The sequence below is a fragment of the Myxococcota bacterium genome (assembly GCA_039030075.1).
Lineage (GTDB): Bacteria > Myxococcota_A > UBA9160 > UBA9160 > SMWR01 > JAHEJV01.
In genome coordinates this window covers 1-57,671 of the sequence record JBCCEW010000019.1, presented here as the reverse complement: position 1 = coordinate 57,671, position 57,671 = coordinate 1, and the positions used below count along the sequence as shown (strand labels likewise).

Below are 57,671 nucleotides of genomic sequence, written 5' to 3'. Positions count from 1 at the left end.
TAGAAGAGGACCGGCGCCTCGAAGAGGTTGGTGAAGTGGCGCGCGAGCTGGATCGAAGCCACCGGCTCGCGCGAGTCTCCCTGGTACGCGGCGAAGTAGTCCGCCGAGACCTGCCCGGCGCGGACGCTGCGTGCCCGCTGGCGGAACAGCCGCAGCAAGACGGCGAAGCTGATCGCGACCAGGGCCACCATCGGGAAGAGCAGGGCGGTCGAAGCGTGTGTCTCCATGCCGAAGGACGCTAGGTTTCGCCGCTTCCCGCGACGAGGTCCAATGCGCGTCCCGCCGGCAGGGCCACGGGGGCAGGACCACCGCGGCAGGCACGCGCGCGCCAAGAGGAACCCGGTGAACGAGACGATCATCCACGACGGCCCCGACGACACCTGCTTCGGCTGCGGTCATCAGAACGCCCAGGGGCTCCGGCTGGTGTTTCGGGTCACGGGCCCCGACGCCGTGGAGGCCGACTACACCGCCCCGGAACACTTCTGTGGTGCACCCAACGTGGTGCACGGTGGGATCCAGGCGACGCTGCTCGACGAGGTGATGGGGATCGCCGTGCACGTCGGATCGGGCGGCGACCGGGCGGAACACGTGACCGCCGAGATGTCGCTGCGCTACCGCCGGCCAGCCCATGCCGGCAGGCCACTGCGCGTGCGCGCGCGCTTCTTGCGCAGCGAGGGGCGCGACTTCTTCGCTGAAGGCCAGATCCTCGATGCCGAGGGGGAGATCCTCACCCGCGCCGAGTCGCGCTGGCGAGCCATCGGCTGAGCTCCCGGCGTCAGCGCGGCCGGAACCGCACCGGCATCGCTTCGAAGCCGAGCACGAAGTTGCCCCGACGGCGCGGCAGCGGCGTGTCCGGCGCTTCGAGCGCAACCTCGGTCCAGCGATCGAGCAGCTCGTCGAACACGACGCGGAGCTCGAGTCGGGCGAGCTGCGCTCCGAGGCAGTGGTGCCGGCCGAAGCCACCGAAGGCGACGTGATCGTTGGGTGTGCGGCGGATGTCGAAGCGGTCGGGTTCGGGAAAGACGCGCGCATCGCGGTTCGCCGAGGGGTAGAGCAGGAGCAGGCGGTCGCCCTCACGGATCGCTTGTCCGCCGAGCTCCACGTCGCGCGAGGCCGTGCGGTTCATGTTCTGGATGGGCGTGACCCAGCGCAGCATCTCCTCGATCGCGCCGGGCAGGAGGCTGCGGTCGTCGCGCAGGGCGGCGAGCTGCTCGGGACTCCGGAGTAGGGCTTCGAGGCCGCCCGAGATGACGTGGCGCGTGGTTTCGTCGCCCCCCACCAGGACCAGCATCGTCTCGAAGATCAGGTCGTCCTCGGCGAGCTTGCGCCCGTCGATCTCCGCGTGGACCACCAGGCTCACGAGGTCTTCTCCGCTGCCGCCCCGACGCTCGGCGATCGCGCGCTTGATGTACTCGGCGTAGGCGAGCACGGCTTCCGGAAGCTCGGCGCGGACCTCGTCGCCGCCGGTCGCGAAGAGGTCCGACCAGTGGAGCAGCTGCTCATGATCGGCTTCGGGCAGTCCCATCAGCTCGCCGATCATGTACATCGGCAGCGGCGTGGCGATGTCGCGGACGAAGTCGCAGCGACCCTGGTCCGCCACCGCGTCGAAGAGTTCGCCCACCTTGCGACGCAGGAAGGGTTCGTGGTCGGCCACGCGGCGCGGAGTGAAGCCGGCGCTGACGATGCGGCGTCGCAGATTGTGCTCGGGCGGATCGAAGTTGATCATGCTCGGCACCGAACTGTCCGGGCGCGATCCCTTCCCGGACCCGAAGGTTTTCCAGTCCTTCGAGACGGCCATGACCTCGGCGTAGCGCGCGAGCCCCCAGATGCCGGTGGCGTCGTCCCAGTAGACCGGCGCGTGTTCGCGCATCCAGCGGAAATGCGGATGCGGGTCGGCGTAGAAGGCCGGGTCGAGCAGCCGGATCTCGGGTCGGGTCGGGTGCTCGGGCGTGCGGGTGCCCGCGCGGTCGAGCACCACGCGGTAGGGCGAGTCGGCGTACGCGTCATCGGCCGAGAATGTGAAGTCGACCATCGATTCCACCCTACACGATGCTCGGGAGGAGGCGGCCTCAATCTCCGAACGCGCTGAGGAGCCCCGCGCCGATCGCCGCCATCGCGCAAGCGCCGGGCACGATCGACAGTGCCGAACACCACCAGTAGCGCCGCCACGGCACGCCCATCGCTCCGGGCAGCCAGGTCGTGACGTGACCTCCGGCCCAGGGGATCTGCCGGCCGAGGATCAGGAAGGCCGGGTGGCCGACGGGAAAGCGCCGGAGCCAGTTCGGCAGTCGGGCGAGCTCCGTGTCCGCGTCGAGGGAAGCGCCAAGGCGTCGGCCCACCTGGAACTGGAAGAGCGACGCGAGCCACCACGCGATCCAGTTGAGGGGGGCGGCGACGGCGAAGCCGTAGAGGGTGCCGTGTGCGATGGCCAGCAGATCGCTCGGAAACGGCGTGGGTGCGAGCGCCAGCTGGACGCCACCCGAGACCACGGGCGCAGCGGCTCCGAAACGCGCGTGGATGCCTTCGGGCCCGCCGACGCTCTCGACCCAGCGCGCGAGCCCGTAGCCGCAAGCAACCACGAGCAGCACGATTCCGAGCAGGCGGAAGCGGAACGAGCGCATGCGGCCTCCTCCCGCGGGAAGCCTAGCGCTCGGCGTGCGCTGGCTAGCCTCGCGGCTTCGCGAAGGGGTTCGGCTGGAACAGCGCTTCCTTGAAGACCGTCTCCATCTCGGCGATCGCGACGTCGTTGTCCCAGAGACCGTCGGTCATGACCTGGCGGCCCATCACCGGATTCTCGAACAGGCCGATCTTGCCGTTGCCCGACTCGATGACGCGTCCGTTGATCCAGTCGCTCTGCTCCATCGCCAGATAGAGCACCGGCGGCACCACGTTCTCGCTCGAGATGCGCGGGTTGTCCGGGCTGTAGTTCATGACGGTCGCCTTGCCTTCCAGGCTCGCCGTCATGCGCGTGTAGGCGATTGGCGCAATGCAGTTCGCGGTGACGCCGTAGCCGGAGAGCGAGTTGGCGCAGGAGAAGGTGAGGCCGACGATGCCCATCTTCGCGGCGGCGTAGTTGGGCTGGGTGGGTGAGCCGTAGAGGCCCGAACCCGACACGAAGTTGATGATCCGGTACTGACCACCGCGGTTCTCGCGCCACCAGGTCGAGGCGTGGCGCACGGTATTGAAAGTCCCCTTCAGGTGAACGTTGATCACCTGGTCGAACTGGGACTCTTCCATCTTGAAGATCATCCCGTCGCGGATGATCCCGTGGACGTTGCACAGGATGTCGAGGCGCCCGAACTCCTTCGTGGTGCGCTGGACCATGGCCTCGACCGCGGCGAAGTCGGTGACGTCCGTGCCGTCGGCCAATGCCTTCCCGCCGGCGCTCTTGATGCGGTCGACGACTTCCTGGGCGGGACCGTCATCGGTTCCGCCGCCCTCCATCGCCGCGCCCAGGTCGTTCACGACCACCGCGGCGCCTTCCGCCGCGAAGCACTCGGCCACCGCGGCACCGATGCCGCGTCCTGCTCCGGTGATCAGCGCGACGCGCCCGTCCAGCTTTCCCATCGTTTCGCTCCTGTCGATTTCGAGGCCGCGCATGGTAGCGGCTCCGCGCGAGAGCCGCGGGCCACGCTGCGTCCAGATCGTCAGGTCGGGCCGACGAACGCCACGCGGGCACGGTACGCTTCGCGCCATGCCTGCCACACTCGATCTCACCCCGGACCAACTGCTTTCGACCACCCGCGCCGTCCGCAAGCGCCTCGACTACGACCGCCCGGTACCCCTCGAACTCGCGCAGGAATGCGTCGAGCTGGCGCTGCAAGCGCCGAGCGGCTCCAACCAGCGGGGCTGGCACTTCGTGCTGGTGGGCGACCCGGAGAAGCGTCAGCAGATCGGCGACCTCTACCGCCAGGGATTCGTCGGCTACCGCGACATGCCCGTCTCGGCCCATGCGCTGGCGAAGCAGGCCGAGGGTTCCGACGTCGCCGTGATGAACCAGGTGGTGGGTTCGGCCGAGGCGCTGGCCGAGAACCTGCATCGCGCGCCCTTCCTCGTGATCCCCTGTGTCGACGGCCGGCTTCCCGCGATCGAAGGCCCGATGGCGAGCATCGCCTACGCCAGCACCTACGGGTCGATCCTCCCGGCCTTCTGGAGCTTCATGCTGGCGGCCCGCGCCCGCGGTCTGGGGACGGCCTGGACGACCATCCACCTGATGTTCGAGGAGCCCATCGCCGAGATCCTCGGAATTCCCTACGCCGAAGTGACCCAGGTGGGCCTCTCGCCGCTGGCCTTCACGGTCGGAACCGACTTCCGTCCGGCGAAGAACCGCGGCCTCGACGGGGTGCTCCACGTCGACCGCTGGTAGGGCGGCGCCAAGGCCGGTCGGTTCCCCGACTACGCGGATCTACGGATCGATTCGGGTCCGCCGATCGCCGATTCCTGCCCTGCAGGAGGTGTCGTATGGATGAACAGCCCGAGGAAGAGCGCGATCCGGTCTTCACCCTCGTTTACGCGAGTGCCGCCACGCGTGAGATGACCCCCGAGGATCTGGCCGAGATCCTGGCGGCGGCCCGCAAGAACAACCGTCCAGCCGGCGTGACCGGGATGCTGCTCTACCACGAGGGCTCCTTCCTGCAGGCGCTGGAAGGCGATCGCGCCGTCGTCGAAGCGCTCTACGAGCGCATCGAAGAGGACCCGCGCCACTCCGATGCCATGATCCTGTTTCGGGGAGACGTCGAGGAGCGCGTGTTCGAGCGCTGGAGCATGGGGTTCTACCGAGCGGCGGACGCGCGGATCCCGCCCGGCGTGAACGAGTTCCTCCAGCGCGGCTTCAAGCGGCCGCGCGACGAGGAGGGACACGTGGCGCGCAAGATCCTCGAGCAGTTCCGCGAGGGACGCTGGCGGCGAGGCGTCGACGTCGGCGAGTAGCGCCGTATCTCGGGGTCGATCTCGATCGGCCCGGTCAGCTGGCCGCGGTGTCCGGATCGCGAAACAGCCGCGTGCCCACCACGGCTGTCCAGAGGAACAGCGTCCCCACCAGTGCGCGCTGCCAGAGCCCGGTCCAGGCGCGGGTTTCGACGGACGTCCCGAGCCCGATGAAGAAGCAGAGCGCGAGGGCGCTCGCGACGAGCGACGTGCGCTGGACGCCGCGCCAGTCGTCGCGCTGGGCAAGTCCCCAGCCGAGCAACGCGGCGCCGACCATCGCGCACAGGAAAGCGGCCGGCCCAAGGATCTCGTGCAGCAGGCCTTCCGGGGAGGCGCCGCGCTGCGGGCAGCCGGGATCGCATCGAGCGAGGCCCGACGCGAAGACTCCCGTTCCGAAGAGCAGCACGAGCACCGCCGCGCTGCGGGTGGCGCGAGAGCGCGGCAAGCCCGCGCGCATGGCGATGCCCAGCGCAACGAGACACGCGCCCGTCGGCAGGAAGCCGCCATAGTTCATGAGCGCTGCGTGGGGCGTGCCGGTGGCGCCGAGCTCGCTCACGAACTGGGTGAGATGGTCGTAGCCGGGGCGCAGCGACGCGCAGAGGGCCGCCACCGTCGCCAACCAGACCGGCGCGATCACACCGCCGAGCGCCAGAAACCGCATCGCGTCACCCTACCAGAGCTTGCACATGGGGAGTCGCGATGAAGCTCGAGGAACTGCAACAGCCATCGCCCTTCGGATCGCTGATCGGCACGAAAGTGGTTGCCTTCGACGACGACCGTCGCGAGATCGAGGTGCACTACCTCGCCCACGACGGGTTCGCGAACCGCATCGGCACCCTCGCCGGTGCGATGATCGCGGGGCTGCTCGACTCGGTGACGGGGCTCGCTGGCAACTGGGGTCTCGCCGACGACGTCTTCGCCGTCCACAAGTCACTCACCGTCGACTACGAACGGCCGGGGCCCCTCGGACGCGTCATCGGGAAGGCACGGGTGGTCGAGGTCGACGATCGCGACGTCGAGGTGCGCGGCGAGCTCCGCGACGAGGCCGGGACACGTTTCGCCTCGGCCGCCGCCACGCTGCGCATCGTGCGTCAGAGCCCAGCCGGGGGCGGGAGCGACTAGACGCGTTGCGCCTGTTGGGCCTCGGGGTGCTTGAACCATTCGCGCACGTCGCGGCGGAACAAGAGCACGGCGATCGCGAGGCTGAGGCCGGTCTGGGTGAGGATCGACAATGTGTCCGCGATCCCGAAACGACCGAAGCCCACCGCGAAGACCAGGAGCCCGAAGAGCCCGCTCGCGCCCGACAGCACCCCCCAGACGAGGCGGGCCCAGTTGTGGCCCTTCTCGAGCATGCGCGCGAGGAACCAACCCAGTGGGACCCCGAAGATCAGCTGGGCGAGGGCATGATCCGGATCCGGGCCGACGCTCCAGGCGTAGATCCCGGCGATGAAGGAGAGGACGACCGTCGCCCAGGCCAGGCGGACCGCGAGGTTCACGCGGTCGACGGTGGCGTCTGTCGCCGGCGTGTTCACCGCGACGCCCCGGGGCGCGCGGCAATGCACTCGACTTCGACCCGAGCGCCGACGGCGAGTCCGCTGGCTGCCAGCGCGCTGCGCGCGGGGTAGCGCCCCGGCTCGAAGAACGTGACGTAGACGTCGTTGAAGGCGGGCCAGTCGGCGATGTCGGCGAGGAACACCGTGCACTTCACGACGTCGCGCATCGACAGGTCCTGGTCTTCGAGGATCGCCCGGACGTTCTCGAGGGCCTGCCGCGATTCCGCGGCGATGCCGCCCGGCACGAGATCGAAGGAGCCCGGACGGTTGCCGATCTGCCCCGACAGGAGCACGAGGCGTCCCACTTCCACGGCATCCGAGAAGGGCAGGCCCAGGGCGCGGGTCTCCGCGGAGGCGTGGTAGCGGGGCGGGTCGGCGGACGTGGCGCAGCCCAGGCCGAGCGCGAGCAGAAGAGAGGCAAGGCAGCAGGTTCGAAGCGACGTCATCGACGCACCCTTGTGTGGGCCGCGCATCGGGCCACGCGTTGCGGCCGATCCTATCAGAGACGCAGACACGGCTTTGGGTCGAAGCTCGGTCTCCTTGGGGTCGCCCCCACGTGTTGCAAAAGGCCCAGTGGCGGTATCATGCGTCGTGACGGGGACTGCTGGGGGGTTGGATGCTGTGTACCGCTCGTCTCGTTGACGCTCTGTCTCGCGATGAACTGACTTCGGGCTGGGGGGCCCGAGACTGCTGCTACCGGAGTGCACTGGCACTCCTGGTGGTCGTCGCTGTCTTATTGCCTGGAGCCGCTCTGGGCTCCGTGCTCTTCGATTTCGATACGCTGCCCGACACCGCGGGGTGTTCTCAGCCCGTGTCGTCAGGGGACGTCGCGTCGGCCCTCGCGTTCTGCGACGTCACCTACGTGAACGACAACTTCGGCGGCATCTACCTCGGTGCGCACGAGCACACCGTCGACGGGTTGACGCTCCAGCTTTCGAGCCTTGGCTACATCGACTGGCGCTTCGGTGGGATCAACTGCGGCAACACCGTGAATTGTGGGCCGGGCTACACGGCCGACTTCTCGAAGCGGCTCACGAAGGCGAAGGTCGACCTGCTGGGCTTCCGCGACTTCAGCGGCAGCGGCCAGCCCGGCTCCGACGTCGAGTACTTCCTGCGGGCCTACGCCGGTCCTGGCGGCACGGGGGCGCTCTTGGCCGAGACCACCGCGCCCGGGGCCTCCTGCGATCCGGTCGAGCCCGGCTGCAACGTGCCCACCACCCTGATGGTCGCTCCGGGCGAGTCGATCGGGTCCCTGGTCTTCGGGGCGTCGGGCGAGCTCGGCTTCTTCGGCCCGGTCGAGAACCTGGGCATCGCCGACAACCTCCACGTGAACCCGGTACCCGAGCCGGGTTCGGCACTGGTGTTCGGCGCGGCGCTGCTGGCGGCGCACCGCCACGTCCGCAGGCGCCATGGGGCGCGACGCGCTGCACCGCGACGCCGCCGCGTCTAGGGGCGCGTTCTCGGGACGCCTCGTGGAAGGGTCCGGAGATGGTGGCCCAGGCCAGAATCGAACTGGCGACACCTCAATTTTCAGTCGAGTGCTCTACCAACTGAGCTACCGGGCCACGCGGCGCGGAGGCTAGCCCTTTGGCTGGGGGCCAGCTAGCGCCCGGGGCGATTCGGAAGGCGCGCGCCTTCCCGCCTGACTGACAGCCTGGGCGGCGGCGCTACGGCCGCGACCGCTCTCCCTGGGCGACACGCTCGCCGGCGGGCACGTGGCGCATCCGCGCGATGCGGGCATCGACCGGGTAGGGACGGTTCGGCGGCCCGTAGCGGCCGTAGGTGTCGAGCTCGAGTCCGGCGATCGCGTCGACCACGTCCAGCCCCGCCACGACCCGGCCCACGATGTTGTGGGCGCCGTCCAGGTGGGGCGAGTCGCCGTGGACGATGAAGAACTGCACGTCGGTCGTCCCCGCGCGCCCCGCGTTGGCCATCGCGACCGTGCCGCGCGCCATCGGGTAGCCCGAGCGTTCGTCGGGGACACCGAGTCCACCACCGCTGTGGTGGTCGTCGCGCGGGTCGTTGTCACGACTCTGGGGGTTGCCGCCCTGGATCATGAAGTCCGGGATCACCCGGTGGAAGGTCGTGCCGTCATAGCGCCCCTCTTCCACGCGCTCGACGATCGCCGTGACGGTGATCGGCCCGAGCTCGGGCAAGAGTTCGATGCGGATCTCGCCGAGACCCTCGACCTCGAGGTGGAGCTCGTCGCGCGGGCCCTCGGAGAGCGCCGGCGTCGGCAGCCCATTCGTCGCTGTTGCCTCGGGTCCGGTCTCGTTGCAGCCCAGGGCCGCGAGACCGACGAGGAGGAGCCCAAGACATCCCGAGACCGTGGCGCTTCGCATGACGGTGGAATCGGCAGAGCCGGGCCGTGGATTGAGCGCCGCCGGCGGGCCGCGACGTGATGTGGACCTGGCCGGCGGGGTGGTAGCGTCCCGGCCATGCACGCAACGACCGCGTTTCGTTCGGCCCAGAAGTCACGTTGGGCCCAGAAGTTTCGTTGGGCCCGGAAGCTTCCGCACCGACGCCAATGGGCGCTGGCCGTGCTGGCCTGGGGACTCAGCTTGTGCTGGATCGCCGCGCCGGCGGGCGCGCGGGCACCGTCCCGGGGCGAGCAGGGGATGGTGGTGGCTTCCGAGGTCGGGGCGGCCGAGGCCGGGCGCACGATGCTCGCGCGCGGCGGCAACGCCGTCGACGCCGCGATCGCCACCGCGTTCGCGCTGGGGGTGACCCAACCCTTCTCGGCCGGGATCGGCGGCGGCGCCTTCCTGCTGATCCGGACGGCCGATGGACAGATCATCGCGTTGGACGCGCGAGAGACTGCGCCGGCCGCGGCGCACCGCGACATGTACGTGCAGCCCGGGGTCCCCGAGCGCGCTTCGCTGTTCGGGCCGCTCGCAATCGCGACGCCGGGCTTCGTCGCCGGCTGTGCGATGGCGCTCGAGCGTTGGGGAACGAAGCCCCTCGCCGAGGTGTTGCAGCCCGCGATCGCACTGGCCCGCGATGGCGTGGTGATCGGCCGCTACCACGCGGGCATGCTCGGGTTCCTCGCGAAGCGCGGGCTCCTCGAGCGCTTCCCCGAGACCGCTCGGGTCCAGCTCGACGACGGCGCACCCCCCGAGCCGGGTTGGCGCCTGGTACAGGCGGACCTGGCGCGCACCCTCGAGACGATCGCAGCCGAAGGGCCCGCCGCCTTCTACACCGGCGCTCTCGCAGAGGCGATGGTGGCGGACGTCCAGAAGCGCGGCGGCATCCTCACCCTCGAGGATCTCGCGGGCTACGCGCCGGCGCTGCGCGAAGCGGTGAGCGGCGAGTACCGCACGCTCACCGTTCATTCGTTTCCGCCGCCGTCGTCGGGCGGAATCGCCCTGATCGAGGCGCTCAACATCCTCGAGGGCTTCCCGCTCTCGCGCTGGGGCTCCGACGCGCCCACCACCGCCCACCACATCACCGAGGCCATGAAGCTCGCCTTCGCCGACCGCGCGGCCTTCCTCGGGGATCCGGACTTCGTCGACGTCCCGACCGAGCGGTTGATCTCGAAGGACTACGCGGCGGGGCTGCGGCGCCTCGTCGACCCCCCGTGGTGGCGGCAGGCGCCCTGGAACTGGGGGAGCGAGCGTGCCCTCACCGTGCCGGGCCCGGGGCTCGGACACGAAGACGCGGGCACGACCCATCTCTCGACGAGCGACGACGCGGGCAATGCCGTGGCGCTCACGATGACGATCAACACCCCCTTCGGCTCGGGCATTACCGTGCCGGGGACGGGCATCATCATGAACAACGAGATGGACGACTTCTCGGTCGCCACCGACACGCCGAACGCCTACGGCCTCGTCGACACCCGCGGCGCGAACGCGGTGGCCCCGAAGAAACGGCCCCTCTCGAGCATGACGCCGACGATCCTCGAGCAGGACGGACGCCTCTTCCTGGTGACGGGCAGCCCGGGCGGACCGCGCATCATCAGCTCGACGCTCCACTCGGTGCTGAACGTCGTGGACTTCGGGATGAACGTGGCCGATGCGGTGGCGGCGCCGCGCTACCACCACCAGTGGGAGCCGAACAAGGTCCGCGTCGAACCCGATCTGGCGGAGGAGATCGTCGCCGGCCTGCGCGAGCGCGGGCACGAGGTCGACGTGTCGTCGCGCCGCTGGTCGGCGGTCGAGGCGATCGTGATCGACGCCACCGGCGTGCACTGGGGCGGCAACGATCCGCGCCGGGACGGGCTCGCGGCGGGTTTCCCGGCCGAGGACGTCGCTGCCGACGACGTGGCCGCGGAGTAGGGCGGGGCGTCAGCTCCCGCGCACCACCGCTTCGGTGTAGGCGTCGAGCTTCACCAGGCGTTGGGCCACCCGCAGCACGTCGTCGCGCGTCACGGCGCGGACGCGCTCGGCGTAGTGACGCCCGGCGTCGGCGCCCAACCCATAGAGCGCGTTCAGGCTGGTGTGGGCGGCGTGCACCGCGTTGCGCTGGCGATCGATCTGGTAGTTGCCCACCAGGTGACGGATCGCCGCGTCGAGTTCGTCCTGGGGCGGCGCCCCCTGCACCAGCTTCTCGAGCTCTTCGAGCAGACCCGTGCGGGCGTCTTCGAGCTTCTCGGGCGCGGTCGCGATGTAGACGGCGAAGTAGCCCGGGGCGAGCCCTTCGATGCTGGTGGCGGTCACCGAGTAGGCGAGCCCCTGCTTGTCGCGCAGCTCGAGGAAGAGGCGTCCGCTCTGGCCGGCGAGCAGCTGGGAAATGACTTCGAGGGCGAAGCGATCGTCGTCGGCCACGTCGAGGCCCGGGAAGCCGATGACGAGGTGGGCCTGGGCGCGCTCCTTCACCAGCTCGGCGCGGCGGATCTCGGTCTGGGGTGTGTCGAGGGGCGGGGTGGGCGCTTCGAAGTCACCGCTCGGCAGGTCGGCGAGGCGGGACGCGAGCCCCTGCGCCACGGCGTCCGGGTCGACGTCGCCCGACACCGCGAGCACCAGGTTCTCGGCGCGCACCCAGCGGTCGTGATGGGCCTGGATGTGTTCGGTGCGGAGACCCTGGATCACCTCGGCCTGGCCGAGGGTGGGCATGCGGTAGGGATGGGTGGGATAGAGGTGTTCCGCGAGCAGCAGGAAGGCGCGCTGGGCGAGGCGGTCCTCGCGTCGCTCGATCGCGGCCAGCGTCTCGCTGCGTTCGCGTTCGAACTCGGCCACGTCGAACGCCGGCGCGAGCATGACCTCGCAGAAGAGATCGAGGATCGGGTCGAGGCCCGCCGACGGCGCTTCGAGGGTGAGGCCGAAGCTGCTGCGTCCCGAGAACGCGTCGATCTCGGCGGCGCGGCTCTCCACCGCGCGGGCGAAGCCCGCCGAGGAATGGCTCTCGGTGCCCCGCAGCCACATCGAGGCGAGGAACGCGCTGATCCCGGACGTCGCCGCGTCCTCGGTGAGCAGGCCGCCGCGGAAGGCCGCACGCGCCGCGACCACCGGGACGTTGCGCCGGGGGACCACGTGGAGCTCGGCGCCCGACGGTAGGGCGAAGCTGACGAGTTCGTCCTCGCGATGCGTCGCCCGCGGCGACGCCGTGACCCGCTCGTTGGTGGCGACGCCGCGTGCCACCGCCGCCTCGACGCCCGAGGCATCGAGCACGGCAGCGTCGGCTTCGGGCAACAGTACGCCGACGGTCAGGGCCTCGGGCCGCCAGTGGTCCCGGGCGACGCGCCGCAGGTCTTCGGCGCTCGCCGTGCGGACCGCTTCGAGGTAGCGCGCTTCGGTGTCGAGGCCGCCCCCGGTGACGTGGAACCCCCCGAGCTTCGCTGCCAGTCCCGAGACGCTCTCGCGCTCGAAGTGCTCCGACGCAAGGAAGTTGCTCTTGCCCTTTTCGAGCTCGTCGGCCGACACCGGCTCGCTGCGGAGGCGCTCTACTTCGGCGACGCTGGCCGCGATGGCATCGGCCATGCGCTCGCTGTCGGTATCGATATCGATCGCGAGCACCCCCGGGTCGAGAGGCGTGTAGCACCAGCTGTCGATGCGATCGACGAGCTGGGCGCGCTCCTTCACGCTGCGCACGAGCCGGCTGCTCTCGCAGTTCCCGAGCAGGAAGGAGAGCAGATCGAGATAGGGGGCGTCCGGGTGGGAGAGCCCAACCCCCGGGTAGCAGAGCTCGGCCGACGCGCGTTCGAAGGGACGCGCCAGCACCGTCGAGCGGAGCCGTTGCTGGAGCGGCTCGGAAGTGCGCCGGCGTTCGACCCCGCTCGGCGCCACGTCACCGAACGCGCCGCGCACCTGGGCGAGCACCGCATCGCGATCGAAGTCGCCCACGCACACCACCACCAGGTTGTCCGGTGTGTACCAGCGGTCGTAGAAGCGGCGAAGCCGCGCGCGATCGAGGGAGGCGACGCTCTCGTGACTTCCCAGGATGGGGAAGCGGTAGGGGTGGGCCGTGTAGGCCGCTTCGAACACGGCGTTGCCGAGCACGCTGCCCGGCGAGTCATCGCTGCGGCGGATCTCCTCGAGCACCACCTCGATCTCCCGATCGATCTCTTCCGGGTCGAAGACCGAGTGGAGGACTGCGTCGGAGAGGACGTCGATGCCCGTCGACAGCGCCTCCGACGGCAGCGTGGCGTGGTAGACGGTGACGTCGTAGGAGGTGTACGCGTTGATGCGGCCGCCCGCGCCTTCGACCTCGCCGGCGACGGCGCCCACGCCGCGTCGCTCGGTGCCCTTGAAGAGCATGTGCTCGTGGAAGTGGGCCAGACCGCGCTCGTCGTCGCGCTCGTCGGCGGATCCGGCGCGGGCCCAGATCTGAAACTCGGCGACCGGGGCGGTGCGGCTTTCTTGAAGCAGCACCGTGAGCCCGTTCGGGAGCGACTCGGAGTGGACCGCAGACGAGCTCAAGGTAGGCAGAAGGTACCCGAGCGCCGACGCCGCGAAAAGCCGGCCCGTTGGAAGGGGGCCTAGAACTTCACCACGAGTTCGCTGCGGCCGCCCATGAAGTCGCGCTGGTGGGTGCGCGCGATGCCGTACAGGTCGAGACGCAGGATGAAACGGCGTCCCAGGGCCTGCTGGATGCGCAGGCCACCGCCGCCGGCCTGGGTGCGCCGGTCGTTGCTCTGCAGCCGCCCGGCCACCTCCAGAACGATCTGGGTGCGGCCGCCGAACAGGAACTTCTGATAGCCCAGGGCACCCGCGAGGGCGCGGTTGCCGTCGTTGTTGAGCGGCGCGCCGATGGTCCCCAGGCCGGGCGCCTCGAACAGGATGCCGATGCGTCCCAGCGGGCCGCCGCGGGCCGGCCCGCGGGCGGCCGGGGTGTAGCGATCGGCGCTCGCGGCGAGGTTCAGGTAGGCGACATCGTGGGTGCGTCGGGGCGAGAACGAGAACCCGATCACGCCGAGCACGCCGCGTCCGACCTCGATGTCGTTGCGGTGGTCGGCGTGGGAGCCCAGCACGCGCAGGGTGAGGTTCCAGCGATCCTGGATGCGTCGGATCGCGCTGATCCCGCCGTACCAGCCGTTGGTGTCGTCCTGGCCTTCGGCGTAGGCGAGGTCGAGGGCCCACGTCGTCTGGGGGCGATCGAGCTCGAAGAACAGGCCGGTCAGCAGGGTGTCGTCGCCGTCCCGGTTGTTGCCGCCGCGGTGGACGTCGTTCCAGGCGGCGAGGAAGGACGCGCGCAGGTTCGACGTGCTCGTCGCAAGGATCGAATTCTGCACGAGCCCGACAGCGGTCATGCGGTCGTCGATCAGGAAGCCGTCCTGGTAGGTGAACGGCGCACGACCGACCACGAAGCCGAGGTCGAGGGGCACGCCCGACTCTGCGTCCCACTTCGGGAAGAGCTCGCCGACGTCGCCCTCGAAGTAGAGGGCTTCGAGCTCGCCGTCGAGTCCGCCCTCGAAGTCGGCGTCGGCACCGTCGACGCCGAACTGGTAGCCGGTGAAGTCGTTGTCTTCAGACAGCGGCTCGAAACCGACCACGACGCGCTCGGTCGCGGTCAGCGCGAGCTGGCCCCAGAGTTCGCTGCGGTTCGCCCACTGCGCGACATCGTTCGGGCGGGCCTTCCCCCACTCGGCCTGCAGGCCGCTGCGCGCGGTGCCCCAGACGAGGATCGACGGCGTCCACACGGCGCCGGTCGGGAGCTCCCAACCCTCTTGCAGGGCCGACGGCGCGAGGTAGAGATCCCCGAGCTCGATGATCGGTCGGGGGCGTTCGGGCAGGTCAGCGAGCTCGCGCGGCTCGTCATCGAGTTCGACGTTGCCGGCTGCGACCGCAGGAAGCGGCAACATGCCCAACCAGGCGAGCCAAGCGAGGAGGGGGAGAGCGCGCCGTACCGTCTTCCTCACCGGGCCGCCCGCTGGTCCGAGAGCACCAGCACTTCCTTCGACCACAGCACCTGGTGCCCATCGACGACACCCTGGGCGACTTCCTTCGCGCTCATGCCGTAGTCGAAGCCGACGCTCTGGATCTCGGCGACGAGGTTCACGGGCACCATGCCGGCCTTCAGCTCGACGATCACGCGGTAGGGCGCGATGCCCTTCTCGAGGGCTTCGGCGGGAACCGCATAGTGGTGGTCGCGGTGACCCAGCGGCTCGATGCCCTTCTTGTGCAGGCGAATGCCCGCGGGCCCGCCGTTGATGAAGTTGGGGTTCGGGTCCGGGCGCACGAAGGGCAGCGGGTCGGGAGCATGGTTGACCGCCAGCACCTCCTCGCGCTCGCCGTCGCGCAGGTTCCGCAGGACGAAGCGCGACTGGAGCGAGAAGAGATCGCCGTCGTGGGGTACCTCTCCCGCGCGCACGTAGAGCGAATGGCCGTCGCGAAGATCGCCGTTCGGATCGAGGTCGCCCGAGACGAAGACCACGCGACCCGTCGCGTCGATCACGCGCGTGTGCAGCCACACGATGCGCTCCGCGGTAAACCCGGTCGGCACGTTGTGTCCGTCGGTCCCGTTCTCGACGCGCACGTCGATCTCGAGATCGCCATCGTCGCGGCGGACCTCGACCGCACCGAGCACGTAGCCCTTGCGCAGGAGCTGGCGGCGGGCTTCCGCCATCGTATCGAGGCGTTCCTGGTTCTCGTCGAGGATCTCGCGGGCGTCGTAGCGGTCGATGGCGTCGGCCCAGCGCTCGGGGAACTCGGCGTCCAGCGGCACCTCGTCCTCGAAGTCATCGGTGCCCCAGCCGGCGGCGTGGTCGAAGAGCAGCCACTCGCGCTGGGTCGCCAGGGCCTTCGCGCGCTCGTTGAAGGGGAAGATCCCGGGGTGGACGATCGAATGGTCGGGCCCCACGAAGCGGTGATCCGTGCGCTTCCGCGGCTCGGTCGGACGACCGCCGACGACCGCCGCGGGCTCGTGGCGATAGCCCGACACGAGGCCCGGCTCCTGGCCCATGTGACAGTCCTGACAGGTCGTGCCCTCGGCGGCGGCGGGTGCGTGGCGGAACTCGCTGAACGCCTCTTCGAGGCGCAGGTTGTTCGGCGAGTTCACGTCGTGGCAGCTGCCGCAGAAGCCCGAGGTGGTGATCTCGGCGAACTCGACCACGTCGGTATGGATGCCGAGCGTCTGGCCTTGCGCCGCGACGCGGCGGAACTTCTCCGGATCGCCGATCACCTTCTGGAGGCCGGCGTTGCCCGTCGGGCCGGACACCGGCTCGTCGAGCCCGCCTTCGGCCAGGGCGATGCGTCCACTCACCTTGCCGTAGGGCGCGCGCACCCGGTGGCAGACCGCGCAGGTCACGCCTTCCTGCGAGGTCGGATGGCGATCCAGGTTCGACATGAACACGTCTTCACCGAGCTGCATCCCCACCGGCGTGTGACAGCGGATGCAGAAGTCGCCGAGCGTGCCGTTGGTGCGCTCGATCAGCGCGCCGTTCATGGCATTGAAGACCGGGCTGATCTGGGCGTAGGCGTGCTGGGAGATCGACCACTCTTCGTAGTGGTTCGGATGACAGTTCTGACACTCGCTCGCCGACGGGAAACGGTCGGGCGCGAGCAGCTCCGCATGGGCCCGCGCCGCTTCCTCGGCGGACACCGGGGTGGCTTCGTCGGCCGCGTAGGCGTCCGTTTCCGCGTTTGCGGCGGCGCCCCACAGGAGCGCGCCCAGCGCGAGTACACGAATGGCTCGAATCGAGATGCGCCCCATCACCGCGTCTCGATTCAGTTGGGCAGCGCTTCGACGGCCGGGGCGGCCGACGCGACGGCGTCTCCCGAGTTCGCGTCTTCGCGGGCGACCACGCTGACGCTGAACTCGACCTCGTCTTCGATGAACTCGTCGAGGCCTTCCTGGATGTGCGCCAGGATCTTCGAGAGCCCCTGGGCTTCCTCGGCGCTCGTCTCCTGGACGTCGAAGTCGCGGCGGTTGACGCTGCCCTTCACGCGGCAGCGCAGCACGCGGTTGCCGTCCTTGTCCACGAGTTCCCGCGCGCCGCTCACCTGGAGCACGATCGGGCGGGTGATGCCCTTCATGGTGAGGTTGCCGGTCACCTCGAGGGGCTTCGTCTCGCCGTCGGCTCGGAAGCCCGCGGCGCTGAAGCGGATGCTTGGGTGATCTTCGACCTCGAAGAACGCCGCGCGGAGGTGCTCGTCGCGGTAGGCGTTGTCGGTGTCGATGCTGCTGGCCGTGATCTCGACGTCCACGCGGAGTTCTCCGTCCTTCTCCGGATCCCGGTGGATCGCGCCGGAGAGCGCTTCGAAGCGCCCGCGGACGGGCTTGGCGTAGTCGTGGTGACCCACCTCGAAGCGCAGGCGCGACTTTTCGGGCTGGATCTCGAAGGTTTCGGCCGGCGCGGGGCTCGACGTGAGGACGCCGAGGCCCAGACCGAGGACGCAGCAGGCGGGGGTCCACCAATGCGTGGCTTTCGGGCGAAGAGGGCGTTCGGAGGGCAAGGGGTGGCTCCTGGGTGCGGCGCCTCCGGGTGGGCGGCGCTCGAAGCTTCGATGGGGGGTGCAGGGGGGTTGGTTTACGGAGCCGCACCCGTACCGGGTTCTCCCGCGGTGATCCGCAAACGCGCCTTGTTTGGAGCAAGTGACGTGCCACGCGTCCCGAGCCCGCAAGTAGCGACGCGAAGTCTCCGAACTCCGGTCGCTCTCGCGGGTCCGGCCCGTTCCACCGCCGGGAGCGGCGTGGGTAACGAACTTCTCTATCGCGTAGGTAACCCCCACTCCCCGAGCGGTTACGAACGGGTCGGGCCTCCCGTTGCATGGAAACGTTCCGCTGACGACGGAAGGCAAAACGCCCCATCCAGGTCCCGTGAGGGTGCCGAGACCGAGCGGAGATCCGGGCGCACTGGGCGCTTCACTCGGCGGGGGCTCGCGTCGATGGGAGCCCAGGGCCCACGCCGCGGAGCGCGGATGGGGGTGCTCTATGCTGGGCCGACCGGGGAACTCCCTGGGCCTTGGAGGGAGAGGGCGTGTCGGGGAAACGGGTGATGGCCGTCGCCAGCAGCGGGGGCCATTGGATGCAGCTGCGTCGCCTCGCGGCCGCCTTCGACGGCTGTGAGACCCACTACGTGACCACCGAGGAAGGGCACCGCGAGGAGGTGTCCGGCGCTTTCTCGGTGATCCGGGACGCCAACGCCGACGATCCCGTCGGCTGCTTCATCCTGCTCTGGCAGTCGCTGTGGCTGGCGTTGCGCGAGCGCCCCGACGTCCTCGTCACCACCGGCGCCGCCCCGGGCGTCTTCCTGCTGATCTTCACCCGGGTGCTCGGCGCGAAGACGGTCTGGATCGACAGCATCGCCAACGGTCAGCAGCTCTCGCTCTCGGGACGCCTGGTGCGACCGTTCGCCGGGCTCTGGCTGACCCAGTGGCCCGAGCTCGCCGGCGAGGATGGCCCCGAGTACGCGGGAGCCGTGTTTTGATCTTCGTCACGGTGGGCGGCCAGCTGCCCTTCGACCGACTGGTGGAGAGCGTCGACCGCTGGGCGGGCGACCGCGGCCGCGGCGACCTCTTCGCCCAGATCGGCGACGGTCGCTTCGTCCCGACGCACGTCCCCTTCGAGCGCTTCCTGGACCCGCGCGCCTTCGCCGAGAAGCTCGAAGTCGCCGACGCCGTGGTCGCCCACGCTGGCATGGGCACGATCCTCTCGGCCCTCGAACTCGGGAAGCCCGTTGTGGTGCTGCCCCGACTCCACGCCCAGGGCGAGCACCGCAACGACCACCAGGTCGCGACGGCCGCCCGGCTCTCGAAGCTGGCCGGGATCTACATCGCCGACGACGAGCAGGCCATCCCGGGACTGCTCGATCAGCTCGAATCGCTGCCGCCGGGTGAGGCGATCGATCCGCGCGCCGCCGAGCCGCTGGTCGCGCGCATCCGCGCCTACATCCAGGAGCCGTAGGCCGCCTTGGAAGCGCGCGTCGAGTTCCGAAAGAAGAAGTTCCTCTGGAATTCCTTCAGCGGTGTGGCGACACGCATCCTCAGCATCACGGTGCTGGTGTGGATGCACCAGTACCTGCTGCGCCGCATCGAACCGGCCGAGTACGCGATCTACGCGGTGGTCGTGTCGGTGCTCGCGTTCGCGCCGGTGATCATCGAGCTCGCGGCGGGAGGGCCGCGCCGGTACATCATCGAGGCCTACGCCCGAGGCGACGACGACCGCATCGGCGACATCCTGCGCTCGATCACCCCGACCCTCCTGGGCTTCTCCGTCGCGCTCTTCGCCTTCGGGAGCTTCGTGGCGCTGCGCGTCGAGCACGTGCTGACGATCCCGCCCGAGTACGTGGATCAGGCGCGCTGGATGGTCTTCCTGCTCGCGATCTCACTCTCGGCCCAGCTCGGCACGGCCCCCTTCGTGGTGGGGTTTCACGTGCGGCAGCGCTTCGCGCTGCTGAACGGGATCTTCTTCGCCAGCGAGCTGCTGCGCATCGCGCTGCTGATGGTGCTCCTGATCGGGGTCAGCCCCCGGGTGCTCTGGGTGGTCGTGGCGAGTGTGGTATCGACGGGCCTCAGCCTGATCGTTCAGTGGGTGGTCTCCCACCGATTGCTGCCTTCGCTGCGCTTCCGGCTCGGCCGGGTCCGCTGGGACATCCTTCGCGAACAGTTCCACTTCGGCGGCTGGACCTCCCTCGGGAACTTCGCGGTGATGATCCGCCAGGCCGCGCCGGCGATCGTCCTGAACAAGCTGGCGACGCCCGTCGACGTCGCGGCGTTCCACCTCGGGGCCTTGCCTTTCCGCCAGCTCAACCAGCTGGTCGCGAAGGCCACCGAGCCGATCCAGCCGGCGATCACCACCATGCACGCCCTGAACCAGCAGGACGAGATGCGCGAGGCCTACCTGCGCGGAACCCGGCTGCAGATGTGGGCGACGCTGCTGCCGTCGTGCCTGCTGATGGGCTTCGCCGCGGAGGTGATCGACCTCTACGTCGGCGATCGCTACGCCAAGGCGGCGACGGTGCTGGCGGTGATGTTCGCGAGCTTCCCGGTGATGGCGTCGACGAACATGCTCTACCGCGTCGTGATCGCGACGGCCCGGGTGAAGGGCTTCTCGATCGCCAACCTGTTGCTGAACCTGATGCTGCTCGGGCTGATGCTCTACTTCAGCTGGGCCGACTACGGGGCCGAAGGCATCGCGATCGCCTTCCTGATCACGTCGGCCGGAGCGGCGTGCTTCTGGCCCTACGGAAACCGCCTGGTCGGGACGCGTTTCCGCGACTTCCTGCGCGAGGCGTTGGTCCCGGGCACACTGCCCTTCCTGGCCGGGCTGGGCGCGGCCTATGCCTGGTCGGCCCACTTCGCGCCGGCGAGCTGGCTCGCCCTCTTCGTGGGCTTCACCGCCGCGTCGCTCGCCTATCTGTTGGTGCTCGTGCCGTGTCTGCACGCGAGCGACCGGGCCGACCTCGCGCGCATCGTGCAGGGCGTGTTGGCTCGCGCGCGTCCGAGCGCCGCCGACGCTAGGTGAGCGGCAGGCTCGTGCTCTTCATGCCCATGCGGTCGGCCGGCTCGCCCATGTAGACCGACTCGGGCTCGGTGTCTTCCATGACGGTGGCGCCGGCCCCGACCAGGGTGGCCTTGCCCAGGGTCACGCGGTCGCGGATCGCCGCGCCCGCGCCCAGCACACAGCTGGGCTCGACGATCACGCTGCTCGAGAACGCCACGCCGGCGGCGATGTAGGTGTGGTCGCCGATCTGGCAATGGTGGGCGATCACCGAGTTCGGCGCGATCACCACGTCGTTCCCGATCTTCGTGAAAGGGTGCACGGTGACGTTCTCGTAGATCATCGTGTTCTCGCCGATGTCGAGACCCGGCCAGGTCGCGGCCTTCGAGCTCACGTAGCTGCCGAGGCGGTAGCCCTTCGCCTTCGCGGCCTCGCACTTGTCGGCGCGCAGCGCGTTCATCTGGGCGAACCCGAGCGGAATCATCAGTTCGTGATCGCTCGGGCCGAACTTCGCCTCGACCTCTTCGAAGGCGACCACGGGCAGCCCCATGTGGGTGTCCTGGTTGCGGTAGGCCGCGTCGACGGTGAACGCGACGACCTCGTGGGGCGAGTCGTGTTCGAGGAAGAACTGCAGGGTGGCGGCGACGTCGCCGCATCCGAAGACCACGATCTGGGCCATACGCTCCTCTTCGCAGGGGCCGCCTAGAGGCCCTGCGCCGTCACGATATCGATGATGCGCTGCATGTCCTGGGCGTCGTAGCGCTGGTCGCAGGGCAGGGTGAGGATCTCCCGCGAGAGCGCGTGACTCGCGTCGAAGTGGCTCGGCACGAACGCTTCGATCGGCCAGTGCACCGGCGGAAAGATCTCCTCGGCGAAGAGCGCCTGGCGTACGGGCTCGCGGTCGGGGATCCGGACCGGGAACCCGAGCGGCACCGTGCCCTCGGGCAGGCGCGGGTAGAGCGCGATCGGCTCGAGCGCGGCCAGTAGCTGGGCGTAGTTCGCGCAGCGCGTGCGCGCGACCTCGGCGTAGTCGACGCAGTGATGGAGCAGGGTCCGCGAGAGCTCGCTCATCGCGTAGGCGCCGATCGGTCCGTCGGTCTCGGCCTTCTGGAAGAGACCGAACCAGTCGCGGTCGCCGCCGGCCGCATCGAAGCGGCGTCGCCCGATCGTGGCCCCGAGAGCCGTGAGCCACCAGTCCGTGGGTGCGGGGACCAGTGCAGGCAGTGCCACGCCCGACCCGAGGAGGTCGCGCAGCACGCCCCCGTCCGGCACGCCGAGATACTTGCGCGGACTGAAGAGCAGGAAGTCCGCGTCGCGACCGGTGTCGCGCGAGAGCATCGCCTGGCTGGCGTCGTCGAGGATCCACGCCCCCTGGGCCTTCGCCCGCCGGCGCAGATCGTCCTCGGGGACGAACCCGAAGTAGTCGATCGACACGACGAGGTCTCCACGTCCGACTTCGTCCAGCCAGGCGCGGGAGGCATCGTCGGCGGGGAACCCGAGCTGGCCACTGACCGGGTAGTAGCGGACCGTCTTTCCCGATTGCTTCGCCGCGCCGTAGACCGAGTCGCAGGTATAGGCCGGGAGCCAGACCTGGGGCGCATCGAGGGCCTGGGCCAGCAGGTAGACCCCCGCCCGCGCGGTGGCCAGGTAGACGTCGTCTGTGCGGAACGGTCCGCCGGCGTGGCGCGCCGCAGGGTCGACCAGGCCGAAGACACCGCCGATGGTGCGCGGTGCGTCCGTCACGCGAACTCGCCGGCGCGATAGAGCGGGAAGTACGCCCCCTCGGCTCCCGCTTCGGCGACCAGGGCGTCGTAGGCCTTGGGGTCGAGGATCTTCCCACACAGATAGGAAGGGCGGGTCTCACTCGACCAGCCGCGCTTGAAGCGGGTGAGGCCGTCGTCGGCGTCGGGGTCGGTGCCGGCGGCGCCGCCGAAGTTGATCCAGCGCGCGCGGCCCCGGAAGTGCTCGATCAGGTGCCACTTCGTCGCGAAGGAGGCGCGCACCTCGTAGCCCTTCTCGCTGAACATCGCGAGGTGGCCCTGGGCCACGTCGTCCTGGACGTACCAGAGATCGAGGCCGACGACCTCGCCCTCGTGGGTGGCGCGGAACATCACCATCCCCGGCACCTCGAGCTGCCGGGCCAGGGACTGCTTCGAGAAGGCGTGAATGCCGCGCAGCCCGTGGCGCTCGATCAGCACGCCGTACAACGCGTGGACCTCGTCGGCGTGGGCGCTCGGATCGGCGCAGGTCTCGACCTCGACGAGGCGCTGGGCGCGGCGGCTCATCTTGCGGTGGTTCTTCGACGCGATCTTCTCGACCGGGAGCTCGCTGTCCGCCACGAAGTGGTGTTTCCAGGGGCGCACGAAGTCGAAGCAGCGTTCGAGCAGGGCCTCGTCGTAGTTGCCGAAGGGGTCGGTCACCGCCACCACGCTAACGAGCCCTTCGGTGCGCGTCTCGAGGTCGTCGGGGAGACCACTCCAGTCGCTGCAGCTGAGCAGGGGGTAGGCCCCCATCGCGTCGCGCGCGTCACTGCCCGGGATCGGACGCACCAGCAGCGCGCCACCCGAACCGGGCAGCAGTAGCGGCTCACCGAACTCGGAGAGCGACGCGACGTAGTCGGGGTGCTGATAGCCCGCGCTCATCCGCTGCTGGCCTTTCCGAAGAAGTGCTGCTCCATGAACTCCATTTCGTCCGGCGTGAGGGCCGGGTTGAAGAAGCTCACCTGGAGGACGGTGCGGAAGGCATCGGTGTGATTCCACACCTCGTGCTCGAACGAGGGGTCGAAGACGATCGCGCGCCCCAGCTCCCAGCTCCGCACCTCGTGGCCGACTCGGATTTCACAGACGCCCTCGGGAATCTCGACGCCTACGTGACAGTTGAGGACGAGGTTTCCGTCGTCGCGGTGCGGGCCGATCAGGCCTCGCGGGCCCATCCGCGAGTACTGGCGGTGCCGGGTGTAGTGGCCGGGGAAGGCGCGCAGCAGCTCGACGGTGGTCGGGCAGTGGCGGCGTGCGGCCTCGGTGGGCGTGGTGCCGTCGGGCTCGAAGAGCTCGAGGGCGTCCCAGTCCCGCCCGACGTTGCCGTAGGCGTACTCGGAGAAGCCGAGGTCGGCCGAGTCGCGCAGCGCTTCGAACTCGCGGACGAGCGTATCGCCGTGGGCCTCGAGGTCGGCGACGAAGGGGAAGTCCTTCGCCTGATACCAGGCCCGACTCGGGAGGTCGACGAGCCCGACACCCCGGACGCCCCCCGGCCAGGGGTTCCGCTGCTCCTCGGCCCGGAAGCACGCCAGCGTCGCCTCGACCCGCGAGAGCGCGGCGCGGTTCGGCGCGTTCTCGCACGCGGACTGGAGTTGGTTCATCACGTGCTGATTGCGTCGCGCTTCGCCCTGCATGCGACGCACAATCTTGATCGAGACCCAGAGGGGCAGGGACCAGGCCGCGGCGAGCACCCCCCCGGCGATCGGGAGCGGCGGGGCGCTCCACACCAGATGGGCCACGGCCAACGCGGCGCCGAGGGCCCCCAGCCCCACGCTCGCCCAGAACCCGGCGTGGCGCAGGAAGATCGGCTCGGTGCGCAGGTAGACCTCGATGTCGAGGCGGAGGAACGCGCCCGACATCGCCTCGAAGGCGCGGCTGGCGATGACCGCCTGCAGCACCAGCACACTCCCGCAGACGACGCCCATCCAAGGCAGCTGGAAGATTCCACTGGCCAGGCTGAAGCCCAGCATGGCGGCGCTGCCGATCCCGACCGCCAGGAACAGGCGCTGTACGAGGCGCAAACCACCGATGCCATAGAGATCACGCATGGAGGTGCCTCGCTCGTGCTCCCGGGTCGCTCCGCACAGCCCTCGATCGGACACGTTGCTGCAACCTTGAGGTAGGCTCGGCGCGACCTACGGGGACTGGCTGCCGCGCAGGCTACTGTTTCGCCATTCCCGCTTCAATTTCGGGGCCCGCGCCCCGCGCTTCGCGTGGCAGACGGTCCGGCGGCTCCAGTCTCCTGGGAGAGTCGCCGATCCTTCGGGGATCCCGCGCTCTGGAGGGGGCGCACGCCGCAGCGGCGAGTCGGAGAGGACCAGGCAGGCATGAGCGAAGCACCGGCCGTCAGCGTCTTGATGATGGCCTACAACCACGGTCGCTACATCGGTCGCGCGATCGAGAGCGTGCTGGCTCAGGACTTCGAAGGCGGCATCGAGCTGATCGTCGCCGACGACTGCTCGCCCGACGACACGGTGGAGGTGGCGCGTCGCTACGAGGCCCAGCACCCGGACATCGTGAAGGTCCGGGCGCAGGAGAAGAACCTCACCGCGCCCTACAACTTCATCCAGTCCCTCGACATCTGCCGCGGTCGGTACATCGCGATGTTCGATGGCGACGACTATTGGATCCATCCGGGGAAGCTCCGCCAGCAGGTCGCGCTGCTCGACGAGAACCCCCAGATGTCGATGTGCTTCACCTCGGTCCACAAGTGCGTCGAGGACAACGAGCCCGACCCCCAGGTCGTGCACCCGAAGTGGCGCAAGCCGGTCTACACCCTGGCGGATCTCTCCGAATGGGTGGGCATCGAGACCTCGTCGGTGCTGCTGCGCACCGAGCATCGCCGCATCCTGCCCGAGTGGTTCTTCACCGCGCCGTGCGGGGATTGGCCGCTGTTCGTGTTCTGGGCCGAGCGCGGCGACATCGGCTGGATTCCGGTGGCGACCTCGGTGCACCGCCTGCACGCGACCGGCGCCTGGGCCGGCATGCGCACCGATCGGATCGCCGCCCTGAAGTCGAACCTCACGATGCTCGATCTCTTCATCGCGCACCTGGGTGACGACGAGCGCGCCCGTCCCTTCCACGACGCCCGCTACCGGCGCTACTACGACCTCGCCCACGAGCACGCCGACGCCGGTGAGCCCGAGGAGGCGCGGAAGTACCTCGAAATGTGCACGCGTGATCGCGCCTGGGCCGATCCGCGCGTCTCCAAGACCGAGCCCTTCAAGATCCTCTTGAAGCTCCACGCCCCGCTGCTCGACAAGGGGCTCCGCTGGGCGCGCGACCAGGTCTTCGGCGAGCCGGGCCCGCCCCCGATCCGCCTCTGAGGCGACGGCTGGCAGGGCCGCCGCAGCGACCGACCTCGAAGTCGGTATCGGCGTTCGTCGTCGGTGGAACTGCACACGTCTGAGGGCTCCAGTACCCCTTCGGGGCGACCGATCCACACCCCCGGAAGCATCCCGACCGCGGAGACGCCGTGGAATCGGAGTTTCAGGCCATCGGTTACCATGCGGATGCGAGTACGTCGGTGGGCTCGAAGAGCCCTGGCGCCGCCTCGAGGGGGCGCCAACTGCGCTGGAACGCGCCGTCGGCTCGGGCCGTGGCGTCCGGGTCCGGAGCGATCAGAGGGCGAAAATGATCTCGACGTCACTTCACCCCCGGGAGCGACGACCCACTGCCCGACGGCAGGATCGGGACGGAGCTGCACGTTCCCGATGGACCCGCGACAGTCGGTGGGGACGCCCGGGCGCACCGCTGGGGCCGAGCGCAGCCAGTTGAGCACGCGATGACACCCAAGCTCGCCATCTTCGGGGAAGCCCCCGCTTTCGATCAGCCGCTCTACGTCGGCCGCCCCTACGTGGGCGATCGGAAGCGGCTGCTCGATCGGATCGAGGGGGCCCTGGACCGGGTCTGGCTCACCAACGCCGGACCACTCTGCGACGAGTTCGAGCAGCGGGTCTGCGACATCATCGGCGTGAAGCACTGCGTGGCCATGTGCAACGGCACCGTGGCCCTCGAAATCGCCGCGCGCGCGCTGGGTCTCACCGGCGAAGTGATCGTGCCGTCGTTCACGTTCATCGCGACCGCCCACGCGCTGCAGTGGCAGGAGATCACGCCGGTCTTCTGCGACATCGATCCCGAGACCCACAACCTCGACCCGGTCCAGGTGGAGCGCATGATCACGCCGCGCACCTCGGGCATCGTGGGCGTCCACGTGTGGGGCCGACCCTGCGCGATCGAGCCGCTGCGCGAGGTCGCCGACCGTCACGGGCTGCGGCTGATGTTCGACGCGGCCCACGCGTTTGCCTGCTCACACGGTGGGCGCATGCTCGGCGGCTTCGGCGACGTCGAGGTCTTCAGCTTCCACGCCACGAAGTTCATGAACACCTTCGAGGGCGGCTCGGTCGTGACCAACGACGACGAGATTGCGATCGCCATGCGATACATGCGGAACTTCGGCTTCGCCGGCGAAGACGACGTCCGCTACCTCGGGACGAACGGGAAGCTCAACGAGATCTCGGCGGCGATGGGGCTGACGTCGCTCGATGCCATCGACGACGTCGTCGCGCGCAACCGCGAGAACATGGACACCTACCACCGGGTCCTCGGACGCCTGCCGGGCCTGGCGCTGATCGACTACGACCGGTCCGAGCACAACAACTACCAGTACGTCGTGCTCGAGGTCGACGAGGCCGCGGCGGGGCTCACCCGCAACGAACTCACCCAGGTGTTGCACGCGGAGAACGTGAAGGCGCGGCGCTACTTCCATCCGGGCTGCCACCAGATGGAGCCCTACCGCTCGCTCTTCCCCCACGCCGGGCTGCTGCTGCCCCACACCGAGCGGCTGACCGACCGCGTGATGGTGCTGCCCACGGGCATGGAGATCGACGCCGGCACCATCGAGCGCATCGCCCACATCGTCGAGACGGCGATCGCGCACGCCCCCGAGGTCCGTGCGGGCCTGGCACTCCAGGAAGACGCCTGACCGCCCCCGCGGCGAGCGAATCCCTTCTCTCATCTTCGAATCCTGATCCCAAGACTGTTGGACAAGAGGCTGCCCATCCGATGACGGAAACCGACAAGCGTCCCTTCGTGGCCACCGGCGAGGCCGGCCGCTACGAACTCCGCCTGGATCTCGAGCGCCATCCCTTCCTCGCCGACCACGCCTTCCAGTCGACGGTGGTGGTGCCGGGCATGCTCCACGCCGCCTGCGCGGCGACGGCCTGGATCGACGCCGGTGGTCAGTGGCCGGTGCGTCTGCGCGACTTCCGCTTCGAGCGCGCGTTGATCGCGCCCGAGCGCGAGGCACCGCCGGTCGTGCTCGCGCTCAGTGCCGACGGAAGCGACCAGCGCTTCGACGTGCTCGAGGACGGCAGCTCGGCCTGCGCGACCGGTTTCGTCGGCGCGGCGGATGCTTCGACGGCGGACGCGATGGATCTCGGGGCGCTCGAAGCGCGTCTGGAGGCCGGGGACGTCACCGCGGCCTACGCGACCCTGCGCGCGAACCGCAACGAGTACGGCCCGGCCTTCCGCGGTCTGACCGCGCTCTGGCAGGGCGAGGGCGAGGTTCTCGCGCGGCTCGCCGCGCCCGACGATGCGCGCGCCGACCGCTTCGGCGTGGACCCGTGCGTGCTCGACTGGGCCGTGCAGGCCCTCGCGGTGGCGGCGGCCGTCGACGGTCACACCTTCACGCTCCAGGGCTTCGGCGGAGCCGTCCTCGTCGCGGACGACATCGAGGCCGAGTACGCCTACGCGGAGGTGGCGCAGGCCAGCCCCGATGGCGCGCGCGGTCGCGTGCGCCTGCTCGCGGGCGACGGCAGTCTCGTGGCCGAGCTCAGCGATGTCGAACTCGGCTACGCCGAGTGCGCGCCGACCCAGCCGGTCGCGATCGCCGCGAACTTCACGGCCGAGCCCGTCGCCGACGCGATGGAGTTCTGGGCCGAGGAGCTCGGCATGCCCACCGAGCTGCGCTTCGCTCCCTACAACCAGCTGCAACAGGAGCTGCTCGACCCGGCCAGCACCTTCGGCACCAACAGCGGCGGCGTGAACGTCGCGTTGGTGCGGGTAGAGGACTGGCTCTCCGAGCGCGCCACGCTCAGCTCCGAGCTGCCCGCCGCCGAGCAGGCGGCCCTGCTGGACGGCAAGGACCGCTACCCCTTCTCGCCTTCGGCCGAGATCGCGCAGCTCAACGCCTACGAGACGCGCTACCTCCACAAGGAGATCTTCGTCGACCGCGCCTACTGCCGGTACGGCATCGACTTCAAGAACGCGAAGTGCGTGATCGACGTCGGCGCGAACATCGGCCTGTTCTCGCTCTTCTGTCAGACCGAGTCGCCCGGCGTTCAGGTGCTCTCCTTCGAGCCGTCGCCGGCCGTGTTCGGGATCCTGTCGACGAACACGAAGCTCTACGTGCCCGAGGCGAAGGCCTTCAACATGGGGCTCTCGGACTCGAACAGCGAGGCCGAGTTCACCTTCTATCGAAACTCCTCCGTGTTCTCGACGTTCCACGCGGATCACGCCGAAGACCGCGACGCCATCAAGGCCGTCGTGAAGAACGTGCTCGAGGACGAGCTCGGTGCCGACGTCTCCGACGCCGGGGAGTACGCCGAGAACATGATGGAGAGCCGCACCGACACGGAGACCTTCCTGTGTCCGCTGCGCACCGTCTCCGAGATCATCCGCCAGGAGAACATCGACCACATCGATCTCCTGAAGGTCGACGCCGAGAAGAGCGAGCTCGCCGTGCTGCACGGCATCGACGACGACCACTGGCCGATGATCCAGCAGGTCGTGCTCGAGGTGCACGATTCGGGCGAAGGCCAGATCGAAGAGGCGCGTCAGATCCTCGAAGACCGCGGCTTCCAGGTGTTCGTGGAGCAGGAGAAGCTGCTCGAGCGCTCCGGACTCTACGGGGTGTTCGCCCGGCGCGGCGAGGCCGCGGCCGACGCCGAGGCCCAGTCGCCCGGCGCCCAGCTGGGGCGGGCCGTCGACGAGTTCACCCAGGGGCTCGAGGCCTACGACGCGCGGGGTGGGGCGCCCATCCTGTTGGGGCTCACGCCTTCGTCGCCCGAGGCGCTCGCCGATCCGGCGGTGTCGAAGGCAATCGACGACGCCGAGGCGCGGCTCGCCGACGCCGTCGCGGCGATCGGTGCGACGTCGCTCCTGCCGATGTCGGACCTGCTCACGCGCTACGGGGTGACCGATTCCTTCGATCCCCACGGCAACGTGATGGGGCACGTGCCCTATACGCCGGCGGCCTACGCCGCGCTCGGCACCCAGGCCTTCCGCGGCGTGCACGCGGTGTCGACGCCGCCGAAGAAGGTGCTCGTCCTCGACTGTGACAACACCCTCTGGGGCGGCGTCTGCGGTGAGAGTGCCGCGGGCGACCTCGAGTTCCACGCCGGGCACCGGGCCCTGCAGCAGCTGGCGGTCGAGTCACGCGAACGCGGCATGCTCTTGTGTCTGGCCAGCAAGAACGAAGAGGCCGACGTCTGGAAGGTCTTCGACGGCCGCGACGACTTCGTCCTGCGTCGTGACCACCTGGCCGGTTGGAAGATCGGCTGGGAGGCGAAGTCCCAGGGGCTGCGAGAGCTCGCTGCCGACCTCAACCTCGGCATCGACTCCTTCGTCTTCGTCGACGACAACCCGGTCGAGCTGGCCGAGGTGCGCGCGGCCTGCCCCGAGGTGCTCTGCCTGCAGGCGCCCCAGGGCGCCGACGCGCTCCGAGACTTCTCGGCGCATCTGTGGGCATTGGACCGTCTCGTCACGACCGACGAGGATCGGCGCCGCGCCCAGTTCTACGACCAGGAGAAGGAGCGTCGCGCGCTGCGCTCGGAGGTCGTCACCCTCTCGGACTTCATCGAGAGCCTGGGCCTCGAGGTGGACGTCTACGCCGCGACGCCAGAACACTACGAGCGCACCTCGCAGCTCACCCAGCGCACCAACCAGTTCAACTTCACGACCCCGCGTTGCAGCGTCGAGGAAGTGGCCCAGACCTGTGGCCGCGACGATGCGGGCTGGCGCCTCGTGTCGGTGCGGGACCGCTTCGGCGACTACGGCATCGTCGGCGCCATGCGCTGGACCACGAGTGACGTCCTCGACGTCGATGCCTTCCTGGTGAGCTGTCGTGTGCTCGGGCGTGGCGTCGAGCACCAGATGCTCGCCCACCTCGGCGCGCTCGCGCGCGAGCGGGGCCTCTCCGAGGTGCGCCTCGGCTTCCGTCGCTCGGAGAAGAACGAGCCCGCGGCGACCTTCCTGATGCGGACGCTCGGCGAAGAGGCGGCGAGCAGCCTTTCGGGTGCGAGCGTGGGTGACGAGCGATCCTTTCTCGCCCCGGCCGAGGAGGTCGCGGAGACCCGCTTCGACCCGACCGCGGCCGAGGCCGCGAGCGGCGGAGCGTCGGCGACGGCGCGCGAGCCGAAGGCGGCCCCGGCGCGTCACGCGACCCTGGAGCGGATCCCCGCGGAGCTCACGAGCGCGACGCAGATCCTCGAGGCGCTCGCGCGCCAGCTCACGCGACCGCGGCCGACCCTCGAGACCGCGTTCGTCGCACCCAGCACCGAGTTGCAGAAGCAGATCAGCGCGTCCTGGTGTCAGGCCCTGAAGCTCGACGGCGTCGGGATCGACGACGACTTCTTCGCGCTGGGGGGGAGCTCGCTCCTCGCCGTGCGCATCGCGTCGGATCTCAGCGCGAAGCTCGGGCGCCGCATTTCGACGGTGACCATGTTCGAAGGCGCGACGGTTCGCGCGCTCGCCATCGCGCTCGGGGACGAGGGCGGGGAAGACCGCCAGGCGGGGCTCGATGCGAGCGCCGAGCGCGGTCGCAAGCGCCGCGCACGCCGGCGACGCTAGGCGCGGAGGAAGACGGCGATGGCCCCGCCCGGCGCACAGGACCACGACGAGCGCGACGAAGAGGATCCCACCGAGATCGCGATCGTGGGGATGGCCGGCCGTTTCCCCGGCGCACCCGACATCGACACGTTCTGGCAGAACCTCGAGGGAGGGGTCGAGTCCCTGCGCTCGGTGTCGCCCGAGGAGCTCGAGGCGACGGGCGTTCCCGAGCGGCTGCGCAACGATCCCCGCTACGTCGGACGTACCTCGGTGCTCGACGATGCCGACTGCTTCGACGCCGCCTTCTTCGGCTACTCGCCCCGCGAAGCGACGGTGATCGATCCGCAGCAGCGGATCTTCCTCGAGCTCGCCTGGCAGTGCCTCGAGCACGGCGGCTACCGGCCCGATGCCTGCGACATGCCCGTCGGCATCTTCGCCGGCAGTGCGATGAACACCTTCTTCCTGAACACCGGGCTGGTCCCGGCATTCTCCGACGACTATCTGCCCACCCTCGTCGGGAACGACAAGGACTACCTGGCGACGCGCACCGCTTTCAAGCTCAACCTGCGCGGCCCCGCGATGACCGTGCAGACCGCGTGCTCGTCTTCGCTCGTGGCGGTGCACATGGCCTGCCAGAGCCTGCTCAACGGCGAGTGCGACATGGCGCTGGCCGGCGGCGCGGCCGTGCGGGTGCCGCTCCTGGCGGGCTACCTCCACGAAGAGGGCAGCGTCTTCTCGAAGTCGGGCCACGTCCGCACCTTCGACCGACGGGCGGACGGCACGGTCTTCGGGAGCGGCGCCGGCGCGGTGTTGCTCAAGCGCCTGGAAGACGCAGAGGCCGACGGCGACTGTATCCACGCGGTGATCCGCGGCTCCGCGGTCAACAACGACGGGGCGTCGAAGTCCGAGTTCACGGCGCCAAGCCTGACGGCCCAGGCCGACCTCGTCGTCGAGGCGCTCGCCGTGGCCGGCGTTCCCGTCGAGACGATCAGCTTCATCGAGTGCCACGGTACCGGGACCTACCTCGGCGATCCGATCGAGGTGGCGGCCCTGAACCGCGCTTTCCGCACCCAGACCGAGGCGAAGCAGTTCTGCGCGCTCGGCGCGGTGAAGAGCAATATCGGTCACCTCGACGCCGCCGCCGGCGTCGCGGGGTTGATCAAGGTCGTGCGGGCCATGCAGGCGCGCGCGCTGCCGCCGACGGTCGGTTTCCGCGAGCCGAACCCGGAGCTCGAGCTCGACGACTCGCCGTTCTACGTGAACGACAAGCTGCGCGAATGGAACCCGCCGAGCGGGCCGCTGCGCGCGGGCGTGACCGCCCTGGGCATCGGCGGAACGAACGCCCACGTGATCCTCGAGAGCGCGCCGGAGCAGGAAGGGGCGGCGCCGGCGCGCACGCCGCGGCTCGTGCCCCTCTCGGCGAAATCCGCGTCCTCCCTCGACGCGACCTGCGAGCTGCTCGCCAAGACCGCCGAGGGCCAGCAGCCCGAGGTGCACGACGTCGCGCACACCTTGCTGCGCCGACAGGCGGGCTGGAACGAACGCCGCGCCGTCGTTGCCGCCGAGCCCGACGAGCTGATCCACGGGCTCCGGGCGAGCGGCGCGGGACGTGTGCAGGACCAGGCACTGGCGGGGGCCCAGCCCGTGTTCCTGTTCTCGGGGCAGGGCTCCCAGCACGCGGGCATGGGGCGCGCTGCGCGCGCCCTGTTTCCCGAGTTTGGCCGTGCGTTCGATGCCGGCCTCGTCGAGCTCGAGCGTCTGGGTCGCGGAGAAGTGGCGGAGCTACTCCAGGCCGAGCCGAGCGACGCCGTGCAGACGGCCCTCGCGCGCACCGAGAACACCCAGCCGGCGCTGTTCGTGCTCGAGCACGCTCTGGCGACCCACTGGCAGGCGCTCGGCATCGCGCCGGCCGCGATGCTGGGTCACAGCATCGGCGAGTACGTGGCAGCGACGGTCGCGGGCGTGTTCTCGTTCGCCGACGCGCTTGCCATCGTGTGCGAGCGCGGGCGCTTGATGCAGTCGATGGAGCCCGGCGCGATGCTCGCCGTGTCCGCCACCGAGGCGCAGCTCGCCGGCGTGCTCCCCGACGGTGTCTCGATCGCGGTCGAGAACGGCCGCGAGACCCTCGCGGTCGGGGGCCCCTTCGCGGCGATCGAAGCGCTCGAGGCCACCCTCACCGAGAAGGACTGGCCCCATCGAAGGCTCCACACGTCGCACGCCTTCCACACCGCGATGATGGAGCCGATGCTCGCGCCGTTCCGCGAGTTCGTCTCCCAGCGTGATCGACACGCACCGAATCTCCCGTTCGTATCGAACGTCACGGGCACCTGGATCCAGCCCGAGCACGCGATGGATCCCCAGTACTGGGCCGACCACGTGCGCAGCACAGTGCGTTTCCGCGCCGGTCTCGAGACGCTGCTCGAAGGGCGTGCGGCGCTCGCCATCGAAGTCGGCCCGGGCCAGGCACTGACGTCGCTCGCACGACAGGCACACGCCGGAGACACCTTCCGGGCGATCGCTTCGCTCCCGCGGGCGGACAGCGACGAGGACGATGGTCGGCATCTGCTCGCCGCAGCCGGTCGGGTCTGGGCGGCCGGCGGCGCGCTCGACTGGGAGGCGCTCGGAGAAGATCCGGGCCGGCGCGTGCCGCTGCCGGGAACGGCCTTCGACCGCACGCGACACTGGCCGGCGTCGGCGGCGTCCGACGCGCGCACGCCGGAGAGCAAGCCGGCCGAGCGCGCGCAGGCCTTCGCGCCGAGCTGGCGGCGAGGCGAGGCGCTCGACGAGCACGGCGGTCCCGAGCCGTCGGCCGCGACCTGGCTACTCGTCGACGGCGACGGCGCCGTCTTGTCACCCCTTGCCACGGAGCTCGAAGCCGCGGGTGCGCGCGTGGTGCGCGCGCAGGCCGGAGATGTGGACTGGGAAGCGCTGCTGCGCGACGCATCGCTCCCGCTGGACGCGCCCCTGCAGATCGTGCACGGCGGGTTGCTCGGCGAAGCCAAGGCGACGCGCCGCGACGCCTTCGAGACCTTTGGTGCGCTCTTCGAAGCGGGTGAGTCGGTTCGCGCCGACGGCTTCTCCCTGCTCGTGCTGACGCGCGGTGCCCAGGCGGTCGGCCGCAGCGACGCGGTGGATCCGAACCGGGCGATGGCCGACGCTGCCTGCCGCAGCCTGGTCGAGGAAGTGCCGGGGACCCGGGTCTGCAGCGTCGATGTCGACGCCGGCAGCGATCTCGCGAACCTCTGGCGCTGTTCCGACCTCGACGGGGGCGCGCCCTGGGCGCTGCGCGACGGCTACCTCTGGCAGCGTTGCTTCGAGGCCGTGTCGCTCGAGCCCGCGTCGCCGCCGCTCGGCGCCGACCAGACCCTGCTCGTCACCGGGGGGCTCGGCGGGATCGGTTCCGGGCTGGCCTGCGCATGGGCCACCCCCGGCGGACCCACCGTCGTGCTGGTCGGTCGCCGCGCCTTCCCGCCGAAGGAAGTTTGGGACGACGCCGCTGCGCTCGCCGACTACCCCGAAGCGGTCCGCGATGCCGCGCGTCGCTTTGCCGAGTGCACCGGCGCCGGCGGGCGCATCGAGGTGATTCCCGCTGACGTCACCGATCCGGCAAACGTCGCTGCTCTGCTCGCGGATATCGACGCGCGCTGCCCCACGCTCGCTGGTGTCTTGCACGCGGCCGGGACCGTGGTTCCCGGGCTGCTGCGCATGCGGGAAGCGGCGGATCTCGATGCGGTGCTCGCGCCGAAGGTCGAGGGCACCGCGGTGCTCCTCGACGCCCTGCGTGGACGCGAACTCTCGTTCGTCGCGCTGTTCTCCTCGGTCCTCGGGCTCCAGGCGCCCGGCGGCCACGCGGACTACGCCGCGGCGAACGCGGTGCTCGATGCCTGGTCCGACGCGGAGCGCGAGCTCCCGGTTCGGACCCTCGACTGGCCGATGTGGCGCGGCGTGGGGATGGCCGGCGAAGCCGCCGAGGAGCGTTTCTCGGACTACGTGGAACTCGCCGAGGGCTTCGATTGCTTCGCCGCGGCGCTCGCGTCGGGACGTCGGCGCCTGGTGATCTCGCGGCGCCCGGCCGATGCGATTGCCCAGGCGGACACGACGGCGGCCGACGCCGAAGCTCCTGCCGAGGGCGCTCCCGCCATCGAGGCATTGGGCAACGAGCTCGAGCAGTCGGTCGGTGAGATCTGGGCGACCGAACTCGGGCTCGCACGCATCGCTCCCGAGGACAACTTTCTCGACCTCGGCGGCAGCTCGCTCCTGGCCACGCGCTGCCTGCGCATCGTGCGCGAACGCCACGGCGTGAAGGTCGGCATCAAGGCGTTCTTCAAGGACCCGACCGTGCGGGCCCTGGCCGCGCTCGTCGAAGCGGGCGGCGGCAAATCGTGACCGAGCGCGCGCACCTCCGCGGTGACGCGGACGCTCCGAAGGACGAAGCGCCGCGCCTCAGCGTGGTCTTCCTGAGCTACAACCGCCGCGACATGCTGCGCGACGGCCTTGCCTCGGTCGTGAACCAGGACCACGACAGCGTGCAGATCGTCGTCGTCGACAACGCCTCCGAGGATGGCAGCGCCGACATGGTCCGCGCCGAGTTCCCGCAGGTGGAGCTCGTGGCGCTCACCGAGAATTGCGGGATTCGCGGGCGTAACGTCGGCTTCCGCGAGGCGCGCGCGCCCGTCGTGCTGTCCCTCGACGACGACATCCGGCTGCTGCGGCCCGGTGCTCTGGCGCGGGTGCTCGAGCACTTCGCGACGCATCCCGCGTGCGTGGCGACGACCCTGAAGATCACCGAAGACGGCGAGGGGCGGGAGTACGCCGATGCCCACTGGTGGCATCCGCGGTCGCGCGACGGCTTCCAGGACCAGAGCTTCGAGACCGATCAGATCAGCGAGGCCGCGGTGGCCTTCCGCCGCGACGCGCTCGAACGGGCGGGTGGCTACTACGAGTCGCTCTTCTGGGGGGGCGAGCAGTGGGACCTGGCCCTGGCCCTGATCGACGGTGGAGGCGAGATCCACTATCTGCCCGAGCCGGTGCACCACGGCGCGCCGCGGGGAGACCTGAACCACCTGGCGGATCCACGCCATGCCCTCAACGTGCGCAACCGCTGCTGGATCGCGCTGCGACGGCTGCCGGTTCCCCAGGCCCTGGCCTACACCGTGCCGCGCCTCGCGCTCTGGGCGCTGCGCTCGCTCCGCTACGGCTACGCGAAGCACTACCTCGAAGGCCTGGTCGGGCTGGTGCGCGCGCTTCCCCAGATCTGGCGTGAGCGAAAGGTCGTCTCGCGGCAGACGCTGACGCGACTCCGCGCGATTCGCAGCGGGGTCTAGCGTCCCTCGTTGCGGCGCCCGCGCGGCGGGACGATGCTCGCTCCGTGTCCGACGTGGGCGTCTACCTGCACGTGCCGTTCTGCGAACGGGTCTGTCCCTACTGCGACTTCGCCGTGGTGGCCACGCGCGTGCTGCAGCCCGACGACGAGGCGCGCTACGTGGCCGCGCTGCAGCGCGAGCTCGACCACCGCGCCTCCGCGTTCGCCGGGAGGGAGCTGGCCACGATCTACTTCGGCGGCGGGACGCCATCGCTGCTGCGTCCCGAGAGCATCGCGACCCTCATCGAGAGCGTGCGCGCCCGGTTCCCGGGGATACCGCGCGAAGTGACCCTCGAGATCAATCCCAGTACTGTGGAGCGCGCGCGCTTGCCGGGCTTTCGAGAGGCCGGGGTGGACCGCGTGTCGGTCGGCATGCAGTCCTTCGACGACACCACGCTGCGACGCCTGGGCCGCGCCCACCGGGCTGCGGAAGGGCACGCCACCTGGGCGGCGGTCCGGGAAGCGGGCTTCGGTCGCGCGTCGCTGGATCTCATCGTGGCGGCACCCGAGCAGGAGCGAGGCGGTGTCGAAGCCGACCTCGATGCGGCGATCGCGTGCGCCCCCGAACATCTCTCCGTCTACGAACTCACCTTCGAGGAGGGAACTCCGTTCGCACGGGCGGCCTCGGATGGCCGGCTCCACCCCATCGAGGAAACGCTCGCCGCCGAGATGCTCGAGACCGTCGAAGCGCGTCTCGAGGCTGCCGGCTACGCGCGCTACGAGATCTCGAGCTACGCGAAGCGCGGTGCCGAGGCCGTGCACAACCGACGCTACTGGCAGCGCCTCCCCGTGTTGGGCTTGGGGATGGGCGCCGTGTCGTCCGAGCCGATCGGGCCGGGCCAGCCCTTCGGCGCGCGGCGCCACAACCCGCGCGACCTCGATGCGTACTGGGCGTGCGCGGACGGCGCGGCGGCCGAGCACGAAGTGCTCGATGCGGCGACCGCTCGGGGCGAGGCGATGTTCCTGGCGCTACGGACGCGAGAAGGGGTCGACGCGCGCGCCTTCGCGGACACCTTCGGCGCGCCGCCCCGGGACTTCTTCGCCCGCGACGTCGAGCGGCTGCTCGAGCAGGCCCTCCTCGAGGAGACTCCCGACGGCGGCCTACGGCTCACGCCCCGGGGGCGCATGCTCTCGGACCACGTGTTCACGTCGTTCGTGTAGCCGAGAGCTGCGGTAGTTCGTGTGGCCGGAAGCTGGGGTAGATTGGACGGGTGCCCCGCGAGCGAGTGCTCTCCCCCCATCCGAAACCCCCGATCGGACCTGGCCTGACCGAACGCCAGCGCCAGGTGCTGCGTGCTGCGGTGCGTGCCTACGTCGGTGAAGCGGTGCCGATCGGGTCGAAGCACCTCTCGCATCTGCTCCCGACACCGCTTTCGGCGGCCAGCATCCGAACCACCCTGGCCGAGCTCGGAGAGCTCGGTCTCGTCGAGCAGCCCCATTCCTCGGCGGGACGCGTCCCCACCCAGGAAGGCCTGCGTCACTTCATCGATCACCTCCTCGACCGTCGCCCGGTGAGCGACTACGAGCGACGCACCGTCGACTTCGGCGTCGGCAGTGCTGGAACCGAACAGGTCGTCGAGGTGGCCGCCCAGCTCCTGTCGCAGCAGACGCGTCTGCTCGGTTTCGCGGTGGCGCCACGACTCGACCGGGTTCGCCTCCAGCACGTGTCCCTGGTGCGGCTGGGCGCGGCGCGGATCCTGGCCGTGCTGGTCTCTACCGCCGGCGACACCTACCGCCGCACCCTGCCCGCGGATTCCGACGTCTCGCAGCGGGAGCTCGACCGCGCCGCCCTCCTGCTCAACGAGCGCGTGGTCGGCCGCACCCTCCCCGAGGTGCGCGACCAGCTGCGACGCGAGGCCCAGGCCCTGCGCTCCGAGGCCGACCGGCTGCTGCGCTGGGCGGTGGCCCTCGGGGAACAAGCCGTGGCTCCGACCGCCGACGAACCCGTGGACGTCGTGGTGGCCGCCCGCCTCGCCCTGCTGGACCAGCCCGAATATCGCGACCCCGATCGGGTGCGGGAAATCTTCGAAACACTGGAGGCGAAGGAGCGTTTGGCCGAAGTCGTGGAGGAGATGCTGGCGGGAGCAGGCGTGTGCGTGGCACTGGGTGCCGAAATGGGCGACCCGAGCCTTGCGCGCTGCGCTCTCGTGGCCACCCATTACGGCGAAGCCGACGCCCCGCTCGGAGCGGTGGGCGTCATGGGGCCGAGCCGAATGGACTATTCCCGCGTAATTCCGCTGGTGGCGTACTGCTCCCAGCGAATGACAGAGAAGCTGCAGGCAGAATGAGCACGGGCGACCCGAAAGACGCGGACGGCCTCGGCGGGCCCTCGATTCCGACCGACCCCGAGCTCGAAGCCGCCCTGCGTGAGGCGGCCGAGGCCGTCGAGGGCTCCGACGACGACGAGTCGGGCGGGGAAGAGGAACCGAAGGAGGTTCCCGCGGCCGACGACGTCGGCGAAGCGGTCGACGCCCTCCTGCTCGACGATCCGCTGGCGGAAGAGGATTCCGACGCCCTGGTATTCCGGCTGCGCGAACAGCTCGCCGAAGCGAGCGACAAGATGACGCGGCTTCAAGCCGACTTCACCAATTTCCGGAAGCGCGCCGCCAAGGAACGCCAGGAAGCGGTGCTCTTCGGTAGTCAGAATCTCTTCAAGGACCTGCTTTCCGTGGTCGATAACCTGGACCGGGCCATCGGCCACGCTCAAGAGAACAACGGCGGGGACTTGGGGAGCTTTTTGCAGGGTGTCGAGCTCGTGAGACGCGAGCTTCTCGGTGTTTTCGAGAAGCACCACGTGACGGAGATCGAGGCGATGGGTTGCGTCTTCGATCCCGCGCTGCACGAGGCGATGGCTCAAGTAGAAGTGGATTCCGCCCCCCCGAACAGCGTCGTCGAGGTCCTCGAGAAGGGCTACCAGCTGCGAGATCGGCTGGTGCGTCCGTCCCGAGTGGTCGTGGCGAAGGCACCGAGCGAAAAATCGGACGAGGGGGAGCCCTCCGCCGGGTAGTCGTCTCGAAAGAGGCGGCCGCGGTCGGGGGGACGAGCGGTCATGGGCAAAGTCATCGGAATCGATCTGGGCACGACGAACTCGTGCGTCGCGTTGTACGACAACGGCGACTCCCAGGTCATCACGAACGCGGAAGGGGCGCGGACCACGCCTTCGATGGTCGCGTTCTCCAATTCCGGTGAGAAGCTCGTCGGCCAGATCGCGAAGCGGCAGGCCGTCACCAACCCCGAAAGCACGATCTACGCGGTGAAGCGCCTGATCGGGCGCAAGTACGAAGGCGAAGAGGTCTCGAAGTTCCGCGAGATCGCACCCTTCGGCATGGAGCCCGCCGAGAACGGTGACGTCCGGGTCAAGATCGCCGACCGCGCGTACTCGCCTCAGGAGATCTCGGCGATGGTGCTCGCGAAGATGCGCGAGACGGCCACAGACTTCATCGGCGAGGGCGTCACCGAAGCGGTGATTACGGTCCCCGCCTACTTCGACGACTCCCAGCGCCAAGCCACCCAGGACGCCGGGAAGATCGCCGGCCTCAACGTCCTGCGGATCCTGAACGAGCCCACGGCTGCCGCGCTGGCCTTCGGTCTCGACAAGAACAAAAATGGCAAGATCGCGGTCTTCGACCTCGGCGGAGGCACCTTCGACGTCTCGATCCTCGAGATCAACGATTCGGTGTTCGAGGTGCGCAGTACCAACGGCGATACCTTCCTCGGCGGTGAGGACTGGGACCTGCGCCTCGCGGATCACATGCTCGAGACCTTCAAGGACGAGAGCGGCATCGATCTCAAGAAGGACGCGATGGCGCTCCAGCGCATCAAGGAGGCGGCCGAGCGCGCGAAGCACGAGCTGTCTTCCTGCGAGGAGACCGACGTCAGCCTGCCGTTCATCGCGGCGGACGACCAGGGTCCGAAGCACCTCGCGATGACGATCACCCGCCAGGAGCTCGAAGAGCAGACCAAGGATCTGATCCAGCGGCTGCGCGAACCGTGCACCCAGGCCCTCGAGGACGCTGGGCTCTCCGCTGGCGAGATCGACGACGTGGTGATGGTCGGCGGCATGACCCGCATGCCCGCGATCCAGCGCGAGGTCGAGCAGATCTTCGGGAAGCCGCCGCACAAGGGCGTCAACCCCGACGAGGTCGTGGCGGCCGGCGCGGCGATTCAGGCCGGAGTCTTGTCGGGCGAAGTCGAGGACGTCCTGCTCCTCGACGTGACCCCGCTCTCGCTCGGCGTCGAGACCCAGGGCGGCGTGTCCACGCCGATCATTCCGCGCAACACCACCGTGCCCACTACGATGAGCCAGGTGTTCTCGACGACGGAAGACCACCAGACCGTCGTCCGGATCCACGTCGTCCAGGGCGAGCGCGAGATGGCGGCCGACAACAAGACCCTCGGGCGCTTCGAACTGGTCGGCCTGCCGCCGGCACCGCGCGGCGTCCCCCAGATCGAGGTGACGTTCGACATCGACGCCGACGGCGTCGTGAACGTCTCGGCGAAGGATCTGGGGACCGGTCGCACCCAGAAGATCCAGGTGACCGCTTCGAGCGGTCTGTCGGAGGAAGAGGTCGAGACGCTCGTGGCCGAAGCCGAGCACAACGCCGACGCCGACCAGGCGCGCCGCGAACTGATCGATCTTCGCAACCAGGCCGACGGACTCATCTACTCGACCGAGCGCACCCTCGAGGAGTTCAAGGAGAACATCAACGAGGAACAGAGCGCAGGGCTTCTGGGCGCGATCGAATCGGTGCGCGACGCCGCTTCGGACGAGGCCGTCGAGGCGCTGCGCGCGGCGATCGGCGAGCTCTCGGCCCGCACCTTCGAGCTCACCGAGGCGCTGTACGCCGAACTGGGTGGCGAGGCCGAAGAAGAGTAGGGCGCGTGCCCCCGGGGTCGGTCCGACGCCCCGCTGAACTCGCGATCCAGGGCTTGACCGAGGTAGGCCCGCGTCTAGAGTTCCCGGTCGAACCGGCCTTCCCGCCGGGGAGTGCCCCATTTGTCGAAGCGCGATTTCTACGAAATTCTCGGCGTCTCGCGGGACGCGGACGCCGACGCGCTCAAGAAGGCCTATCGGGCGATCGCCATGCGGGACCATCCGGACCGCAACCCGGACGATCCTGCCGCCGAGGAGCGCTTCAAGGAAGCCTCGGAGGCCTACGCGGTCCTGTCCGACCCGGAGAAGCGGCAGGCCTACGACCGCTTTGGCCACGCCGGCGTGGGAGCGGGCGGCCCGGGCGCCGGCGGCTTCCAGGATTTCGGCGATCTCGGGAACTTCACGGACCTCTTCGACGACCTGTTCGGAGACCTCTTCGGCGGGCGTCGTCCGGGGGGCCGACGGCGCGGGCGCGGCCAGCGAGGCGCCGACCTCCGCTACAACCTCGAGATCGAGCTCGCTGACGTGCTCGCGGGGCTCGAGCCCTCCATCCAGATCCCGAAGATGCGTCCCTGCGACACCTGTGAAGGTTCCGGCGCACGCCCCGGGACCTCGCCCGAGACCTGCGACCGCTGTCGTGGGGCAGGGCAGGTGGTGCTCCAGCAGGGATTCTTCCGCGTCAGCCGTCCCTGCGACGCGTGCGCCGGTGCCGGCGAGATCATTCGCGATCGGTGCGGTGACTGTCGCGGCCAGGGCCGCATTGAAGGTCAGCAGACGATCAAGGTGCGAATCCCGGCGGGCGTCGACGACGGCACGCGGCTGCGACTGTCGGGCGAAGGCGAGGCTGGCATCTCCGGCGGACCACCAGGTGATCTCTACGTCGTGATTTCCGTGAAGCCCCACGAACTCTTCCAGCGCGAAGGCCCCGATCTGCACTGCCAGGTTCCGATCACGATGGTCCAGGCGGCGCTCGGCGCCGAGGTCGACGCACCGACCCTCGAAGGCAAGGTGAAGCTGAAAGTGCCCGAGGGCACCCAGTCCGGGAAGGTGATGCGCCTGCGCGGCAAGGGAATGCCGAGCCTGCGCTCGGCCGCCCGCGGCGATCAGCTGCTCCATCTGTTCGTCGAGACCCCGACGCGGTTGACCGGTTCCCAGCGCGAGCTGCTCGAGAAGTTCGCCGAGGTGTCGGACGTGAAGGTGTCTCCCGCCCACAAGGGCTTTCTGGATAAACTGCGAGAGCTCTTCGATTGAGATTGAGGGGGGGGAGGCGGATGGCCCGCTGGTGCGCTGCGCTCCTGCTGGCAATGTGGTGGGGTTGGCTCGGCTGTCAGTCGTTCCGACTGCCGCCGAGTGAAGAGGAACGGCGCGCGTTCGCCCAGGCCGAGCGCGCCGTTGCGGCCGGCCCGGAAGAGGGCCGCGAAGCCTTCGAGTCCTATCTACGGCGCTACCCCGACGGCGCGCTGAGCCCGGACGCCCATTTGGCCCTCGGCGCGCTCGCCCAGGAGGAGGGCGACCTCCCTCGGGCCATGCGTCACTACGCCGAAGCGGCCGACCAGGGCGGCACGGCGGGCGATCGCGCGCGGGTGAAGCTCGCGGCGATCGAACTCGAGCGGGGCAACCCGGTCGCTGCGCGGCGCTGGGTGAAGCCGGTGCGGCTGTCGCGCCTCGAAGGTCCCGAGCTGCGCAACGCCTACCGCGCACTGGCCGAATCGGCGGAAACGCCGCCCGAGCGGCTGCGCTGGCTCGCGTTGCTTCGCACCGCGGTGCCCGAAGGCGAGTTGTCGGCGGTGGATCTCGAGATCGACACGCTCTTGGGTCAGCTGTCGATGGAGGAGCTACGCGCGTCCCGTCGCTACGTCGGCGATCGACCGCCTGCGGCGCGGGTCTATCTGACCCTCGCCGAGCGCGCCCTCGAAGCGGGTGATCTCGGCGCCAGCGAAGACGCGATTACCCAGGCGGGGAAGCGCCCGCTGGCGCCGCGCTACGCGGGTCGTCTCGCCGCCGTCGAGAAGCGGCTCCGCAGCCGCGACGACGGGCCGGTCGTCGTCGATCAGCTGCCCACGTTCGCGGAGGTGATGGAGCGTCCGCTGCCCGATCCGGGCGACGCGCGCGGCGCCATCGGCGTCGTGCTGCCCCTGACCGGTCCCTACGCCCGCTTCGGTGAGGAAGCGATGCAGGGCGTGCTGCTCGCCTCGGAGACCTTCCCCGGTGAGAGCGCCACCGGCCGGCCGCGGATCCGCGTCGTGGTGCGCGACTCCGCCGGAAACCCGGCGCAGGCCGCGCGAGCGGTCCGCGATCTCGCCGCCGACCCGGAGATCGTCGCGATCGTGGGGCCGCTGGTCTCGAAGGCCTGTGAGGCGGCGGCGGTGGCCGCGGAAGCAGAGGGCGTCCCGCTGCTCACCCTGTCCGCGCGCGATGCGATCGCTTCCGAACGCGACTGGGTGTTCCGAATGCGCACCCGCCCGGCGGAAGAGGCCCAGCTGGTGGCGGACCGGGCGATCGCCCTCGGCGCGCGCCGCTTCGCGATCCTCTACCGCGACGACCCCTACGGCCACGGGCTGCGCCGTCTGTTCTGGGACGCGGTGGAAGCCCGCGGCGGCACCGTCGTCGGCGTGGCCGCCTACGATCCGAAGGCGACCGACTTCGGCGACTCGATTCGCCGGCTGGTGGGCTACACGCTCCTCAGCTCCGAGGAGCGCTCCTTGATCGCGCGGCGCGATCGCATGGAGAAGAAGGCCCGACGGCTTCCCGCTGCCGAGGCGCGCGCGCTGCGTCGGCGCGCGCGATCGCTCACGACGGCGTCGGGTGCGCCGATCCCGCCGATCGTCGACTTCGATGCGCTCTTCATTCCCGAGTCGGCCGACAACATGGTGCTGATCGCGCCCCAGCTCGTCTTCCACGAGGTGACGGGCGCGCGCATCCTGGGCCCGGATGGCTTCTACTCGAAGGAGCTGCTGCGTCTCGCGGGCAACCACCTCGACGGAGCGCTCTTCGCGTCCCACTTCTTCCCCGAGTCGGAAGTGCCCTACGTCGCCGATTTCAAGGAGCGCTTCGAGACCACCTTCGACAACTCGCCCGACGTGTTCGCCGCCCAGAGCTTCGACGCGGCCCGGATCGCCGTCCTGCAGCTCGCCGAGGGGGTGCGGGGCCGCGGAGAGATGCGCGAGGGGCTGCTCGAAGTCGAGGGGTATCCGGGGGTTTCCGGCATTCTCACGATCCGCGGCGACGGCAACGCGCACAAACGCCCCTACCTGCTCGGCGTCGAGAAGGGCCAGGTTCGCCACTACATCGACTGACCGCCCTCAAGTCGGCTTTTCGCAGCGTCGAAACGCTCGGAATGGACGAACGTCTTTCGAGCTTCTCGATCCCCGAAGAGTTGCCGGTCCTGCCGCTGCGGGAAATGGTGGTCTTCCCCTACATGGTGCTTCCGCTCTTCGTGGCCCGCGAGCGTTCGATCGCGGCGGTCGAGGATGCGCTGGCGAGTGATCGCCTGCTGCTCCTGACGGCTCAGCGCGACGGCGAGATCGAAATCCCCAGCCCCGACGACCTGCATCGGGTCGGCACGGTCGTGACCGTGATGCGCGTCCTGCGCATGCCCGACGGCCGCGTGAAGGTGCTGGTGCAGGGACTCTCCCGCGCGCGCATCGACTCCTTCGTCGAGCAGCACGCCTCGACCTGGGCACGGGTCTCGAAGCTCGGCGACGACAACGAGGCCGAATGGTGCGTCGAGGCCGAGGCCCTGGTGCGCGCGGTGCGCTCTCGCGTCGAGGAACTCCTGCCGCTCAAGAATCTCCCGCCCGAGGTGCTCTCGGTGACGGCGAACGTGAGCGATCCGGGCCAGCTGGCCGACCTGATCGCGTCGAACCTGAAGCTGCGCATGGCCGAGGCCCAGGAAGTGCTCGAGGTCGAGGACCCGATCGCGCGTCTGCGCCGCGTGGACGCCCTGCTGCGCCGCGAGCTCGACGTGACGACGGTGCAGGCCGAGATCCAGTCCCAGGCCCACGACGAGATGACCCGCAGCCAGCGCGAGCACTTCCTGCGCGAGCAGATGCGCGCGATCCAGGCCGAGCTCGGTGAGACCGACGGTCGACTCGAGGAGGCCGACGAGTACCGCGCGAAGATCGAAGACGCGGGACTCCCCGAAGAGGCGATGACCGAGGCGCTGAAGCAGCTGCGCCGCCTCGAGCGCATGCACCCGGACGGCCCCGAGGCCCACGTCGTGCGCAGCTATCTCGACTGGCTGGTGGAGCTGCCCTGGGCCCGCGCGTCCGAGGACCAGCTCGGACTCGACGCGGCGAAGTCGATCCTCGATCAGGACCACGCCCATCTCTCGGGCATCAAGGACCGGATCCTCGAGTTCCTGGGAGTGCGGAAGCTGCGCGGTGACTCGCGCGGTCCGATCCTCTGCTTCGCGGGCCCGCCCGGTGTCGGCAAGACGTCGCTCGGGCGCTCGATCGCCCGCGCCATGGGCCGGGAGTTCGTGCGGATCTCGCTGGGCGGCGTCCGCGACGAGGCCGAGATCCGCGGTCATCGCCGCACCTACGTGGGCGCCATGCCGGGCCGCATCGTTCAGGGCCTGAAGCAGGCCGGCACCCACAACCCGGTGTTCATGCTCGACGAGATCGACAAGCTCGGCGCCGACTATCGCGGCGATCCGTCTTCGGCCCTGCTCGAGGTCCTCGACCCCGAGCAGAACCACCGCTTCAGCGATCACTATCTGAACGTTCCCTTCGACCTCTCGAAGGTGCTGTTCATCGCGACGGCCAACATGATCGACTCGATCCCGGGCCCACTGCGCGACCGCATGGAAGTGATCCGCATCGCCGGCTACACGCCGGAGGAGAAGGTCGAGATCGCGCGTTCGTATCTGGTGCCGCACCAGTTGCGCGAGCATGGGCTCGGCGAAGACAGTCTGCGCTGGACGCGCGGCAGCCTGCTCGACCTGGTGACCGACTACACCCGCGAGGCCGGCGTTCGCGACCTCGACCGCCGGATCGCCGCCCTGTGTCGGAAGACGGCGCGGCGGACCGCCGAGGGCAACACGCGCCCCCAGACGGTGAACAAGAAGAGCCTCGAGCGCCTGCTCGGGCCCCCGCCGTTCCTCTCGGAGAAGCCCGAGGGGCCCGGCGAGATCGGGCTCGCGAACGGCCTGGCCTGGACCGAGAGCGGCGGCGAGGTGCTGACCCTGGAGTCGACGATGACGCCGGGGAAGGGCATGGTGCTCACCGGTCAGCTGGGCGACGTGATGAAGGAGTCCGGTGCCGCGGCGCTCACCTGGGCGCGCGGGCGCGGGGCGGATCTCGGCTTCGACGCGGCCATGTTCGGTCGCCACGAAGTGCACGTGCACGTGCCGGCGGGTGCGATCCCGAAGGACGGCCCGTCCGCGGGCATCGCGATCGCGACGGCGATCATCTCGCTCGCCACCCGCATCCCGGTGCGCGCGGACACCGCAATGACCGGCGAAGTGACCCTGCGCGGTCGCGTCCTGCCGATCGGCGGCGTACGCGAGAAGGCGCTCGCGGCGCTCCGCGCGGGCATCCATCGGGTCGTCCTGCCGAAGAAGAACATGCAGGACCTCTCCGACATCCCGCGCGACCTGAAGAAGAAGATCGAGTTCATTCCGGTCGAGGACATGGACGAGGTGTTGGCCGCGACGCTCGAGCGGATGCCCGGACCCTCGGGCAAGAAGCGTCGGCGCTCGCGCGCCGGGACGTCGCCTTCGCCGGTCGCGACCGCCAAGTCGCGCTGAGGCCGCTCGCACAGGGTCGGGCTAGCCTCGCCCCACGCGAGTGGAGGGCGGGGTGGCACGAGCCACGCAGCTGCGGGATCTGGGAGAGTTCGAGCTGATCGAGCGCATCGCGCGCGTGGCAAGACGCCAGCGTGCGACGGGCGTGGTGCGCGGGATCGGCGACGATGCGGCCGTCTTGCGGCCGCGGGCCGGTGCGGACGACGTCGTCTCCACCGACAGCCGCGTCGAGGGTGTGCACTTTCGCTGGGAGACCGATCCTCCGCGGGTGGTCGGGCAGACGGCGCTCGCGGCCGCGCTCTCGGATCTCGCCGCGATGGGCGCCGCACCACGCGGCTTCACCTGGTCGTTCGCCGCGCCGCCGGGCCTGTCCCTTGCGCGCTTCGATGGTTTGACCGCCGGACTGCTCGCGATGGCCCGGGCGACCCGGTGTCCGCTCGTGGGCGGCAACCTCACGCGGGCCCGGGAGACGAGTCTTCATTTGACCGTGCTAGGCGCCGTGTCACGCGGACGCGCGCTGCTGCGGTGGGCGCGGGTAGGGGATCGCGTCTTCGTGACGGGCACGCTGGGAAACGCGGCGCTCTCCCGGCGCGTCGCTGCGTCGAGCGGTCGGCCCCTGCGCTGGGTGCCGACGCCCCGCCTCGAAGCGGGGCGCCGGCTCGCGCGCATACCCGGTGTGCGCGGTTGCGTCGACGTTTCCGACGGCCTCTTGGCGGATCTCGGACACCTGATCGGTCCCGAGCGGAATTGTCCGATCGACCTGGACCGGCTCCCCCGCCAACACGGTTTCAATGCGCGCTGTCGCCGGCTGGGCGTCGAACCCGGCCGTCTCGCCGCGGCCGGAGGCGAGGACTACGAGCTGCTCTTCGCGATGGCTCCAGACGGCCCGAGCGAGGCGCAGCTCGCGCGGCGCCTGGGGGTGCGGGTCACCGAGCTCGGGTGCGTCGCCGCCGGCCCGCCCGTCGCTTCGCAGGGGCGCGGCTGGCGCCATTTCCGCGGGCGTCGGGGGCCCGCCTGAGTCTGCCCGCCGGGTCGGGGGAACTGCGCCTAAGTTGCCGGTTCCCGTAGGTTTTGCGCCGCTCCGACGATCAAGAACCCCGGCCAATCCACCGATAGTCCCTGCGTGAGAGTTGCACTCACGCACAAGTTCGTAGTGGGCGCGCTGATCGTGGGCGCCGCCGTGGTCGGGTTGCCTCTCGTGTTGACCCGCAGTGGTGTGCACGTGGCCCCGTGGCTCGCGCCCTTCGTGGCGCTCGGTGTCGGTGGCGTGCTCGGGTACTTCTGGTCGCGCTCGCTTTCGCACTCGTTCTCGGCGCTGCGCTCGGCGAGTGATCAGATCAGCCGCGGCGACCTGCGTCCGCTCCGCGACGTCGGCGCGCCGCCGCGCTTTCCGGACGAGACCTGGGATCTCGCCTGTGGCCTGCAGGGCATGACGGCGAGCCTGCGCGAGCTGGTGGACGGCGTGAAGACGACCGCGCGCCGCGTGGAACACTCCTCGGTGGAGCTGCGCCGCACGGCGGAAGCGCTCTCCGGCGGACACGAAGGCATCACCTCGGCGGTAGCGGCGCTGGCCAGCGACGTCGCCGAGCAGCAGCGCCGGCTGGGCGACACCACGCGACTCGTGCAGGAGATCGCGTCGGCCATCGAACTCAATGCGTCGCGCGCGCGCGAGGCCTTCGGCTTCGCCGCCGAGGCGAACCAGAAGGCCGGGTCGGGTGTCGACGTCGCCCGTCTCGCCATCGAGAAGATGCGCACGGTCTTCGAGCGCGTGGAGCACGCCGTGGCACGGGTGTTCGAGCTCGAGGCGAAGACGCGCCACGTGCACCAGATCACCGAGATCATCACGAGCGTCGCCCAGCGGACGAACCTGCTGTCGCTGAACGCGTCGATCGAGGCGGCACGCGCCGGTGAGGCCGGCCGTGGCTTCTCGGTGGTCGCCGACGAGATTCGCAAGCTCGCCGAGAACGCCGGCCGCAGCGCCGAGGAGATCGCGAAGCTCATTCACGAGATCGAGTCGGACACCAACGAGGTGGCCGAAGGCATGCGCGAATCGAGCGTGGTCGTCGGCGAGGGCCGCGAGGACGTCGACACCGTGGCGGCCTCGCTCGAGCAGATCCGCTCGGCCGTCGGTGAGGCCGCGCGCCGCGCCGAGGAGATCTTCGAGGGCGCGGACACCCAGGCGATGGACGTCCAGCGCATGGTCGAGTCGATGGAGCAGATCGGGCGCGTCGCGGTGCGCAACGCCGAGGCGATCGAGGGCGTGGCCGGGACGGCCCACGGTCAGGTCGACTCGATGTCGCAGATGGTCGACGCGAGCCAGTCGCTGACGGGCCTGGCCGAGGAGCTGCGCGAGGTACTCCACCGCTTCGACACGGGCGGAGGCGCCTCATGAGCGCGCTCATCCAGGATCGCCTGCTGACCTTCGAGATCGGGGCATCGCTCTTCGCGCTGCCGATCGAGGGGGTTCACGAGGTCGCCGAGTTCGGTGAAGTCGCGTGCATTCCCACCCTGCCGCGCGACGTCGCCGGCGTGGTGAACTACCGCGGCGACGCACTGCCCGTGGTGAATCGCGGCTGCCTGCTCGAGCCGACGCGCGGCACGCCCGCGGACGGCGAGCACCTGCTCGTGATCAGCGATCGCCCGGCGGGAATCCCCTGCCTGGGGCTCTCGGTGGACCGTGTCCTCGGCCTGGTCGACGGCACCTGCACCGCGGGTCGCGGACAGGACCCGGTGGTCGAGAAGCGCCCGATGGATGGGCGCTTGGCACACATCCTGGATCCCGCGCGTCTGGTGGCGCGCGCGAAGAAAGTGATCGAAGACTCACTCGCTCGGGGTGAGTGAAAGACGGGGGTACGAACGATGGCGCGAGTGCTGGTAGCAGATGACGCGTCCTTCATGCGACAGATGATCCGCGAGATCGTCGAAGCGGAAGGACACGAGGTCGTGGGCGAAGCATCCGACGGCGACGAGGCCGTGGAGGAGTGGAAGCGCCTCCATCCGGACGTGGTGACGATGGACATCGTCATGCCGCGCCGGTCGGGCATCGATGCCGTGAAGGGCATCATCAGCGTCGACGCGAATGCGTGCGTGGTCATGTGCAGCGCGCTCGGTCAAGAGACGCTCGTGCAGGAAGCGCTCCAGGCCGGCGCGAAGGACTTCATCGTGAAGCCCTTCAAGCCCGAGTCGGTGATCGCGACCCTGAACAAGGTGCTCGAGAAGGGCGACTGATCGTGGACCTCGCGAAGTACCGGACGATCTTCATCGAGGAGTCGACGGAGCACTTCGCCGAGATGAGTCGAGCCTTGCTCGAACTCGAGAAGGACCCACGGAGTGCGGAAGCGATCGACACCGTCTTTCGCATGGCCCACTCGATCAAGGGAATGGCCGCCTCCCTCGGCTACGACCAGATCACGGCCGTTGCACACAAGCTCGAGGATCGCATGCAGGTGATCCGCGAGGCTGGAGTGGTGGGCCCGCCGGAGGAGCTCTCGCTCTTGTTCCGGGGGCTGACGGCGCTCGAGGGCATGGTCGATTCGGTGAAGGACGACGGCGAACCCGGGCCTGCCGACCCGGCCCTGCTGGCGGCCCTCGACGAACCGGCGCTGGCGACCCCCGCGCCGGTGTCGACCCGCGAGGCGCCGCCCACGCGCGAACGGCCTGCTCCGCCGAGCGGCTTCGACGCTTCGCGGCCGCCGCCGACGGTCCGCGTGAACACGGCCACCCTCGACCGCTTCCTGTCGACGGTCGGAGAGGTGATCCTCTCGACGAGCCAGGTCCGCACGAGCGCCGAGGCCGACACCCACCAGGGCGGTGGCGTCTCCGAAGGCCTCGACCGGATGGATCGCGTCGTGGGCGAGCTCCAGCGCCGCGCCCTCGAGCTGCGGACTACGCCCCTGTCCCGGATCCTCGATCCGCTGCCCCGCACGGCGCGCGATGTGGCCGAACGCGCGGGAGTTCGCGTCGAGGTCGAGATCCGCGGTTCCGAACTCGAACTGGACCGCTCGATCCTCGACGCCCTCTCCGATCCGCTCGTCCACCTGCTGCGCAACGCGGTGGACCACGGTATCGAGCGCCCGGAAGACCGCGAGTCCGGCGGCAAGCCGCCGGTGGGGCGCATCCAGATCGAGGCGCGCCGCGAGAAGGATTCGATCCGCATCACGATTTCCGACGATGGATCGGGCATCGACCTGGACGCCGTGCGCGAGCGCGCGACGGCGGCCGGCGTCGTGCACCCCGACCTCGCCGACGACCTGGCGCCGTCTCAGATCGCAGCCCTGGTCTTCGAGCCCGGCCTGTCGACAGCGCGCGAGATCTCCGAGATTTCCGGACGCGGCGTCGGCATGGACGCCGTGCGCGCTGCCCTCGAGTCGCTCGGCGGATCCGTCGAGATCGCGACCGAGCGCGGGCGCGGCACCGCCACGACCCTCGTGGTGCCGATCGCCGCCGCGGTGCAGCGGGTGTTGCTCCTCGGCGTCGGGGCCGAGACCGTCGCGTTCCCGATCGCCAAGGTCGAGCGCATCGAGGAATGTCCGACGGAGAGCATCGAGCGCAGCGGGGCCGACGCCTTTGCGCTGCTCGAAGACGAACTCGTGCCGGTCCTGGATCTAGGCGATCACATTGCCCAGCGCGCCGGGAGCGCGGGCGACCTGACCCACCTGGTGTTGACCGAAGTGCGCGGCGAACGCGTCGCCTTCTCTGCCGAGCGGGTGAGCGGCCAACAGCAGATCTACGTGAAGCCCGTCCCCGAGCTCTTGCGCGGCGCGCGCGGGCTCGCGGGACTCACCATCCTGGGAGACGGACGGCCGATGTTCCTGGTCGATCCGAATCAAATCGCATGACGACGGCGTTCGACGGCATCGACGAGGCCGAGATCGATCGGCTGCGGGAGCTGGCCCACATCGGCGCCAGCTGGGCGGCCTCGGCCTTCGCCCGGTTGGCCGGTCGCACCATGCTCACCCGCGTGCCGCTCGTGCATGGTCCGGATCGCTTCCGGAAGCGGGGCGATTGGGAGACGGGCATCTTCTGCGAGATCTCCGGCGGGATGGCCGGGATGGTCGTGGTGTTCCTGCCGGCGACGACGCGCCGGTCGGTCGTTTCGCTCTTGTGCGGCGCCGAGGACCCGCCGGCCGAGATGGTGGCTTCGGCCCTCTCCGAGTTCGGGAACATCCTGGCCTCGCAAACCGTCTCGGCGATCGCGGATACGCTGGGCATGACGATCCTGCCGGGATTGCCCGAGCTCGTCGTCCAGGACGCGGAGACCGCGCTCCAGGCGCGTATGTCTCCCCGACATCGGCCGCCGGCCCCGCTCTACATCGAGAGCGAGATCTTCGATCGCGCCGGTGAGTTCCGTGCGATGCACGTCTTCCTGCCGGACATCGAGAAGCTCGAGGCCGCGCGCTAGCGACGCTTCGCTGCCCTCGGCTGCGTCTGATACGTTGCCGGCGATGCCGAAGGTCGTGACGTGAATCCGGACCAGCTGCGAGCGCTGCTCGAACGCGTACGCGAAGGCGAGATCGAGACGGAGGCCGCCCTCGAGGAACTGGCGCGGCTCCCCTTCGTCGACGTGGCCGACGCGCGAGTGGACACCCATCGCGCGCTGCGCGCGGGATTGCCCGAGGTGGTGTTCGCGCCCGGCAAGACCCCCCAGCAGATCCATGACATCGTGCAGGCGCTGCGGGGGCAGGGGCAGGACGTGCTCGTCACGCGCCTCGAGGCCGGTCCCGCCGAAGAGGTGCAGGAGCGCCTCGGGATGGGTTTCTACGAGCCCGTGGCACGCACCTTCTGGGTCGGGCCCGCAGAGGTGGCGCCGATCGGGAAGGGCACGATCGCCGTCGTCGCGGCCGGCACCGCCGACCTGCCCGTGGCGCGCGAGGCCGCCCAGGTGGCCCGCCACTTCGGGAACAAGGTCGACCTGCTGGTCGACGTGGGCGTCGCGGGCCTGCACCGGCTGCTCGCGGCGAGTGACACGCTGCGCTCGGCCCGGGTCCTGATCGTCGTGGCGGGAATGGAAGGGGCGCTGCCCTCGGTCGTCGGTGGCCTGGTCGCCAAGCCGGTGATCGCGGTTCCCACCAGCGTCGGATACGGCGCCGCCTTCGACGGGCTCGCCGCCCTGCTCGGCATGCTGACGAGCTGCGCGTCCAACGTGACGACGGTGAACATCGACAACGGGTTCGGCGCTGCCTATGTCGCGACGCTCATCAACCGGCTCTAGTTCGCGCACGCGCGCTGGAGGCGGCACCAGCAGTCGGGGGAACGCCGCCGGGCGCTCGGCGCGAGCGTCGAAGCGGAAGTCCTCTTCGGGGGGATCGAGCGCGTCCAGCGGCGGGAGCGTCCTGCACCTCGACACCTTCTCGGGCATCGCCGGCAACATGTTCCTCGGGGCCTTGCTCGACCTGGGGTTGTCGCGGAGCGCGTTGGTGGAAGACCTGGCGGGTCTCGGCGTCGCCCACAAGCTGGTCGTGAAGAAGGTGCAGCGCGGTGCCTTGGCGGCGAAGTACGTCGACGTCCGGGTTCCTGGGGCCCGCTCCGGGCGTGACACCCATCAGGCGCCGCGGAAGCCTGCGAAGGCGAGAGCGGCCGCCCACGACGATCACCACCACCATCACGGCCACCACGCCCACAGCCACGGACGGAGCTATCGCGAGATCGTGAAGCTGCTCGAGGGCGCACGCCTCGACGCGGACGTGCGCGCCCGTGCGATCGCGATCTTCACCGCCCTCGGCGAAGCCGAGGCCCGAGTGCACGGGTTGCCCCTCGAGCGCGTCCACTTCCACGAGGTCGGCGCCGTCGATGCAATCGTCGATGTGACGGGTGCGGCGATCGGGTTGGCGCGTCTCGGGATCGAACGGGTGAGCGCCACCCCCGTCGCGCTCGGCGAGGGGACGGTCGAGACCGACCACGGACGGCTTCCCTTGCCGGCCCCGGCCACGCTCGAGCTGCTGCGCGGCGTCCCGACGGTGCCCGCCCATACCGAGTGGGAGACGGTCACCCCGACGGGCGCTGCGATCCTGCGCACGATCGTCGACGAGTACGGACCCCTGCCGGCCATGACCGTCGAGGCGATCGGCTACGGCGCCGGCAACGATCGCTCGCACGGCATGCCCAACGTGCTGCGCGCGGTGATGGGAAGCGCGCAGGGAACCGAGCGGGATCGCGTGGTGTGTCTCGAGACGAACCTCGACGATCTGGTGCCCGAGCACTTCGCCTTCTTGATGGAGCGTCTGTTCGAAGCCGGTGCGCTCGACGTCGCGCTGCAGCCGCTTCAGATGAAGAAGAACCGGCCCGGCATCCTGGTGCGCGTGCTGGGACGCCCCTCGGACCGCGTCGCCCTGGCCCGGATCCTGTTCGCCGAATCCACGGCGCTCGGGGTGCGGGTGTCGGAGGTCGACCGGATCGTGCTCCGGCGCGAATCGCGTCGCGTCGATACGCCCTACGGGAGGATCGGCGTGAAGGTGGTCTGGGATCCCGACGGCAGGGAGAGCGTGTCGGCCGAGATCGACGACTGCATCCGCGCGGCGCGCAAGCACGACGTTCCGCTCCGCGAGGTGGTGCGGGTCGTGGAGGAGGCAGCGCGCGGGTGAGCGCCGAAGATCCGCCCGCCGTCGACGCGCGGGCCTTCGATCTGGGATCGGGCCGCGACGCCGCCCTGTGTCTGCATGGCCTGACCGGTACGCCCTATGAAGTGCGTCGGCTCGGTGAGGCGCTGGCGGAGCACGGCGTGCGCGCGGTTGGCCCCTGCCTGCCGGGCCATGGCGGGGAACCCGAGGCCCTGGCCGAGATCCCCTATGAGGCGTGGCTCGAGGCCGCCCGGGCGCGCTATCGGGCCCTCCGCGCCGAACACGAGCGGGTGTTCGTGCTCGGCCTCTCGCTCGGCGGTCTGCTCTCGCTCTGCCTGGCGGCGGAGGAGCCGGACGTGGATGCGGTCGTCGCAGTGGGCACGCCCCTGCAGTTCCACACCCGGCTCGTGCCCCTGATCCCCGTGGTGAAGCGGCTCCTGCCCTATCTGCGAAAGCGGCGCGGCTCGGACATCCGAGACCCCGTCGCACGGGCCGTTCACCCGAGCATGCCGGTGATGCCGATGGCGGGGGTCCACGAGCTGGTCAAGCTCCAGCAGCGCGTGCGGCCGCTGCTCGCCCAGATCCAGGCGCCGATTCTCGTGGCCCACGGCCGGCTCGACTACACGGCCCACCCCGACGATGCCCGGACCATCGCCCGGACGGTCGGCTCGCCCGAGCGCGAGCTCTGCTGGCTCGGGAACTCGGGCCACGTGGTGCCCGTCGACCACGACGGGCCCCATCTGGCCGCCCGGGTGGCCGCCTTCGTCACGCGTTCCCGTCGGTCGCCCCTGCGCTAAGTTGCTCCCGGAGAGGTTCCGATCCCATGCCCCGCAGGGGCGATCGCAGGAGGGGGTTATGAGTCTGCCCAAGGCTGTGGTGAAGCGAGTGCTCAGCGAGCACGCTGGCGGAATGCGTGTGTCGGGTTCCGCGCTGGACAAGGCCGTAGAAGCGGCCGAGGAGTACCTCGGTCGGTTGGCGCGCGCCGCGAACCAGTCCGCGGAAGAGAACAAGCGCAAGACGCTGATGGACGCCGATATCGCGAACGCTCGCTCGCAGGTCGGCTGACCGGAGCGGAGCTCCGGCGTTCGCGAAGCGAACGCAAAAGAGCCCCGGAGCGTCAGCTCCGGGGCTCTCTCGTTTCCAGGCTTTCTCTTCCTCGGGGGCCGAGGGCTGAGTCGGTGCGATCGAGCACCGCGTCCCAGCCGAGCAAGCCGGACCCGGGCGGCGCGGCCTCGGGTTTCCCCGTGTGACCGCCACCGCCCGCTCGGCGCGCAGCGTCCGCGGAGCGGACGCGGAGCTACATCATTCCGGGCATACCACCGGGCATTCCGCCCGGCATGCCGCCAGGCATACCGCCACCGGCGCCGCCCTCTTCGGGCTTGTCGGCGACCATCGCCTCGGTCGTCAGCAGCAGGCTCGCCACCGACGCCGCGTTCTGGATCGCCGTCCGCACCACCTTCGTCGGGTCGATCACGCCCGCCTTCAGCAGGTCCTCGTAGGTCTCGGTGCGCGCGTTGAAGCCATTCGCTCCCTTCGCGTTCTTCACCTTGTCCACCACGATCGAACCGTCGATCCCCGCGTTCTCCGAGATCCGGCGCAGCGGAGCCTCCACCGCACGGCGGATGATGTTCACCCCCGCACGCTGCTCCTCGTTCTCACCCAGGTCCTCCAGCACCTTCTGACAGCGCAGCAAAGCCACACCACCGCCAGGCACGATCCCTTCCTCGACCGCAGCACGCGTCGCGTGCAGCGCGTCCTCCACCCGGGCCTTCTTCTCCTTCATCTCCGTCTCGGTGGCCGCACCCACCTTCACGACCGCCACACCGCCGACCAGCTTCGCCAGCCGCTCCTGCAGCTTCTCCCGGTCGTAGTCGCTCGTCGTGTCCTCGATCTGATTGCGGATCTCCGCACAGCGCCCCTCGATGTCGCTCTTCTTCCCCGCGCCATCGATGATCGTGGTGTTGTCCTTGTCCGTCACCACGCGCTTCGCGTTCCCCAGGTCCTTCAGCGTCACGTTCTCCAGCTTCAGACCCAGCTCCTCCGCAATCACCTGGCCACCCGTCAGGATCGCCATGTCCTGCAGCATCGCCTTGCGACGATCCCCGAAACCAGGCGCCTTCACCGCAGCCACGTTCAGCGTCCCGCGGATCTTGTTCACCACGAGCGTGGCCAGAGCCTCGCCCTCGATGTCCTCCGCCACGATCAGCAGCGGCTTCCCCTGACGTGCCACCTGCTCCAGCAACGGCAGCAGGTCCTTCATGTTCGAGATCTTCTTCTCGTGCAGAAGAATCAGCGGCTCGTCCAGCGACACTTCCATCCGCTCCGGGTCCGTCACGAAATACGGCGACAGATAACCCCGGTCGAACTGCATGCCTTCCACGACGTCCAGGACCGTGTCCATCGACTTCGCTTCCTCGACCGTGATCACCCCCTCCTTGCCGACCTTCTGCATCGCCTCGGAGAGAATCTCGCCAATCGTCTCGTCGTTGTTCGCCGAGATCGTCCCCACCTGCGCAATCTCACCCGCGTCACGCGTCGACTTCGACTGCTTGTGCAGGGCCTCCACGATGGCGCCCACCGCGGTGTCCACACCGCGCTTCAGCTCCATCGGGTTCATCCCCGCCACCACCAGCTTGCTGCCCTCGCGGAAGATCGCCTGCGCCAGCACCGTCGCCGTGGTCGTTCCGTCACCGGCCACGTCCGAGGTCTTGCTCGCGACCTCCTTCACCATCTGCGCGCCCATGTTCTCGAACTTGTCTTCGAGCTCGATCTCCTTCGCCACCGTGACGCCGTCCTTGGTCACCGTCGGCGAACCGAAGCTCTTGTCGATCACCACGTTGCGGCCCTTCGGCCCCAGCGTCACACGCACCGCGTTCGCGAGCTGATCCACGCCCGACAGCATCTTCGAGCGCGCTTCCTGGTCGAATCGAATCTCTTTCGCCATGCCTACTTACTCCATGACCCCGAGGACATCGTCCTCGCGAATGATGATGTGCTCGTCACCGTCCACCTGAACCTCGGTCCCCGCGTACTTGCTGAACAGCACGCGATCGCCCTTCTTCACGTCCAGCGGCTGCACCTTGCCGTCCTCGCTCACCTTCCCATTGCCCACGGCCACCACCTTGCCCTCCGAGGGCTTCTCCTTCGCCGTGTCGGGAATGATGATCCCGCCCTTCGTCGTCTCTTCCTCGTCGATCCGCTTGACGAGAATCCGGTCCTGCAACGGACGGATCTTCATGGGATTGCTCCTT

Annotated in this window: 49 protein-coding genes and 1 tRNA gene (1 of these 50 running past the window's edge); 31 read left to right on the top strand and 19 right to left on the bottom strand. The window is 69.8% G+C overall.

Going from position 1 to position 57,671, the window contains the following annotated elements; translation table 11 throughout:
• On the bottom strand, positions 1 to 227 hold the 5' portion of the coding sequence (locus AAF430_18930) for an MAPEG family protein (protein MEM7412310.1). It extends 208 nt beyond the left edge of the window; 227 of the gene's 435 nt are visible here — the first part of the coding sequence; it begins with the start codon at positions 225 to 227; its stop codon lies beyond the left edge, outside the window.
• Between the two features lie 115 nt (positions 228 to 342).
• Between AAF430_18930 and AAF430_18925 the strand changes: the two genes are divergently transcribed.
• Entirely contained in the window at positions 343 to 765 is a 423-nt protein-coding gene (locus tag AAF430_18925) for a PaaI family thioesterase (protein MEM7412309.1), read from the top strand.
• 10 nt (positions 766 to 775) lie between these two features.
• On the opposite strand, the gene AAF430_18920 is transcribed toward AAF430_18925, so the two are convergent.
• From AAF430_18920 to AAF430_18910, 3 genes are read right to left on the bottom strand one after another with little or no spacing between them, the layout of a single operon-like run.
• A complete protein-coding gene (locus AAF430_18920) occupies positions 776 to 2,032 on the bottom strand; it encodes a cytochrome P450 (GenBank protein ID MEM7412308.1) in 1,257 nt (418 codons plus the stop codon).
• A gap of 37 nt (positions 2,033 to 2,069) precedes the next feature.
• Complete coding sequence (locus AAF430_18915; protein ID MEM7412307.1) at positions 2,070 to 2,621, bottom strand: VTT domain-containing protein; 552 nt, start codon at positions 2,619 to 2,621, stop codon at positions 2,070 to 2,072.
• Positions 2,622 to 2,664: 43 nt separating this feature from the next.
• Positions 2,665 to 3,567, bottom strand: a complete 903-nt coding sequence (locus AAF430_18910) for an SDR family NAD(P)-dependent oxidoreductase (GenBank protein ID MEM7412306.1) — start codon at positions 3,565 to 3,567, stop codon at positions 2,665 to 2,667.
• Positions 3,568 to 3,694: 127 nt separating this feature from the next.
• On the opposite strand from AAF430_18910, the gene AAF430_18905 reads away from it, so the two are divergent.
• Together AAF430_18905 and AAF430_18900 are read left to right on the top strand one after the other, a co-directional pair.
• Positions 3,695 to 4,366 (top strand): nitroreductase family protein, encoded by a 672-nt coding sequence (locus AAF430_18905; protein ID MEM7412305.1) that lies wholly within the window; start codon positions 3,695 to 3,697, stop codon positions 4,364 to 4,366.
• Positions 4,367 to 4,461: 95 nt separating this feature from the next.
• Entirely contained in the window at positions 4,462 to 4,929 is a 468-nt protein-coding gene (locus tag AAF430_18900; GenBank protein MEM7412304.1) for a BLUF domain-containing protein, read from the top strand.
• A 34-nt stretch (positions 4,930 to 4,963) separates the two neighbouring features.
• On the opposite strand, the gene AAF430_18895 is transcribed toward AAF430_18900, so the two are convergent.
• On the bottom strand, positions 4,964 to 5,587 hold the full coding sequence (locus tag AAF430_18895) for a DUF998 domain-containing protein (GenBank protein ID MEM7412303.1): 624 nt from the start codon (positions 5,585 to 5,587) through the stop codon (positions 4,964 to 4,966).
• A 38-nt stretch (positions 5,588 to 5,625) separates the two neighbouring features.
• On the opposite strand from AAF430_18895, the gene AAF430_18890 reads away from it, so the two are divergent.
• Positions 5,626 to 6,048 (top strand): PaaI family thioesterase, encoded by a 423-nt coding sequence (locus tag AAF430_18890; protein MEM7412302.1) that lies wholly within the window; start codon positions 5,626 to 5,628, stop codon positions 6,046 to 6,048.
• Here AAF430_18890 and AAF430_18885 read toward each other — a convergent pair.
• Together AAF430_18885 and AAF430_18880 are read right to left on the bottom strand one after the other, a co-directional pair.
• Positions 6,045 to 6,458, bottom strand: coding sequence for a hypothetical protein (locus AAF430_18885; protein MEM7412301.1), 414 nt, complete (start codon positions 6,456 to 6,458; stop codon positions 6,045 to 6,047). The genes AAF430_18890 and AAF430_18885 overlap by 4 nt on opposite strands.
• A complete protein-coding gene (locus AAF430_18880) occupies positions 6,455 to 6,925 on the bottom strand; it encodes a RidA family protein (protein ID MEM7412300.1) in 471 nt (156 codons plus the stop codon). The genes AAF430_18885 and AAF430_18880 overlap by 4 nt, the downstream gene beginning before the upstream one ends.
• A gap of 314 nt (positions 6,926 to 7,239) precedes the next feature.
• Here AAF430_18880 and AAF430_18875 point away from each other — a divergent pair, with 314 nt between their 5' ends.
• Positions 7,240 to 7,929 (top strand): hypothetical protein, encoded by a 690-nt coding sequence (locus AAF430_18875; protein ID MEM7412299.1) that lies wholly within the window; start codon positions 7,240 to 7,242, stop codon positions 7,927 to 7,929.
• Between the two features lie 39 nt (positions 7,930 to 7,968).
• Here AAF430_18875 and AAF430_18870 read toward each other — a convergent pair.
• Both AAF430_18870 and AAF430_18865 read right to left on the bottom strand, forming a co-directional pair.
• Positions 7,969 to 8,044: transfer RNA gene (locus tag AAF430_18870), tRNA-Phe, on the bottom strand.
• Positions 8,045 to 8,146: 102 nt separating this feature from the next.
• Positions 8,147 to 8,821, bottom strand: coding sequence for a peptidylprolyl isomerase (locus AAF430_18865; GenBank protein ID MEM7412298.1), 675 nt, complete (start codon positions 8,819 to 8,821; stop codon positions 8,147 to 8,149).
• Positions 8,822 to 8,917: 96 nt separating this feature from the next.
• Between AAF430_18865 and ggt the strand changes: the two genes are divergently transcribed.
• Positions 8,918 to 10,756: a gamma-glutamyltransferase gene (ggt, locus tag AAF430_18860; protein ID MEM7412297.1), complete on the top strand. Its 1,839-nt coding sequence runs from the start codon at positions 8,918 to 8,920 to the stop codon at positions 10,754 to 10,756.
• A 9-nt stretch (positions 10,757 to 10,765) separates the two neighbouring features.
• Here the strand turns inward: ggt and AAF430_18855 are convergent, their stop codons facing one another.
• From AAF430_18855 to AAF430_18840, 4 genes are read right to left on the bottom strand one after another with little or no spacing between them, the layout of a single operon-like run.
• Positions 10,766 to 13,336, bottom strand: coding sequence for a pitrilysin family protein (locus AAF430_18855; protein MEM7412296.1), 2,571 nt, complete (start codon positions 13,334 to 13,336; stop codon positions 10,766 to 10,768).
• A gap of 59 nt (positions 13,337 to 13,395) precedes the next feature.
• Positions 13,396 to 14,718, bottom strand: coding sequence for a hypothetical protein (locus tag AAF430_18850; GenBank protein ID MEM7412295.1), 1,323 nt, complete (start codon positions 14,716 to 14,718; stop codon positions 13,396 to 13,398).
• Between the two features lie 53 nt (positions 14,719 to 14,771).
• On the bottom strand, positions 14,772 to 16,568 hold the full coding sequence (locus AAF430_18845; GenBank protein ID MEM7412294.1) for a multiheme c-type cytochrome: 1,797 nt from the start codon (positions 16,566 to 16,568) through the stop codon (positions 14,772 to 14,774).
• Between the two features lie 14 nt (positions 16,569 to 16,582).
• A complete protein-coding gene (locus tag AAF430_18840) occupies positions 16,583 to 17,311 on the bottom strand; it encodes a YceI family protein (protein MEM7412293.1) in 729 nt (242 codons plus the stop codon).
• 524 nt (positions 17,312 to 17,835) lie between these two features.
• Here AAF430_18840 and AAF430_18835 point away from each other — a divergent pair.
• The 3 genes from AAF430_18835 to AAF430_18825 are packed head-to-tail and all read left to right on the top strand — an operon-like array spanning position 17,836 to position 20,321.
• Complete coding sequence (locus tag AAF430_18835; protein MEM7412292.1) at positions 17,836 to 18,285, top strand: UDP-N-acetylglucosamine--LPS N-acetylglucosamine transferase; 450 nt, start codon at positions 17,836 to 17,838, stop codon at positions 18,283 to 18,285.
• Positions 18,282 to 18,761: a glycosyltransferase gene (locus AAF430_18830; GenBank protein ID MEM7412291.1), complete on the top strand. Its 480-nt coding sequence runs from the start codon at positions 18,282 to 18,284 to the stop codon at positions 18,759 to 18,761. Before AAF430_18835 ends, AAF430_18830 begins: the two co-directional genes overlap by 4 nt.
• A gap of 6 nt (positions 18,762 to 18,767) precedes the next feature.
• On the top strand, positions 18,768 to 20,321 hold the full coding sequence (locus AAF430_18825) for a hypothetical protein (GenBank protein ID MEM7412290.1): 1,554 nt from the start codon (positions 18,768 to 18,770) through the stop codon (positions 20,319 to 20,321).
• On the opposite strand, the gene AAF430_18820 is transcribed toward AAF430_18825, so the two are convergent.
• The 4 genes from AAF430_18820 to AAF430_18805 are packed head-to-tail and all read right to left on the bottom strand — an operon-like array spanning position 20,314 to position 24,102.
• Entirely contained in the window at positions 20,314 to 20,976 is a 663-nt protein-coding gene (locus AAF430_18820; GenBank protein ID MEM7412289.1) for an acetyltransferase, read from the bottom strand. The genes AAF430_18825 and AAF430_18820 overlap by 8 nt on opposite strands.
• 23 nt (positions 20,977 to 20,999) lie before the next feature.
• A complete protein-coding gene (locus AAF430_18815) occupies positions 21,000 to 22,040 on the bottom strand; it encodes a hypothetical protein (protein MEM7412288.1) in 1,041 nt (346 codons plus the stop codon).
• Entirely contained in the window at positions 22,037 to 22,939 is a 903-nt protein-coding gene (locus AAF430_18810) for a GNAT family N-acetyltransferase (protein MEM7412287.1), read from the bottom strand. The genes AAF430_18815 and AAF430_18810 overlap by 4 nt, the downstream gene beginning before the upstream one ends.
• Positions 22,936 to 24,102 carry an aspartyl/asparaginyl beta-hydroxylase domain-containing protein gene (locus tag AAF430_18805; GenBank protein ID MEM7412286.1) on the bottom strand — a complete coding sequence of 389 codons (1,167 nt, stop codon included), beginning with the start codon at positions 24,100 to 24,102 and terminating at the stop codon, positions 22,936 to 22,938. Before AAF430_18805 ends, AAF430_18810 begins: the two co-directional genes overlap by 4 nt.
• 279 nt (positions 24,103 to 24,381) lie before the next feature.
• Between AAF430_18805 and AAF430_18800 the strand changes: the two genes are divergently transcribed.
• The 22 genes from AAF430_18800 to AAF430_18695 all read left to right on the top strand — a co-directional run bounded on the left by AAF430_18800 (position 24,382) and on the right by AAF430_18695 (position 55,485).
• A complete protein-coding gene (locus tag AAF430_18800; GenBank protein MEM7412285.1) occupies positions 24,382 to 25,380 on the top strand; it encodes a glycosyltransferase in 999 nt (332 codons plus the stop codon).
• A gap of 458 nt (positions 25,381 to 25,838) precedes the next feature.
• Positions 25,839 to 27,038, top strand: a complete 1,200-nt coding sequence (locus tag AAF430_18795; GenBank protein ID MEM7412284.1) for an aminotransferase class I/II-fold pyridoxal phosphate-dependent enzyme — start codon at positions 25,839 to 25,841, stop codon at positions 27,036 to 27,038.
• 80 nt (positions 27,039 to 27,118) lie between these two features.
• A complete protein-coding gene (locus tag AAF430_18790) occupies positions 27,119 to 30,904 on the top strand; it encodes an FkbM family methyltransferase (GenBank protein ID MEM7412283.1) in 3,786 nt (1,261 codons plus the stop codon).
• An 18-nt stretch (positions 30,905 to 30,922) separates the two neighbouring features.
• On the top strand, positions 30,923 to 35,269 hold the full coding sequence (locus AAF430_18785; GenBank protein MEM7412282.1) for a beta-ketoacyl synthase N-terminal-like domain-containing protein: 4,347 nt from the start codon (positions 30,923 to 30,925) through the stop codon (positions 35,267 to 35,269).
• A complete protein-coding gene (locus AAF430_18780) occupies positions 35,266 to 36,207 on the top strand; it encodes a glycosyltransferase (protein ID MEM7412281.1) in 942 nt (313 codons plus the stop codon). The genes AAF430_18785 and AAF430_18780 overlap by 4 nt, the downstream gene beginning before the upstream one ends.
• A 44-nt stretch (positions 36,208 to 36,251) precedes the next feature.
• Positions 36,252 to 37,406 carry a radical SAM family heme chaperone HemW gene (hemW, locus tag AAF430_18775; GenBank protein MEM7412280.1) on the top strand — a complete coding sequence of 385 codons (1,155 nt, stop codon included), beginning with the start codon at positions 36,252 to 36,254 and terminating at the stop codon, positions 37,404 to 37,406.
• 50 nt (positions 37,407 to 37,456) lie between these two features.
• Positions 37,457 to 38,533, top strand: coding sequence for a heat-inducible transcriptional repressor HrcA (gene hrcA, locus AAF430_18770; protein ID MEM7412279.1), 1,077 nt, complete (start codon positions 37,457 to 37,459; stop codon positions 38,531 to 38,533).
• Positions 38,530 to 39,252, top strand: a complete 723-nt coding sequence (gene grpE, locus AAF430_18765) for a nucleotide exchange factor GrpE (GenBank protein MEM7412278.1) — start codon at positions 38,530 to 38,532, stop codon at positions 39,250 to 39,252. The genes hrcA and grpE overlap by 4 nt, the downstream gene beginning before the upstream one ends.
• A 42-nt stretch (positions 39,253 to 39,294) precedes the next feature.
• Positions 39,295 to 41,121 (top strand): molecular chaperone DnaK, encoded by a 1,827-nt coding sequence (gene dnaK / locus AAF430_18760; GenBank protein MEM7412277.1) that lies wholly within the window; start codon positions 39,295 to 39,297, stop codon positions 41,119 to 41,121.
• Positions 41,122 to 41,241: 120 nt separating this feature from the next.
• A complete protein-coding gene (gene dnaJ / locus AAF430_18755; protein MEM7412276.1) occupies positions 41,242 to 42,369 on the top strand; it encodes a molecular chaperone DnaJ in 1,128 nt (375 codons plus the stop codon).
• A gap of 20 nt (positions 42,370 to 42,389) precedes the next feature.
• Complete coding sequence (locus tag AAF430_18750; protein MEM7412275.1) at positions 42,390 to 44,414, top strand: penicillin-binding protein activator; 2,025 nt, start codon at positions 42,390 to 42,392, stop codon at positions 44,412 to 44,414.
• Between the two features lie 41 nt (positions 44,415 to 44,455).
• Positions 44,456 to 46,867 (top strand): endopeptidase La, encoded by a 2,412-nt coding sequence (gene lon / locus AAF430_18745; GenBank protein MEM7412274.1) that lies wholly within the window; start codon positions 44,456 to 44,458, stop codon positions 46,865 to 46,867.
• A gap of 52 nt (positions 46,868 to 46,919) precedes the next feature.
• The gene (gene thiL, locus AAF430_18740; protein MEM7412273.1) at positions 46,920 to 47,882 is read left to right on the top strand and encodes a thiamine-phosphate kinase; all 963 of its coding nucleotides are present in this window, start codon (positions 46,920 to 46,922) and stop codon (positions 47,880 to 47,882) included.
• Positions 47,883 to 47,987: 105 nt separating this feature from the next.
• The gene (locus AAF430_18735) at positions 47,988 to 49,256 is read left to right on the top strand and encodes a methyl-accepting chemotaxis protein (GenBank protein MEM7412272.1); all 1,269 of its coding nucleotides are present in this window, start codon (positions 47,988 to 47,990) and stop codon (positions 49,254 to 49,256) included.
• Positions 49,253 to 49,705 (top strand): chemotaxis protein CheW, encoded by a 453-nt coding sequence (locus tag AAF430_18730; protein ID MEM7412271.1) that lies wholly within the window; start codon positions 49,253 to 49,255, stop codon positions 49,703 to 49,705. The genes AAF430_18735 and AAF430_18730 overlap by 4 nt, the downstream gene beginning before the upstream one ends.
• Positions 49,706 to 49,723: 18 nt before the next feature.
• Positions 49,724 to 50,092 (top strand): response regulator, encoded by a 369-nt coding sequence (locus tag AAF430_18725; GenBank protein ID MEM7412270.1) that lies wholly within the window; start codon positions 49,724 to 49,726, stop codon positions 50,090 to 50,092.
• Between the two features lie 2 nt (positions 50,093 to 50,094).
• Positions 50,095 to 51,702 carry a chemotaxis protein CheA gene (locus AAF430_18720; GenBank protein ID MEM7412269.1) on the top strand — a complete coding sequence of 536 codons (1,608 nt, stop codon included), beginning with the start codon at positions 50,095 to 50,097 and terminating at the stop codon, positions 51,700 to 51,702.
• The gene (locus AAF430_18715) at positions 51,699 to 52,265 is read left to right on the top strand and encodes a chemotaxis protein CheC (protein ID MEM7412268.1); all 567 of its coding nucleotides are present in this window, start codon (positions 51,699 to 51,701) and stop codon (positions 52,263 to 52,265) included. Before AAF430_18720 ends, AAF430_18715 begins: the two co-directional genes overlap by 4 nt.
• A 60-nt stretch (positions 52,266 to 52,325) precedes the next feature.
• Positions 52,326 to 53,075 (top strand): nickel pincer cofactor biosynthesis protein LarB, encoded by a 750-nt coding sequence (gene larB, locus AAF430_18710; GenBank protein ID MEM7412267.1) that lies wholly within the window; start codon positions 52,326 to 52,328, stop codon positions 53,073 to 53,075.
• On the top strand, positions 53,047 to 54,444 hold the full coding sequence (gene larC / locus AAF430_18705) for a nickel pincer cofactor biosynthesis protein LarC (protein ID MEM7412266.1): 1,398 nt from the start codon (positions 53,047 to 53,049) through the stop codon (positions 54,442 to 54,444). The genes larB and larC overlap by 29 nt, the downstream gene beginning before the upstream one ends.
• Positions 54,441 to 55,217, top strand: a complete 777-nt coding sequence (locus AAF430_18700) for an alpha/beta fold hydrolase (protein ID MEM7412265.1) — start codon at positions 54,441 to 54,443, stop codon at positions 55,215 to 55,217. The genes larC and AAF430_18700 overlap by 4 nt, the downstream gene beginning before the upstream one ends.
• 58 nt (positions 55,218 to 55,275) lie before the next feature.
• On the top strand, positions 55,276 to 55,485 hold the full coding sequence (locus AAF430_18695) for a histone-like protein (GenBank protein MEM7412264.1): 210 nt from the start codon (positions 55,276 to 55,278) through the stop codon (positions 55,483 to 55,485).
• 232 nt (positions 55,486 to 55,717) lie between these two features.
• On the opposite strand, the gene groL is transcribed toward AAF430_18695, so the two are convergent.
• Complete coding sequence (gene groL, locus AAF430_18690) at positions 55,718 to 57,364, bottom strand: chaperonin GroEL (protein ID MEM7412263.1); 1,647 nt, start codon at positions 57,362 to 57,364, stop codon at positions 55,718 to 55,720.
• A gap of 6 nt (positions 57,365 to 57,370) precedes the next feature.
• Positions 57,371 to 57,658 carry a co-chaperone GroES gene (gene groES, locus AAF430_18685; protein MEM7412262.1) on the bottom strand — a complete coding sequence of 96 codons (288 nt, stop codon included), beginning with the start codon at positions 57,656 to 57,658 and terminating at the stop codon, positions 57,371 to 57,373.
• Between the last annotated feature and the right edge of the window lie 13 nt (positions 57,659 to 57,671).

Coding starts and splice junctions, on each gene's coding strand:
- AAF430_18920 (MEM7412308.1), bottom strand. CDS start 2,032: ATGGTCGACTTCACATTCTCGGCCGATGACGCGTACGCCGACTCGCCC.
- AAF430_18915 (MEM7412307.1), bottom strand. CDS start 2,621: ATGCGCTCGTTCCGCTTCCGCCTGCTCGGAATCGTGCTGCTCGTGGTT.
- AAF430_18910 (MEM7412306.1), bottom strand. CDS start 3,567: ATGGGAAAGCTGGACGGGCGCGTCGCGCTGATCACCGGAGCAGGACGC.
- AAF430_18905 (MEM7412305.1), top strand. CDS start 3,695: ATGCCTGCCACACTCGATCTCACCCCGGACCAACTGCTTTCGACCACC.
- AAF430_18900 (MEM7412304.1), top strand. CDS start 4,462: ATGGATGAACAGCCCGAGGAAGAGCGCGATCCGGTCTTCACCCTCGTT.
- AAF430_18895 (MEM7412303.1), bottom strand. CDS start 5,587: ATGCGGTTTCTGGCGCTCGGCGGTGTGATCGCGCCGGTCTGGTTGGCG.
- AAF430_18890 (MEM7412302.1), top strand. CDS start 5,626: ATGAAGCTCGAGGAACTGCAACAGCCATCGCCCTTCGGATCGCTGATC.
- AAF430_18880 (MEM7412300.1), bottom strand. CDS start 6,925: ATGACGTCGCTTCGAACCTGCTGCCTTGCCTCTCTTCTGCTCGCGCTC.
- AAF430_18865 (MEM7412298.1), bottom strand. CDS start 8,821: ATGCGAAGCGCCACGGTCTCGGGATGTCTTGGGCTCCTCCTCGTCGGT.
- ggt (MEM7412297.1), top strand. CDS start 8,918: ATGCACGCAACGACCGCGTTTCGTTCGGCCCAGAAGTCACGTTGGGCC.
- AAF430_18850 (MEM7412295.1), bottom strand. CDS start 14,718: ATGTTGCCGCTTCCTGCGGTCGCAGCCGGCAACGTCGAACTCGATGAC.
- AAF430_18845 (MEM7412294.1), bottom strand. CDS start 16,568: ATGGGGCGCATCTCGATTCGAGCCATTCGTGTACTCGCGCTGGGCGCG.
- AAF430_18820 (MEM7412289.1), bottom strand. CDS start 20,976: ATGGCCCAGATCGTGGTCTTCGGATGCGGCGACGTCGCCGCCACCCTG.
- AAF430_18810 (MEM7412287.1), bottom strand. CDS start 22,939: ATGAGCGCGGGCTATCAGCACCCCGACTACGTCGCGTCGCTCTCCGAG.
- AAF430_18805 (MEM7412286.1), bottom strand. CDS start 24,102: ATGCGTGATCTCTATGGCATCGGTGGTTTGCGCCTCGTACAGCGCCTG.
- AAF430_18800 (MEM7412285.1), top strand. CDS start 24,382: ATGAGCGAAGCACCGGCCGTCAGCGTCTTGATGATGGCCTACAACCAC.
- AAF430_18795 (MEM7412284.1), top strand. CDS start 25,839: ATGACACCCAAGCTCGCCATCTTCGGGGAAGCCCCCGCTTTCGATCAG.
- AAF430_18790 (MEM7412283.1), top strand. CDS start 27,119: ATGACGGAAACCGACAAGCGTCCCTTCGTGGCCACCGGCGAGGCCGGC.
- AAF430_18785 (MEM7412282.1), top strand. CDS start 30,923: ATGGCCCCGCCCGGCGCACAGGACCACGACGAGCGCGACGAAGAGGAT.
- grpE (MEM7412278.1), top strand. CDS start 38,530: ATGAGCACGGGCGACCCGAAAGACGCGGACGGCCTCGGCGGGCCCTCG.
- dnaK (MEM7412277.1), top strand. CDS start 39,295: ATGGGCAAAGTCATCGGAATCGATCTGGGCACGACGAACTCGTGCGTC.
- AAF430_18750 (MEM7412275.1), top strand. CDS start 42,390: ATGGCCCGCTGGTGCGCTGCGCTCCTGCTGGCAATGTGGTGGGGTTGG.
- lon (MEM7412274.1), top strand. CDS start 44,456: ATGGACGAACGTCTTTCGAGCTTCTCGATCCCCGAAGAGTTGCCGGTC.
- AAF430_18730 (MEM7412271.1), top strand. CDS start 49,253: ATGAGCGCGCTCATCCAGGATCGCCTGCTGACCTTCGAGATCGGGGCA.
- AAF430_18725 (MEM7412270.1), top strand. CDS start 49,724: ATGGCGCGAGTGCTGGTAGCAGATGACGCGTCCTTCATGCGACAGATG.
- AAF430_18715 (MEM7412268.1), top strand. CDS start 51,699: ATGACGACGGCGTTCGACGGCATCGACGAGGCCGAGATCGATCGGCTG.
- larC (MEM7412266.1), top strand. CDS start 53,047: ATGTCGCGACGCTCATCAACCGGCTCTAGTTCGCGCACGCGCGCTGGA.
- AAF430_18695 (MEM7412264.1), top strand. CDS start 55,276: ATGAGTCTGCCCAAGGCTGTGGTGAAGCGAGTGCTCAGCGAGCACGCT.
- groL (MEM7412263.1), bottom strand. CDS start 57,364: ATGGCGAAAGAGATTCGATTCGACCAGGAAGCGCGCTCGAAGATGCTG.
- groES (MEM7412262.1), bottom strand. CDS start 57,658: ATGAAGATCCGTCCGTTGCAGGACCGGATTCTCGTCAAGCGGATCGAC.